Annotated in this window: 38 protein-coding genes and 1 pseudogene (2 of these 39 only partly in view); 26 read left to right on the top strand and 13 right to left on the bottom strand. The window is 66.3% G+C overall.

The window, feature by feature from the left end:
• The 6 genes from KME82_RS18365 to KME82_RS18340 form a co-directional block, all read left to right on the top strand.
• Nucleotides 1-908, top strand: the end of a protein-coding gene (locus KME82_RS18365; RefSeq protein WP_215495336.1) for a TonB-dependent receptor. Its footprint begins 1,474 nt before the window's first position; only the last 908 of its 2,382 coding nucleotides appear in the window; its start codon lies beyond the left edge, outside the window; its stop codon occupies nt 906-908.
• Nucleotides 909-1,879: 971 nt separating this feature from the next.
• The gene (prpE, locus tag KME82_RS18360) at nt 1,880-3,784 is read left to right on the top strand and encodes a propionate--CoA ligase (RefSeq protein WP_215495335.1); all 1,905 of its coding nucleotides are present in this window, start codon (nt 1,880-1,882) and stop codon (nt 3,782-3,784) included.
• A 133-nt stretch (nt 3,785-3,917) separates the two neighbouring features.
• The gene (locus KME82_RS18355) at nt 3,918-5,015 is read left to right on the top strand and encodes a suppressor of fused domain protein (RefSeq protein ID WP_215495334.1); all 1,098 of its coding nucleotides are present in this window, start codon (nt 3,918-3,920) and stop codon (nt 5,013-5,015) included.
• A gap of 322 nt (nt 5,016-5,337) precedes the next feature.
• Nucleotides 5,338-6,225 (top strand): methylisocitrate lyase, encoded by an 888-nt coding sequence (prpB, locus tag KME82_RS18350; protein WP_215495333.1) that lies wholly within the window; start codon nt 5,338-5,340, stop codon nt 6,223-6,225.
• Between the two features lie 174 nt (nt 6,226-6,399).
• Nucleotides 6,400-7,551, top strand: coding sequence for a bifunctional 2-methylcitrate synthase/citrate synthase (gene prpC, locus KME82_RS18345; RefSeq protein ID WP_215495332.1), 1,152 nt, complete (start codon nt 6,400-6,402; stop codon nt 7,549-7,551).
• Nucleotides 7,552-7,865: 314 nt separating this feature from the next.
• Nucleotides 7,866-8,372 carry a hypothetical protein gene (locus KME82_RS18340; protein ID WP_036114719.1) on the top strand — a complete coding sequence of 169 codons (507 nt, stop codon included), beginning with the start codon at nt 7,866-7,868 and terminating at the stop codon, nt 8,370-8,372.
• A gap of 341 nt (nt 8,373-8,713) precedes the next feature.
• On the opposite strand, the gene KME82_RS18335 is transcribed toward KME82_RS18340, so the two are convergent.
• The 3 genes from KME82_RS18335 to KME82_RS18325 form a co-directional block, all read right to left on the bottom strand.
• A complete protein-coding gene (locus tag KME82_RS18335) occupies nt 8,714-9,325 on the bottom strand; it encodes a glutathione S-transferase N-terminal domain-containing protein (RefSeq protein WP_215495331.1) in 612 nt (203 codons plus the stop codon).
• Nucleotides 9,326-9,504: 179 nt separating this feature from the next.
• Entirely contained in the window at nt 9,505-9,963 is a 459-nt protein-coding gene (locus KME82_RS18330; RefSeq protein WP_056110821.1) for a cell wall hydrolase, read from the bottom strand.
• A gap of 641 nt (nt 9,964-10,604) precedes the next feature.
• A complete protein-coding gene (locus KME82_RS18325) occupies nt 10,605-12,668 on the bottom strand; it encodes an NADPH-dependent 2,4-dienoyl-CoA reductase (protein ID WP_215495330.1) in 2,064 nt (687 codons plus the stop codon).
• Nucleotides 12,669-12,881: 213 nt separating this feature from the next.
• On the opposite strand from KME82_RS18325, the gene KME82_RS18320 reads away from it, so the two are divergent.
• From KME82_RS18320 to KME82_RS18310, 3 genes are read left to right on the top strand one after another with little or no spacing between them, the layout of a single operon-like run.
• Nucleotides 12,882-14,363 (top strand): hypothetical protein, encoded by a 1,482-nt coding sequence (locus KME82_RS18320; RefSeq protein WP_215495329.1) that lies wholly within the window; start codon nt 12,882-12,884, stop codon nt 14,361-14,363.
• Nucleotides 14,363-15,385 carry a hypothetical protein gene (locus KME82_RS18315; RefSeq protein WP_215495328.1) on the top strand — a complete coding sequence of 341 codons (1,023 nt, stop codon included), beginning with the start codon at nt 14,363-14,365 and terminating at the stop codon, nt 15,383-15,385. Before KME82_RS18320 ends, KME82_RS18315 begins: the two co-directional genes overlap by 1 nt.
• Nucleotides 15,378-18,182 carry an AAA family ATPase gene (locus KME82_RS18310; RefSeq protein WP_215495327.1) on the top strand — a complete coding sequence of 935 codons (2,805 nt, stop codon included), beginning with the start codon at nt 15,378-15,380 and terminating at the stop codon, nt 18,180-18,182. Before KME82_RS18315 ends, KME82_RS18310 begins: the two co-directional genes overlap by 8 nt.
• Before the next feature lie 33 nt (nt 18,183-18,215).
• Here KME82_RS18310 and KME82_RS18305 read toward each other — a convergent pair whose 3' ends face one another.
• On the bottom strand, nt 18,216-18,482 hold the full coding sequence (locus KME82_RS18305) for a hypothetical protein (RefSeq protein ID WP_215495326.1): 267 nt from the start codon (nt 18,480-18,482) through the stop codon (nt 18,216-18,218).
• Nucleotides 18,483-18,978: 496 nt separating this feature from the next.
• Here KME82_RS18305 and fusA point away from each other — a divergent pair, with 496 nt between their 5' ends.
• From fusA to KME82_RS18290, 3 genes are all read left to right on the top strand, one after another.
• Complete coding sequence (gene fusA, locus KME82_RS18300; RefSeq protein WP_215495325.1) at nt 18,979-21,048, top strand: elongation factor G; 2,070 nt, start codon at nt 18,979-18,981, stop codon at nt 21,046-21,048.
• A 408-nt stretch (nt 21,049-21,456) separates the two neighbouring features.
• Nucleotides 21,457-24,480 (top strand): TonB-dependent receptor plug domain-containing protein, encoded by a 3,024-nt coding sequence (locus KME82_RS18295; RefSeq protein ID WP_215495324.1) that lies wholly within the window; start codon nt 21,457-21,459, stop codon nt 24,478-24,480.
• Between the two features lie 68 nt (nt 24,481-24,548).
• Nucleotides 24,549-26,630: an alpha/beta hydrolase family protein gene (locus KME82_RS18290; protein WP_252255412.1), complete on the top strand. Its 2,082-nt coding sequence runs from the start codon at nt 24,549-24,551 to the stop codon at nt 26,628-26,630.
• Nucleotides 26,631-26,786: 156 nt separating this feature from the next.
• Here KME82_RS18290 and KME82_RS18285 read toward each other — a convergent pair whose 3' ends face one another.
• Both KME82_RS18285 and KME82_RS18280 read right to left on the bottom strand, forming a co-directional pair.
• Nucleotides 26,787-27,803, bottom strand: coding sequence for a zinc-binding alcohol dehydrogenase family protein (locus KME82_RS18285; protein ID WP_215495323.1), 1,017 nt, complete (start codon nt 27,801-27,803; stop codon nt 26,787-26,789).
• A 124-nt stretch (nt 27,804-27,927) separates the two neighbouring features.
• On the bottom strand, nt 27,928-29,175 hold the full coding sequence (locus KME82_RS18280) for an SGNH/GDSL hydrolase family protein (RefSeq protein WP_215495322.1): 1,248 nt from the start codon (nt 29,173-29,175) through the stop codon (nt 27,928-27,930).
• Between the two features lie 122 nt (nt 29,176-29,297).
• Here KME82_RS18280 and KME82_RS18275 point away from each other — a divergent pair, with 122 nt between their 5' ends.
• The gene (locus tag KME82_RS18275; protein ID WP_215495321.1) at nt 29,298-30,203 is read left to right on the top strand and encodes a LysR family transcriptional regulator; all 906 of its coding nucleotides are present in this window, start codon (nt 29,298-29,300) and stop codon (nt 30,201-30,203) included.
• Nucleotides 30,204-30,434: 231 nt separating this feature from the next.
• On the opposite strand, the gene KME82_RS18270 is transcribed toward KME82_RS18275, so the two are convergent.
• Nucleotides 30,435-31,694: an MFS transporter gene (locus tag KME82_RS18270; RefSeq protein WP_215495320.1), complete on the bottom strand. Its 1,260-nt coding sequence runs from the start codon at nt 31,692-31,694 to the stop codon at nt 30,435-30,437.
• A gap of 100 nt (nt 31,695-31,794) precedes the next feature.
• Between KME82_RS18270 and KME82_RS18265 the strand changes: the two genes are divergently transcribed.
• On the top strand, nt 31,795-32,709 hold the full coding sequence (locus tag KME82_RS18265) for a LysR family transcriptional regulator (RefSeq protein WP_215495319.1): 915 nt from the start codon (nt 31,795-31,797) through the stop codon (nt 32,707-32,709).
• A gap of 971 nt (nt 32,710-33,680) precedes the next feature.
• Here the strand turns inward: KME82_RS18265 and KME82_RS18260 are convergent.
• Nucleotides 33,681-34,472 (bottom strand): DODA-type extradiol aromatic ring-opening family dioxygenase, encoded by a 792-nt coding sequence (locus KME82_RS18260; protein WP_215495318.1) that lies wholly within the window; start codon nt 34,470-34,472, stop codon nt 33,681-33,683.
• Between the two features lie 232 nt (nt 34,473-34,704).
• Here KME82_RS18260 and KME82_RS18255 point away from each other — a divergent pair, with 232 nt between their 5' ends.
• From KME82_RS18255 to KME82_RS18235, 5 genes are all read left to right on the top strand, one after another.
• A complete protein-coding gene (locus KME82_RS18255; protein ID WP_215495317.1) occupies nt 34,705-36,162 on the top strand; it encodes a bifunctional 2-methylcitrate dehydratase/aconitate hydratase in 1,458 nt (485 codons plus the stop codon).
• A 260-nt stretch (nt 36,163-36,422) separates the two neighbouring features.
• Nucleotides 36,423-37,502: an OmpA family protein gene (locus KME82_RS18250; RefSeq protein WP_215495316.1), complete on the top strand. Its 1,080-nt coding sequence runs from the start codon at nt 36,423-36,425 to the stop codon at nt 37,500-37,502.
• Between the two features lie 484 nt (nt 37,503-37,986).
• Nucleotides 37,987-39,066 carry an OmpA family protein gene (locus tag KME82_RS18245; RefSeq protein ID WP_215495315.1) on the top strand — a complete coding sequence of 360 codons (1,080 nt, stop codon included), beginning with the start codon at nt 37,987-37,989 and terminating at the stop codon, nt 39,064-39,066.
• 260 nt (nt 39,067-39,326) lie between these two features.
• Nucleotides 39,327-39,854, top strand: a complete 528-nt coding sequence (locus KME82_RS18240; protein ID WP_430538850.1) for a hypothetical protein — start codon at nt 39,327-39,329, stop codon at nt 39,852-39,854.
• 303 nt (nt 39,855-40,157) lie between these two features.
• The gene (locus tag KME82_RS18235; protein ID WP_252255409.1) at nt 40,158-40,910 is read left to right on the top strand and encodes a pseudouridine synthase; all 753 of its coding nucleotides are present in this window, start codon (nt 40,158-40,160) and stop codon (nt 40,908-40,910) included.
• 376 nt (nt 40,911-41,286) lie between these two features.
• On the opposite strand, the pseudogene KME82_RS18230 reads toward KME82_RS18235, so the two are convergent.
• The 3 genes and pseudogenes from KME82_RS18230 to tdh all read right to left on the bottom strand — a co-directional run bounded on the left by KME82_RS18230 (nt 41,287) and on the right by tdh (nt 44,156).
• Nucleotides 41,287-41,677: pseudogene (locus tag KME82_RS18230) on the bottom strand (HNH endonuclease).
• Nucleotides 41,678-41,788: 111 nt separating this feature from the next.
• A complete protein-coding gene (gene kbl, locus KME82_RS18225; protein ID WP_430538738.1) occupies nt 41,789-42,982 on the bottom strand; it encodes a glycine C-acetyltransferase in 1,194 nt (397 codons plus the stop codon).
• 139 nt (nt 42,983-43,121) lie between these two features.
• Entirely contained in the window at nt 43,122-44,156 is a 1,035-nt protein-coding gene (gene tdh / locus KME82_RS18220; RefSeq protein WP_215495312.1) for an L-threonine 3-dehydrogenase, read from the bottom strand.
• A gap of 136 nt (nt 44,157-44,292) precedes the next feature.
• Here tdh and KME82_RS18215 point away from each other — a divergent pair, with 136 nt between their 5' ends.
• From KME82_RS18215 to KME82_RS18205, 3 genes are all read left to right on the top strand, one after another.
• Nucleotides 44,293-46,446, top strand: coding sequence for a S46 family peptidase (locus KME82_RS18215; protein ID WP_215495311.1), 2,154 nt, complete (start codon nt 44,293-44,295; stop codon nt 46,444-46,446).
• A gap of 257 nt (nt 46,447-46,703) precedes the next feature.
• Nucleotides 46,704-48,878 carry a S46 family peptidase gene (locus tag KME82_RS18210; RefSeq protein WP_215495310.1) on the top strand — a complete coding sequence of 725 codons (2,175 nt, stop codon included), beginning with the start codon at nt 46,704-46,706 and terminating at the stop codon, nt 48,876-48,878.
• Nucleotides 48,879-49,487: 609 nt separating this feature from the next.
• The gene (locus tag KME82_RS18205) at nt 49,488-51,698 is read left to right on the top strand and encodes a S46 family peptidase (protein ID WP_215495309.1); all 2,211 of its coding nucleotides are present in this window, start codon (nt 49,488-49,490) and stop codon (nt 51,696-51,698) included.
• 360 nt (nt 51,699-52,058) lie between these two features.
• On the opposite strand, the gene KME82_RS18200 is transcribed toward KME82_RS18205, so the two are convergent.
• A complete protein-coding gene (locus tag KME82_RS18200) occupies nt 52,059-52,292 on the bottom strand; it encodes a DUF6289 family protein (protein WP_215495308.1) in 234 nt (77 codons plus the stop codon).
• Nucleotides 52,293-52,609: 317 nt separating this feature from the next.
• Nucleotides 52,610-52,837, bottom strand: a complete 228-nt coding sequence (locus tag KME82_RS18195) for a DUF6289 family protein (protein WP_215495307.1) — start codon at nt 52,835-52,837, stop codon at nt 52,610-52,612.
• A gap of 479 nt (nt 52,838-53,316) precedes the next feature.
• On the opposite strand from KME82_RS18195, the gene serA reads away from it, so the two are divergent.
• The 4 genes from serA to folC all read left to right on the top strand — a co-directional run.
• Nucleotides 53,317-54,879, top strand: coding sequence for a phosphoglycerate dehydrogenase (gene serA, locus KME82_RS18190; RefSeq protein WP_046657599.1), 1,563 nt, complete (start codon nt 53,317-53,319; stop codon nt 54,877-54,879).
• A gap of 2 nt (nt 54,880-54,881) precedes the next feature.
• Entirely contained in the window at nt 54,882-55,526 is a 645-nt protein-coding gene (locus KME82_RS18185; protein ID WP_215495306.1) for a histidine phosphatase family protein, read from the top strand.
• Between the two features lie 972 nt (nt 55,527-56,498).
• A complete protein-coding gene (locus KME82_RS18180) occupies nt 56,499-57,443 on the top strand; it encodes an energy transducer TonB (protein WP_215495305.1) in 945 nt (314 codons plus the stop codon).
• A 60-nt stretch (nt 57,444-57,503) separates the two neighbouring features.
• A protein-coding gene (folC, locus tag KME82_RS18175) for a bifunctional tetrahydrofolate synthase/dihydrofolate synthase (RefSeq protein ID WP_430538849.1) crosses the window boundary here: on the top strand, nt 57,504-57,671 show its 5' end (the start). The gene runs 1,110 nt beyond the window's last position; the window shows 168 of its 1,278 coding nt (coding positions 1-168); it begins with the start codon at nt 57,504-57,506; its stop codon lies beyond the right edge, outside the window.

Below are 57,671 nucleotides of genomic sequence, written 5' to 3'. Positions count from 1 at the left end.
CCCAGGTCGACATGCGCGCGCGCCAGGTCGATCCGCGCGCGATGGAAGTGCCCAACGCGAGCGGACGCCTGGAAACCAAGGACAGCTTCCTGCCGCAGCTCGGGGTCGGCTACAAGCTCGGCGAAGGGCAGGAGCTGTTCGCGGCCTACACCGAAAACGTCGCGGCCTTCGTCGGCGGCGGCGCCGGCGGCCCGCTGGCGATCGGCCAGGCTGCGTTCGATGTGCAGAAGGCCAGTCTCAAACCCGAATCGTCCAAGACCCTGGAAGCCGGATATCGCCGCGTGGGCGAGACCTACCAGGCGTCCTTCAGCGTCTACAAGGTCAAGTTCGACAACCGCTTGCTGTCGCTGAACCCGTGTTCGAGCATCGAGGCCGGCACGCGGCCGGAGTGCGTCACTCAGTTCTTCAATGTCGGCTCGGTCGACAGCTTCGGCAGCGAGCTGGTCTTCATCTGGAAGCCCACGGCGCAGTTCGAGTGGTACAACGCGCTGTCGTGGAACAAGTCGACCTATCAGGACAACTACATCGACAGCGGCAAGGTGGTGCAGACCCGCGACAAGCGCGTGGTCGATGTGCCTGACAAGATGTTGTCGAGCGAGCTGAGTTATCGCAACGGGCCGTGGCTGGCGAGCGTGAGCGGCAAGTACACCGGCAAGCGTTATTACACCTACACCAACGATAACGGCTTCGGTGGTTCGACTCAGTTCGATGCGGCCTTGCGCTATACCTTCGAGCCGGTCGGACCGTTGCGGCAGTGGTCGATCGCGCTCAATGGCAGCAATCTGACCGACAAGCGCACGGCCAGCAATCTGACCGCGTTCAGTGCGTCGGATCCGCAGGGGAAGACGTTTGCGTTTCATGCCAATGCGCCGAGGCAGGTGTTTTTGACGATCGATGCGCAGTTTTGATTTTGATGGGTGGGGTGTCTGCCTGGGGGGCTGACGGCTGGCGCAGGATCGCGAGCGTGTCGCGACCTGCGCCGTAGTCGGGTTGGCGCGGTCGCGGCTCGCGCCGCTCCTACAGATAGGCCATGTGGCTTTTGCTCGATCCTGAAGCCGCGCAGTTCATACAGCGCTGCGAGGCTTGTAACTCGCGTTAGCAAAAGCACACCCGGAGGGCGACGCGCAGGGATGCGCGTCGCGCGCCACCGGGACATGGAGGTCCCGTGTGGCGCGTGCCCGCGTCAGCTCCGCACTTGCGGGCACTTGATTCAAAGAAAAGCGTTTTTCTTTGGTTACCTTTCTTTTGTCGCTTTTGACAAAAGAAAGTAACTCGGCCGCTTGCGGACGAAAGCTGTTGATCTTGCCTCTGGCTTCAAAGGTTCTTAAACGCATCAAAGCTTTGAAGCTGCAAGCAAGATCAAAAGCTTCCGCCACTAAAGCGGCGGGTCACTTTCTTTTGTCAAAAGCGACAAAAGAAAGGTAACCAAAGAAAAATGCTTTTCTTTGAATCAAGTGCCCGCACGATCGGTGCCGACGCGGGCATGCGCCACACGAGACATCCTGTCTCGGTGGCGCACGGCGCACATCCATGTGCGCCGCCCTCCGGGTGTGCTTTTGTCCTCGCGAGATCCAAGCGCCGCAGCGCTGGATGAACTGCAAGACTTCAAGCGAAAGCCGCATGGCCTACCTGTAGGAGCGGCGCAAGCCGCGACCACGCCAACCCGGCTACGGCGCAAGGTGTGGGTGCCTATCGCTCTAGAGCGCGATGATTTGCGCGTACCGCGGAGCCGTGACTCCCGAGCCGGGAGCCCCAATCCCCAATCCCACCCCCTCACACCTTGCCAACATCCCAACCTCTAGACCATGGTCGTAACGCATCCCGCCGAAGGCTGGTCTAGCCTGCCGACGGTAGCCCACCGGTTCTGCGAGGCAGCCGCATGCGTGACGAGTCCTATCAAGCCTTCCATCGCCGCTCGGTCGAGCAGCCCGAAGCGTTCTGGGCCGAACAGGCGCAGGCGATCCACTGGCACAAGCCGCCGCAGACGATTCTCGACTACAGCTGCCCGCCCTTCCGCAAGTGGTTCGCCGGCGGCGAAACCAATCTTTGCTACAACGCGATCGACCGGCATCTCGACGAGCGCGGCGATCAACTCGCGCTGGTGGCGATCTCCAGCGAGACCGGGCAGACCGTCGAGCTGAGTTATCGCGAACTGCACCGCGAAGTGAACACCTTCGCCGCCGTGCTCAAGTCGCTGGACGTGGGCCGCGGCGATCGGGTGGTGATCTACATGCCGAACATGGCCGAGGCGGTGTTCGCCATGCTGGCCTGCGCGCGGATCGGCGCGGTGCATTCGGTGGTGTTCGGCGGGTTCGCCGCGCACAACCTCGCGCTGCGCATCGACGATGCGACGCCCAAGCTGCTGATCTGCGCCGATGCCGGCATGCGCGGCGGCAAGGTCATTGCCTACAAGCCGCTGGTCGATGCGGCCTGCGAGGAGGCGCAATCGCCGCCGCCGCATGTGTTGGTCGTCAGCCGCGGGTTGGACCCCGATCACGCCATCGTCGCCGGCCGCGATCTCGATTACGCAGCGCTGCGAGCGCAGCACGACGGCGAACACGTCGCGGTCGAGTGGCTCGAATCCAACGAACCCAGCTACCTGCTGTACACCTCCGGCACCACCGGCAAACCCAAGGGCGTGCAGCGCGATGTCGGCGGCTACGCGGTCGCGCTCGCGCTGTCGATGTGGTCGATCTACGACATCCGCGCCGGCCAGGTGATGTTCTCGACCTCCGACGTGGGCTGGGCGGTCGGTCACTCCTACAACGTCTACGGGCCGCTGATCGCCGGCGCTACTTCGGTGTTGTACGAAGGCCTGCCGACGAATCCCGACCCCGGCATCTGGTGGCGCATCTGCGAGCAATACGGCGTGCGCACGATGTTTTCCTCGCCCACCGGCATCCGCGTGCTGAAGAAGCAGGACGTGTCGTGGTTGAAGAAACACGATCTTTCGCAGTTGCACTGGCTGTTCCTGGCCGGCGAGCCGCTCGACGAACCGACCGCGCACTGGATCACCGACGGCATCGGCAAGACCATCATCGATAATTACTGGCAGACCGAAACCGGCTGGCCGGTGCTGTCGCTGATGCCGGGCCTGGACCTGCAACCGGTGAAGTTCGGCTCGCCCGGCCTGCCCACGCCGGGCTATCACCTGCGGGTGATCGACGAAGCCACCGGGCTGGACGCCGGCCCGAACGAGAAAGGCGTGCTGGTGATCGTGCCGCCGCTGCCGCCGGGCTGCATGACCACGGTGTGGAACGACGACGCGCGCTTCCTGTCGAGCTACTTCAGCCATTTCAAGGAACTGCTGTACAGCTCGCTGGACTGGGCGATTCGCGACGACGACGGCTACACCTTCATCCTCGGCCGCACCGATGACGTGATCAACGTCGCCGGCCATCGCCTGGGCACGCGCGAGATCGAGGAATCGGTGGCCAGCTACAGCGGCGTCGCCGAAGCGGCGGTGATCGGCGTGCACGACGAACTCAAGGGCCAGGTGCCGGTGGTGTTCGCCACGCTCAAGCCCAGCGGCGAGCAGAACCCGGCGCTGGCCGCCGCGGCGATGCAGCAATGCGTGGTGCAACAGCTGGGTGCGTTGGCGCGGCCGGCGCGAGTGTACGTGGTCGGCGCGCTGCCCAAGACCCGCTCGGGCAAGTTGCTGCGCCGCTCGATCCAGGCCCTGGCCGAAGACCGCGACCCGGGCGATCTGTCCACCCTCGACGATCCGGCCGCGCTCGACGAAGTCCGCCGCGCGCTCGATCGCGGCGCCGACGCGGGCAGCTGACCCGCGCCGCCCGCCGACTCACGCCCGATCACCAAATGTGCGTATTGACGAAATTTTCCCGTGATCGCGTTAGCATCGCCCACGGTTCGCGACCCCGAACCGCGACATACGACAGCAACGAGGCGGATGCGCGATGCAGCACGACGGCCAAGACCCAGACAGGCAGGACCCGGAACACCAGGACGATGGCGCGCCCGGCTGGGACGCGATCAATCAGGCGCTGAACCGGATCTATTCGCGGCAAGAGCCCAAGCATTACGGCACCGTGATCGGCTATGCCCTGGGCGGCAAGGATCCGCTGACCGGCATCAGCGCCTACAAGCGCATCACCCCGGTTCCGCATTGGCATTTCATCACCTACGGTTTCAGCGAGCTGTTCGCGAAGGAATCCGACGACCCCGAGCTGAGCGGTTACGGTTTCGAACTGACCTTCCGCCTGGCCGATCCGGACGACAGCGAAGACCCGCCGGCGTGGGTGCTCAATTTCCTGCAGAACCTGGCGCGTTACGTATTCGACAGCGGCAACGTGTTCAGCGCCGGGCATTACATGAACGCCAACGGCCCGATCGCGTCGGAGACCGACAGCGCGATCCGCGCGATCGCGTTCGCCGCCGATCCGGAACTGCCGGCGATCGACACGCGCAACGGCCGGGTGGAGTTCCTGCAAGTGGTCGGCTTGACCAACGAAGAAGAATTCGCGCTCAAGCGCTGGTCGACGCTGAAGGTGCTGGAGGTGTTCGCCGACTATCTGCCGTTGTGGGTGACCGACCTCGAACGCGGTTCCCTGCTGGCCGATGCCGACATCGCCGCGCGCCTGTCCGAGGGGGCGGCGCGCGAAGGCTCCTCGACCGGGCGGGTCTATACCGATCAGCTGCAATGGCAGCAACGCAAGCGCATGCTGCGCCAGCCGATCACCGAAATCGCGCTGGGCGCGCGACAAGTCGGTGAATTGCTGGCCTTGCTGCCGCTGCGGCTGCGCTTCGGCGAAAGCTTCGGCCTGATCGGACCGGAACGACGGATCCTGTTCGAATCCGCGTCGCGCTGCGGCGCCGAAGTGATCGACGAGGTCCTGCACGTGCGGCTCGACGAGATCGCGCTGCGCAGTCTGATTTCGCGCCTGCGCGCGCAGGCCGGTCGTTATGAGGTCGAAGGGTTTGCGAATCTGGAGGTGGTGGTCAATCAAACCCACATCCGCGACCAGAACGGCGAGATCGTCCAGACCATCGGTTGAATCGGCGCGATGAGCCGTGCAGGCGACGACGCACGGTGTCTGTAGGCCCGACGGTATCGCCGCGATGCGGCGGCGCGGAGCAGGGCGCGGATCGGTCTCTGCCCGCCTTGATCTTGCCGGCGAGCGCTCGATACTCCACCCGATGGTTCGCCACCCGAACGGCGGGTTGTGCCGGATCGGCCCGTTCGCCGCCGCTTTCGCCGACCCGGTCGCTGTTCGCTTCCCCGTTGGCCGCGTTCAGCCGTCCGCGAGGTCATCGGCCGGTCCGCGCCGCGGGTTAAAATGTCCGGATCGCCCCCGACCGGGCCCCCGGAGCTTGAAGATGAGCCACCACTCCGCCGGCGCGAAGTTCCGCGCCGCGCTCGCCGAAGAATCGCCGCTGCAGGTCATCGGCGCGATCAACGCCAACCACGCGCTGCTGGCCAAGCGCGCCGGTTACCGCGCCATCTACCTGTCCGGCGGCGGCGTCGCCGCGGGCTCGCTGGGCCTGCCGGACCTGGGCATCAACACGCTCGAAGACGTGCTGGTCGACGTGCGCCGCATTACCGACGTGTGCGACCTGCCGCTGCTGGTCGACATCGACACCGGCTTCGGTCCGAGCGCGTTCAACATCGAGCGCACGGTCAAGTCGCTGATCAAGGCCGGCGCGGCCGCCTGCCACATCGAGGACCAGGTCGGCGCCAAGCGCTGCGGCCATCGTCCGGGCAAGGAAATCGTCTCGGCCGGCGAAATGGCCGACCGGGTCAAGGCCGCGGCCGACGCCAAGACCGATGCGGACTTCTTCCTGATCGCGCGCACCGACGCCATCGCGGTCGACGGCGTGGACGCCGCGATCGAGCGCGCCATCGCCTGCGTCGAGGCCGGCGCCGACGGCATTTTCGCCGAGGCCGCCTACGACCTGCCGACCTACCGTCGCTTCGTCGACGCGGTGAAGGTGCCGGTGCTGGCCAACATTACCGAGTTCGGTCAAACCCCGTTGTTCACCCGCGACGAACTGGCCTCGGCCGGCGTGGCGATCCAGTTGTTCCCGCTGTCGGCGTTCCGCGCGATGAACAAGGCCGCCGAGAACGTCTATCAGTCGATCCGTCGCGACGGGCATCAGAAGAACGTGGTCGACACGATGCAGACGCGCGAGGAACTGTACGACCGGATCGGGTATCACGCGTTCGAGGGCAAGCTGGACGCGTTGTTCGCCAAGAAAAGCGGTTGATCTGATTTTTCCTTCTCCCGCTTGCGGGAGAAGGTGGCCGACAGGCCGGATGAGGGCAGGCGAAACTTCGAGCCAGCGATGCAAGCCGGAAGTCGCGCGCCCTCACCCTTGCCCTCTCCCGAAAATCGGGAGAGGGAATAAGGAATAGAAGACAATCTAAATAGAGGAAGGACCATGAGCGACACGCAACAGACCCTGCCCAAGCCCAAGAAATCCGTCGCGCTGAGCGGCACCGCCGCGGGCAACACCGCGCTGTGCACCGTCGGCCGCAGCGGCAACGATCTGCATTACCGCGGCTACGACATCCACGATCTGGCGACCAAGTCCACCTTCGAGGAAGTCTCGCACCTGCTGGTCCACGGCGTGCTGCCGACCGCCTCGCAGCTCAAGGCCTACAAGACCAAGCTCAAGCGCCTGCGCGGCCTGCCGGCGATCGTCACCGACGCGCTGGAACTGGTGCCGGCCAACGCGCATCCGATGGACGTGCTGCGCACCGGCTGCTCGGTGCTCGGCACCGTGCTGCCCGAGCGCGAAGGCCATCCGGCCAGCGAGGCGCGCGATATCGCCGACCGCCTGATCGCCAGCTTCGGTTCGATGCTGCTGTACTGGTGGCACTTCACCCGCAACGGCCGCCGCATCGATTGCGAAACCGACGACGACTCGGTCGCCGCGCACTTCCTGCACCTGCTGCACGGCGAACCGCCGAGCCAGTTGCTGGCCGATTCGCTGGACAAGTCGCTGATCCTTTACGCCGAACACGAATTCAACGCGTCCACCTTCACCGCGCGCGTCATCGCCGGCACCGGCTCGGACCTGCATTCGTGCATCACCGGCGCGATCGGCGCGCTGCGCGGCCCCAAGCACGGTGGCGCCAACGAAGTCGCCATGGACATCATCTCGCGCTACGACAGCGCCGATGAGGCCGAGGCCGACATCCGCGCGCGCGTGGAGCGCAAGGAAATCGTGATCGGCTTCGGCCACCCGGTCTACACCACCGGCGATCCGCGCAATCCGATCATCAAGGAAATCTCGCGCGCGCTGTGCAAGGACGGCGGCAACCAGGTCCTGTTCGACGTCAGCGAGCGCATCGAGACCTTGATGTGGGACAGCAAGAAGATGTTCCCGAACCTGGATTGGTACTCGGCCTCGGCCTATCACATGATGGGCATCCCGACCCCGATGTTCACCCCGCTGTTCGTGATCGCGCGCACCACCGGCTGGAGCGCGCACGTGATCGAACAGCGCGAGGACGGCAAGATCATCCGCCCGAGCGCGAACTACACCGGACCGGAAGATCGCGCCTACGTGCCGATCGAGCAGCGCTGAGAGTGCATCGCCCAGCCGCATCGGCATAAGCGACGCGGCTGCGCGGTAAAACGCAGGAAGCAAGGCAAAAAGGCCAGGCAATCGCCTGGCCTTTTTCGTGCATCCGACCTTTGCAGGTTGACGTATTTCCGTTTACGACTAACGTCGAATACGACACAGAAACGTCATGGAGTCACATGCCATGATCCCGTGCCAGCCGGGAGAACGACGGCGCTGGCCGAGCGCGCGAGCGTAGCGAAGTCTGCAGTCAACGCAGCCGATGCCTGCGGTCCGCGACGTTCGCAGTGCGATCGGATTCACTACGAGGGATAGCCATGCGCGACAGCGATCTGCCGGTCAAAACGAACGACGGCCGCGATGAGATCCAGCACCGCTCGCGCAAATTGCCGCCGGTCCTGCGTTCGATCCTGCTGATCGTCGACGGCGAGCGCAGCGTGCGTCATCTGCGCGATCTCATCGCGAGCCTGCATGGCCCGGCCGATGCGCTGGAACAGCTCGAGAGCCTTGGGCTGATCGCGTCCTCGGCGGCGGTCGCGGCCACGGTGAGCGCGCATGCGCCGACACCCGGCATGGCGTTCGCGTTGCCGGTCGCCGCGCCGGTGGATACCGCGCAGCGCTATCAGACGCTGTACACGCTGATGAGCGAAACCGTGCGCGAGCATCTGGGGCTGCGCGGGTATTTTCTTCAGCTCAAGATCGAACGTTGTTCGAACAGCGAGGAACTCGGCGAGGTGTTGCCGGAATTGAGCGCGGCGTTGGCGAAGGCGCGCAAGGACGATATTGCCGCGGAGATCGAGGCGCGGTTTTCTGCCGGGACTTGAGGTTGCGCCGGGACGTGAGTTGCGTGGTTGCGTCTTGGGGCTTCGATTCGACGGTGAGGTTGGCGCGGTGGGGCAGGTTGCGCGGTCGCAGCTTGCGCAGCTCCTACAGGGAGCGATCGATGTTTCGCTCCGGTCTGTAGGTGCACTGCTCGCGTAGAGCCTTGATCGAACGCGGGCTTGTCGATCGCGGACGTGTGAGCCACGACTGATAAAGCGGTGCGATGCAGTGTGCGTTGCATCCTGTGCGAAGCGTCGGCATTGCATCCGGCGTGCGCCCGACGCGATGACGATCGCTACGAGGCGGCGAACATTGCGCCCCGTAGCGATCGTGCGGGTTCGGCTTACTGCAGGCCTTCGGCCTTCAACGCCGCCTGCACGCCGGGATCGGCTTCCATGCGGCGCTTGAACGCGGCCAGGTGCTCGTAGCCCGACATGTCGACGCCGACGCCGTCGGCCCAGCGCAGGGTGATGTAGAGATACGGATCGGCGTAGCTGCGGAAACCGGCGAGCCACTCGCGATCGGCGAGACGCTGATCGGCCGTGGCGTACAACGCGCGCACGCGTTCGCGCGCGAGCTGGCGCACGGTGTCGGCTTGGGCGGGATCGGGATGGAAATTACCCGGTCCGAAGATCGGTTTGAACGCGGGATGCAGATCGGAATTGACGAAGGCGAGCCAGCGCGAGGCTTCGGCGTGCTGTTGCGCGCTGCCGTCGCCGGTCAGATGCGCTTGCGGAAATTTGTCCGCGATGTAGCCCATTATCGCGGTGTTCTGGTTCAACACGAAATCGCCGTCGACCACCGCCGGCACCGCGCCGGCCGGATTGATCGCGAGGTAGGCCGGGGCCTTCATCGTGTCCTTGTTCATCACTTCGACTTCGAACGCGCCGCCGGTCCACTGCAACGCGATATGGTCGGCGGTCGAACACGCGCCAGGCTTGCTGTAGAGCTTCATGTGTTGCCCCTTTGGTAGGAAAGCCGCCGACTATCGCCGGCTTCGGGGCTATGCTCAAGCAAACGGGTGCAACGGTGCGTTACGGCTCGTAATCGGGAATCGGGAATCGGGAGTAGGGAATCGAAACAGCAAAAGCGGTTTCGCCGCTTTTACGATTCCCCAATCTCGATTCCCGGCTCTCAACCACGCCGCGACTTCAACTTCTGCACCTTATAGAAGGTGTGATCGCCGATGGTCGCGACCTGATACGCGTTGCGCCACGACGGGCTGGCGATCGCGTGGGCGGCGAAGTGGCTCGCACCCGGCACGATTTCCTTGCGCTTGCCCGCGGGCAGCGCCCAGTTGCGTTCGGCCGCCAGCGCGACGTTGACCGATTCGGTCCACGCTTCGCTGTTGCTTAGGCGGGTGCCCGGCGACACCAGGGTCGGGGCGAACTGCTTGTTGGCGGTCACCACCGAGCAGACGGTATCGCCCCACAGGCCGCTGTCGCGGCGGCGCAGGGCGACCTCGGCGACGGCTTGCTGGCCGCGCAGGGACTGGTCGCGGGCTTCCAGGTACACGGTGGTGCTCAAGCACAGCGAATCGGCGGTTTGCGGCGGCAATACGGATGCCAACCACAGGATCCAGGCCAGTTTCATATGACTCCTTGCTCCGTTGCGTCGGCCGCACGCGGTCTTCGATCTCCCGGACGGGAGAGCGGGACAGCCGTGAGCTGACATGGCGTACTGGGGAGGGCAGCGGCTCTAGCGGCGCGCTTTTGCCCCGTCATCGGGCCGGGGGCGAATGGGCGCCCGGAGCGATGGTGGGTGCCGCCTCTGCAGGGGGCGGCGGAAAAGTTGGCGAACGGTAGCGACGGCTAGCCAAACAAAACCTGAACGTCTATTTCCAAGTTTCTAATTTAGTTGGAGTTTTTATTCTGAACAGGTGGTAGGTCGTTGGTTCTACAGGGCTTTGTGCCGGCAGGAAGCGTGCCGGGCTTGTCTCACGCAGTCGTGAGCCGGATTCGCGAGTGCGCGAATCGGCGTCTCCGAGGTGGGGTGGACTCGGCTCGGGGTGGGATTTGCGGCCGGTTCGGCAAGTCTGAATGGGGGTTTGGGGCGATCGGGGCGTGATCGCGCCGGCGAGGGGAGGTTTCGCCGGCTACCGGATGTCGTGGTCGCGGCTTGCGCCGCTCCTACAGGTAGTGCTGGGAATCGAGAATAGGGAGTCGGGAATCGGTAAAGCAGCCGAACCGCTCTTGCCGCTGCGATTCCCGATTCCCCATTCCCGATTCCCGGCTTCAAAGCGACGCGGCAAGCCGACTCGCCTGCGCGATCGCGCGCTTGGCATCGAGTTCGGCGGCGACATCGGCGCCGCCGATCACATGCACCGATGTACCACGGTCGGCCAACGCGGCGGCCAGCGGCTTGAACGGTTCCTGCCCGGCGCAGATCACGATCTGATCGACCGGCAGCACCTGCTCGCTGCCGTCGACGCGGACATGGAAGCCCTCGTCGTCGACACCTATATATTCGACGCCGCCGATCATCCGCACCTTCTTGGCCTTGAGCGTGGCGCGGTGGATCCAGCCGGTGGTCTTGCCGAGTTTCGCGCCGGGCTTGCCGGGGCTGCGCTGCAGCAGCCAGACCTCGCGCGCCGGCGGTTCGGGCTGCGGCGCGACCAGACCGCCGCGGTTGTCGCCATAGCCCAGGTCCACGCCCCATTCGGCGCGCCAGCGCGCCGGGTCGGGATGATGCGGCGCGTCGATCGAATGCGGGCCGTCGTGGACCAGAAACTCGGCCACGTCGAAACCGATCCCGCCCGCGCCGACGATGGCCACGCGCTTGCCCGCGACCACCCGGCCCTTGAGCACGTCGAGGTAGGACACAACCTTGGGATGGTCCGAACCCGGAAACGCGACCTCGCGCGGCTTGATCCCGGTCGCGAGCACGACCTCGTCGAAGCCCGCGAGCATCGCCGCATCCGCGCTCGTGTTCAGGCGCAGCTCGACCCCGGTCTGTTCGATCCGTCCGGCGAAATAGCGCAGGGTCTCGAAGAATTCCTCCTTGCCCGGAATGCGCTTGGCCAGATTGAACTGGCCGCCGATTTCGCCGGCGGCATCGAACAAGGTCACGCGGTGGCCGCGCTCGGCCGCGACCGTCGCGCAGGCCAGCCCGGCCGGGCCGGCGCCGACCACGGCCACCCGCTTGGGCGTCTTGGTCGGCAGGTAATTGAGTTCGGTCTCGGCGCAGGCGCGCGGGTTGACCAGGCAACTGGCGTGCTTGTTCTCGAACACATGGTCCAGGCAAGCCTGGTTGCAGCCGATGCAGGTGTTGATGTCGGCCGCGCGCTGCCTGTGCGCCTTGTCGACCCAGGCCGGGTCGGCCAGCAACGGCCGCGCCATCGACACCATGTCGGCCGCGCCCGCGGCGAGAATGCGTTCGGCCACGTCGGGCATGTTGATGCGGTTGGTGGTGACCAGCGGAATATGCACCTCGGGTTTGAGCCGCGCGGTGATGCCGGTGAACGCGCCGCGCGGCACCGAGGTGGCGATGGTCGGCACCCGCGCCTCGTGCCAGCCGATGCCGGTGTTGATGATGGTCGCGCCGGCCGCTTCGATCGCTTTCGCCTGGGTGACGACTTCGCTCCAGCTGGAGCCTTCGTCGACCAGGTCGATCATCGACAGCCGGTAGATGATGATGAAGTCCGGGCCGCAGGCTTCGCGGATGCGGCGGACGATTTCGACGCTGAAACGAAAGCGCTTGTTGGCGTCGCCGCCCCAGGCGTCGTTGCGCTTGTTGGTGCGCGGCGCGGTGAACTCGTTGAGCAGGTAGCCCTCCGAACCCATCACCTCGACGCCGTCGTAACCGGCCTCGCGCGCCAGCCGCGCCGAATTGACGAAGGCCTTGATCTGGCGCTCGACCCCGCCGGCCGACAGCGCGCGCGGGGTGAACGGATTGATCGGCGCCTTGAGCTTGCTCGGCGCGACCTGCAGCGGGTGATAACCGTAGCGGCCGGCGTGCAGGATCTGCATGCAGATGCGTCCGCCGTGCTCATGGACCGCGGCGGTGACCTGCTTGTGCTTGCCGGTTTCCCACGGCCAGCTGAGCTTGCCGCCGAACGGCTTGAGCCAGCCGACGAGGTTCGGCGCGAAGCCGCCGGTGACGATCAGGCCGACCCCGCCGGCCGCGCGCTCGCCGAAGTAGGCCGCCAGCTTCGGGAAATCGGCGGCCTTGTCCTCCAGCCCGGTGTGCATCGAACCCATCAGCACGCGGTTGGGCAGGGTGCAGAAGCCCAGGTCCAGCGGCGCGAACAGATGCGGGTAGAGCGGGTGCGGAGCGGAGCTGCGGGCGGCCGTGGTCATGCTGGCTGAATACGCTGGCGTATGGATTGGGCACGATGCCGCGAACGGCGCGCCAATTCAAGCGGAATCGGCGATCGGGGCGGGTTTCGGGCCTGGCCGCCATGGTCCCGGGTCAAGGCCGGGCGAAGACAGGCACCGAACGCGCGCGAATGCAACGGTTGTCACGGACGCGGCGCATCGCCGAACATGCCCGACCCCCGTAGCCCCGCTTCCATGGACGCCGCCCCAGAAAACAGCCTCCAGGATTACCTGCGCGCCGACATCGTCGCCGCCGACCTGCCCGACCTGCAGCCCCTGCTGGGCGCGCGCGATCTGCTGCGCGCGTTCTCCACCTTGTTCCATGGCGGCGAAGAGTCGGTGATGGTGCGGCTGCTGGTGCTGCGCGCGATCGGCGAACGCGGCCAGGCCCCGGATTGGACCCCGCAGGAACTGCGCGAACACTTCGGCTACCTCGATCCGGTCAAGTTCGACACCGTGATCGGCCGCCTGCGCGAAAACGATCTGCTGCTGTGGGACGGGCAGACCCAGCGCTACCGGATCAGCCCGGTCGGCCGCCAGGCCTTGTCGGCGATCGGCCTGCTGCTGCAGTTCAATCGCGAAGGCGACGAACTGGCCTATGTGACCGCGCAGATCGCCGCCGGCCAGGCGGTCGGCCGGGTGCGCCCGGACGATCTGCAGCATCTGCTGTCGCGGCTCAACGAACTGCGCGAGGACTTCGACCAGGCCGTGCTCAGCGGCTCGGAGCACCGCATCCTGCGCGCCGCCGGCACCTTGCAGCAGGCCTGGCGCTGGATCGAGAAGGGCACCCAGATCGTCGAGGAGATTTCCTCGGACCTGGAACTCGACAGCCACACCCACCGCGTCGCCCAGCAGATCGGCCGCGCCCAGAGCGCGATGCTGCGCCAGGCGTCGGTGTTCCAGCGCGCGCTGAGCCAGCTCGATCGCCATCGCGTGCACCTGGGCGCGAGCGGTTTGTCGTCGTCGGACGTCAATCGTTACCTGCGCGGACTCGATGCGAAAGCGCTGGCCGCCTTGGCCGACGACGTACTCGCGCGTTCGGCGATCCCGGCGTTCATGCTGTCGCCGATCGCGCTCGACGTGGCCGAGTACGAACTGGTCGAACGCGAACGCGAAGCGCATGAAGATCAATCGTTGCCGCCCGCGCAGGCCGCACCCGACACCGAGGCTTCGCCGGCCGCAGCCACCGATTTCCAGTTCGCCGAGAATTGGCTGGATCAGTTGACCGCGTTGGCCGATGTCGCCGCCGCGTCCGCGGATGCGCCTGCGCAATTGAGCGAAGTCGTGCCGCAGGACAGCTTCGCGCTCAGCGCCTACCGCTTGTCCTTGCTCGGCCTGATCGGCGATCCCGGCGCGGAAAACCGCAACGGCGTCAGCGCCTCGATGGCGCGGTTGCCGCTGGCGTGGCGGGTCGACACCGAATTCGAAACCATCGATCGCGCCGGCGTGGCCTACATGAGCCGCGGCCGCCTGGAAGCGCCCGACTACACCACGCTGCACGGCAAGCCGCCGCGCAGGCGCGCGCAGTCGAACGATCAGGCCGACGAGGCGATCGCGCCTGACGACACGCTCCCCGCCGCCCCCAAACGCAAACCCAAGAAGAAGAGCGCCGCCACGCCCGCCGATGCAACCACCGGCAAGCGCGTCAAAGCGACCAAGGACACCGCGGACACCTGATGAACGACCCCATCGCCTCCCTGATCGCGCGCCTGTTGGCCGAACGCTGGCTGCCGCGCGACGACGTCGCGGTTCGCGATCTGCTGACCGACGCCGAACTGCGCAACGACCTCGACCGCCGCCTCGCCGCGGCCGGCATGCGTCTGCTCGAACATCCTTACGCCGCCAACATCGCCGTCGGCATCGCCCGCCCGCAGGAATCGGCGGTGTTCGGCAGCGCGAAGGCGTGGTCGTCGACCAACCTGCAACTCGACCGCGATGCGATCGCGCTGCTGGTGGTGCTGTGGGCGCTGCTGGTGCTGCCCAAGCGCCAGCGCCAGATCGCGCGCCAGCAGGCCGATCGCGATCAGGACCAGGAGCAGATGTTTGCCGAACTCAAGCCGGTGCCGGTCGGCGCCGAAGTGGTCGAGCCGATCAACGAGCGCACCTTGCTCGCCGATTTCGCCGAGAAACTCGGCGGCAAGACCCGCATCCAGTTCAACCTGGGTTCGCTGGCGCGGCAGGGCTTCATCGTGCGGCGCAAGGAACGCATCCACGAAGGCCCATTGCTCGATCTGGCCCTGGATTACGAACGCATCGCCGGCCGGGTGATGGACGGCGCGCTGTCGTTCGTGGTCGCCGAGGCGCGCCACTACAGCGCCGACAATCCCGAACTCGAAGGCGAGACCGAGGCCGAAGCGCAGGCCGATGCGGCGTTGCTGGCCGATATCGAGGCGGGGATTTATTCCGATCTGGATACGTATGCGCAGACGCATGGGGAGCCGGGAATCGGGAGTGGGGAATCGGGAATCGGCACGGCGAGTGACGATGCGTTTGATGAAGCGTCGGTGCTTGTACTGGACGACGGCGACGCGATGGATCCGCTGCCGTCGTTGCAGACCGATGAGGTCGCTGACGACGAAGTCGGGGCTTTCGCCAACGAAAACGGCGACGCCGAAGCGGTAAGCGACGACAGCGACGCGACCGACGAGAATTCCGACACCCCATCCAAGCAAAACCAGGAGGCCGCGGCCGATGTTTGAGTTCCGCTCCCTCGAAGTCGTCCACTGGGATTACTGGCAGCGTTTCCAGTTGCCGCTGGACGCGTCCATCGTCACCGTGGTCGGTCCCAACGGCTCGGGCAAGACCACCTTGCTCGACGCGCTGCGTACCTTGCTGGCGATCGAAGACCGCGACACTGCGCGCGACTACAAGACCTATCTGCGCCACAACGGCAAACCGTACGCATGGCTGCGCGCGGTGGTCAGCAATCGTCCGGACAAGCGCGGCGGACGGCCGTTCTTTCCGATCAAGGACGACGTGGTCACTTTGGCCTGCCGCATCCGCAAGCGCGGCGGCGACTGGAGCCGCGATTACCAGATCGTCGCCGGCGACACCCCGGTGGAAACCCTGGAGCAGGGCGGCGATTGGCTCGGTGTACGCGACTACCGCGTGCGCCTGGCCGGCGCCGGGCTGACCCGCGCGATCTGCCGCGTGCTCACGCTCGAACAAGGCGCGACCGACAAACTCTGCCAATACTCGCCGCGAGACCTGCTGCAACTGATCTTCGACGTGTTCGAAGACAAGGCGGTGCTCGACGATTACCAGCGCGCGCGCACCGAGCAGTTCGATGTCGAAAAGGAGTTGCAGCAGCTCGGCCAGGACTTGGCCGGTCTGCATCTGCGGCTGGAATCGGCCAAGGCCGACGTGCGTTCGTTCGAGGAAGGTAATGCGCTGCGCAATCAGCGCCATCGCCTGGAAAGCGAAATCGCGCCGAAGGTCGAACTGGCCGATCAGCGCGTGGCGATCGAAGGCGCCAAGCCGCGTCTGACCGGCCTGCGCCGCGCGCTGCGCGAGCGCGAGCGGATCCTCGAGGAGATGCGCGCCGACGACGCGATCGCCGCGACCGGCCGCGACGTACTGCAGGAAGCGATGCGCGAAGCGCGCCGTCAGGTGAGCGCGAGCGAGCAGGCGTTCACCCAGGCGCGCGATGCCGCGCGCGACGCCGAGATGCTGGTCAAGCGCCGCGACGAACTGGCGCGTCTGCAAGCTCAGCGCGGCGCGATCGATGTCGAGGCGCTCAGCGCCAGCGTCGAAAGCGGACGCCGCCGTCAGGCCGAGCTGAAGCTGGAAGCCGAGCGCGATCGCAAGCGCAGCGGCGAGATTTCCGCGCAGACCGCCGCGCTCAGCGGCGGCGGCCGCATCGTCGAACCGTTCGAACGCGACTTCCGCGCCGGGCTCGAACAGGCCGGCATCAAGCATCAGGTGCTGACCGAGCTGGTCGAGATCGCCGATCCGCAGTGGTCGGTGGCGGTCGAGGCGGTGCTGGCGCCGTACCGACATCTGCTGGTGCTGGAAAATCCCAAGGACGCGCGGATCGCGTGGAAGCTCGGCGAGAGCCAGCAGTACCGTCACTTCATCGTCGCCGAACGCGCGCCGGTGCCCAAGGCCAGCGCCGGTTCCTTGCTGGAGGTGGTGCGTTTCTCGGCCGATCCGCCGGCGTGGTTGCCGCGTCAGCTCGATCGCATCCGCCGCGTCACCGACATCGAACACGGCGCGCGCCTGCCGGCCGGGCAGGACTGGATCACCCAGAAGGGCTATCTGCGCGAAAGCCGCGGCGGCCGCCACATCGGCGGCAACCAGCATCATTTCGGCAGCGGTGCGCGCCAGTCGCATCTGGCCGAACTGCGCGCCGAGCTGGCGACGATCACCCAGCGCGCGCAATCGCGCGAAGCCGAACTGCACGAACTGAGCCAGCGCGTCGACGCCGATCAATCGCGCCTGATGGGTCTGGACGCGGCGCAGGAACTGGTCACCCGCGCCAACGAATTCGCCGACGCGCAGGCGCGTCTGCCGGAACTCGCCGAAGCCGCCGGCGAAGCCGCCGCCGCATTGGCGCAGGCGCGCGCGAAGATCGACGAAGCCGCCGAGCAGGACAAGGCCGAAGGCATCGCTGCGGCCAAGCGCCAGGGCCAGATCGACGCACTCGCGCGCGAGTTGCGCGAACGCGGGCAGCAGATCCACGGCGAACGTCAGAGCCTGATCCAGCGCATCGTCGATTACCGCCGCAAGCGCGCGCTGATGCCCGATGCCTGGCGCAGCCCCGCCGCGCTCGCGGCCGCGCGCGCCGAGTACGAAAGCACCTCGGCGGTGCGGCGCGAGATCGAGCGCATGGACGATCGGCTCGAGCGCGGCGGTTTCGTCTCCGACGAATCCTGCGTTCCGTTGCGCGACAAGATCGGCGCCGATCACGACGAACTGGAAAGCTCCATCGGCCGTCGCGAAGCGCATCTGGACCGCGCCAAGCGCCTCACCGAGGAAGCGCGCGGCGCCTACATCAACGTGCTGCGCGCGACCGTGCGTCGCTACAAGAAGAACCTCGCCGCGCTCGGCGAACTGGCCGGTATCGGCGTCGACGCCGACATGCCGGAACTGGCGAACGACGACGTGACGTTGGCCCAGGCTGGTTTATCGGTGCGTTTCGATTTCGATCGCAAGGGCTGGATCGGCCTGGACGACGGCGAGGCTTCGGGCGGCCAGCAGGTGATGAAGTCACTGCTGCTGCTGGTGGCCTTGCTGCGCGACGAAGACCAGCCGGGCGGCTTCGTCTTTATCGACGAACCGTTCGCGCATCTGGACGTGTTCAACATCGAGAAGGTGGGCCGCTTCCTGCGCGCCACCGATGCGCAGTACATCCTGACCACGCCGATCACCCACAACCTCAACGTGTTCGAACCCTCCGACCTGGTGCTGGCGACCAGCAAGCGCCGCGGCGGCAACCCGTGGGCGGAAGCGGTGGCGGTGCTCAAGCGCAAGCGTGAGGACAGCAAGGCGGCGTGAGGGATTGCTTGAACGCGCTTCAGCCGGTGACCATCAATTGCCGTTGCCGTTGCCGTTGCGGTTGCCGTTGCCGTTGCGGTTGCGGTTGCTTTTCCCCCCTTTGAAAAAGGGGGGCAGGGGGAATTTGCTCTTGCTGTTGTTCTCGCTTCCGCAACGACGCATCGCTGACCGCCGAAAAGCAAATCCCCCGCGCACCTGTCGCCACTCAGAAACAACCGACACCAGGTGCTCGCCCCCTTTTTCAAAGTGGGCGCCGACTTCCGCCGCGGCTTCGTGCGACCAAAAGGCAATCCGCGGCATGCCTTGCCGATCGAAGCAAGCCCACCCACGCGCCCGATCTTGATCCAGCCGATAGAACGATACATCCCAATCAGCCCCACCCCGCGCCCATTGACTCCAACCGCGCCGCCCTTACTCTATGCACACCCAAAACCGCAGTCGCACCGCACCCATGAAGCAGTTCCCGCTACTGATATCGCTGCAAGCCCAGCGCGTGAGCGCGGGCCGGGTGCGCCTGCCTCCTGTGATTTTCGCCGCTGCGTCGATGTAAGCGACCGCGCGAAGCCACACCAGAACAGAGCACCCGCAAGGGTGCTTTTTTATTGCCCGCGATGTGTCGAAAACGATCTGTCGAAGAATCCGTGCCAACCGCTCAATAAGCGGTCCTCCCTTCACCGAAACCCCTGAAAACCAAGGAGAACGTGCCATGAATTCCACGGCCGAAACCCAAACCTAGCCGCGCGCCTTGCAGCCAACAGGGGCGCGCGGCCACCTGTGTTGGCATCAAGGCTCAGTCATGAACACCACGAACACCACTACCCGCACCCTCAACCCCTCGCGCTGGCGCAACCTGGGAATCATCGCCCACGTCGACGCCGGCAAGACCACGCTGACCGAACGGCTGCTGTGGAAAACCGGCGCGATCCATCGCGTCGGCGAAGTCCACGACGGCGCCGCCACCACCGACTTCGATCCGATCGAACAACGGCGCGGCATCACCATCGGCGCGGCCGCCGTGCAGACGCACTGGACCCCGCAAGGCCAGCCCGAGCATCGGCTGACCATCATCGACACCCCCGGCCACATCGACTTCGCGATCGAAGTCGAGCGTTCGCTGCGCGTGCTCGACGGCGCGGTCGCCGTGTTCAGCGCGGTCGACGGCGTGCAGCCGCAATCGGAAAGCGTGTGGCGTCAGGCGCGCCGGCACGGCGTGCCGCTGATCGCGTTCGTCAACAAGATGGACCGCGTCGGCGCGTCGTTCGAGCAGACCCTCGCGCAGATGCGCGACAAGCTCGATGCGACGCCGTGGGCGATCGGTCTGCCGCTGGGCGCGGAAAGCGAACTGCGCGGTTGGGTCGACCTGGTCGCGCGCGAACTCGTGCTGTGGGACGAGGCGGGCGGCATCGCCCGGCGTGGCTGGAACGACGAGGAAACGCGAGAGCACGAACCGCTGCGCGAGCGCCTGATCGAGGCCGTCGCCGATCACGACGACGAACTCGCGCAGGCCTTCCTGGAAGCGCGCGCGATCGACACCGAACTGCTCAAGGCGGCGCTGCGTCGCGGCACCCTGAAAGGCGCCGGCACGCCGGTGCTCGGCGGTTCCGCGTTCAAGAACAAGGGCGTGGAAACCCTGCTCGACGCCATCGTCGACTACCTGCCGTCGCCGCTCGACCGTCCAATGGTGACGGCGCAAACCGAAGACGGCGAAGTCGCGCTGGCACCCGATGCGTCCGGCCCGCTGGGCGGCCTGGTGTTCAAGATCGTGCATCAGGAACACGGTGCGCTGTCGTTCGTGCGCTTGTACTCGGGCACGCTGCGGGTCGGCGATACGGTGTGGGCCTCGCGTCGCGAGCGCGCGCAACGGGTCGGCCGGCTGGTGGTGGTGCAGGCCGATCACGGCCGCGATGTCGAGGTGGCGTATGCCGGCGAGATCGTCGCGATCCAGGGATGGAAGGACGCGGTCAGCGGCGAAACCCTCAGCGGCGTCGAACGCAAGCTCGTGCTCGACACGATCCAGGCGCAGCCGGCGGTGTTGTCGTGGCGTCTGACCGCGGGCAAGGCCAGCGACCTGATCCGTCTGGGCCAGGGCTTGGCCAGCCTGGCCCAGGAAGATCCCTCGTTCCGGGTCGGCACCGATCCGGAAACCGGCGAAACCCTGGTCTGGGGCATGGGCGAGCTGCATCTGGACGTCATGGTCGAGCGCCTGCGCGAAGGCTGGGGCGTGGACGTGCGCACCGGTTCGCCGCGCGTGGCCTACCAGGAAACCCCGAGCGCCGCGGTCGCGGGCATCGAGGGCCGGGTGGTCAAGCGCAACGGCGGGCAGGGCCAGTTCGCGCGGGTGACGATCGATGTCGCGCCGCGCGAGGACGGGCAGTTCGAGTTCGTCGATCGCACCAGCGGCGGCGTGGTGCCCAAGAGCTTCGTCAATGCGACGGAGAAGGGCCTGCGCGCGGCGTTGAGCGAAGGTCCGCGCGGTTATCCGTTGGTCGGCCTCACCGTCAGCCTCACCGACGGCGAGACCCACGCGGTGGACTCCAGCGAGCTGGCGTTCCAGCGCGCCGCGAGCGAAGCCTTGAAGGCGGCGTTGGCGGTGGCCGGCACGACCTTGCTCGAACCGGTGATGGCGTTGGTCATCGACACCCCCGCCGGCAACGTCGGCGATGTGGTCGGCGATCTGCAACGTCGCTCGGGCCGGGTGCTCGGCATCGAGGACAAGGGCAGCCGCACGGACGTGACCGCGCGCGCGCCGCTGGCCGAGCTGTCGGGTTATGCGACCGCGCTGCGCTCGCTGACCCAGGGGCGGGCGTCGGCGTCGGTGGTGTTCAACGGCTACGAGCAGGCACGGCCCGCGGCCCGGGCCGGGTAGGCCGGACGCGCCGCGAATGGCGGCGTGAAGCGGGATGAAGAGGGCGGCGGCGCCGGATATGGAGATCCGGCGTCGACCGCCCTTCTTTTTGCCCGGCCGACGGCGTGAGGGTGGGGTGGCACGCGTCGATAGCGTTAATGATCTGTGAGGGCTTGTTTGATTTTTTGTGACCGACGGACCGTCAAGAGTGCGGAATCGGCACGGTCGTTGGGCTTGCAGCATCAATCCATTCACCTCGTTGCGCAAAAACGGTGAAGCAGATCTATGTTGACGAGTGATGTCAGTACGGTTAATTTCCTGTGAATCGTTCGTTAACGTTCGATGAAACGCACCGCCGCCCGGCGTGGGGTACGCCCGGCAGGCCTCGGTAACTATCTGAAATATCTATACATTATCCAGGGGGAAGCGATGGCTTCACGTATTTGTGTTGCACCCAAGCGGCACCGTCTCAGCTCCGCGCTGATCGCGGCGCTGATCCTGCCGGTCGCCGGCGTCGCGTTCGCTCAGGACGCCGCCAAGCCGGACGCCGAGGCGCCCGCCAAGCCGACCACGACCTCCGCGACCAGCCTGGAGACGGTCACCGTCACCGGCTCGCGCATCGGCCGCGACACCTTCACCTCGGTTTCGCCGCTGCAGGTCATCACCCGCGAAGAAACCACCCTGGCCGGCTTCAACTCCACCGCCGGCGCGCTGCAGAGCACCGCCGTCACCGCGGGCTCGGGGCAGATCAACAACGCCTACGGCGGCTTCGTCACCAACGGCGGCCCGGGTGCCAACACCCTCGGCCTGCGCGGCATGAACCCGACCCGCACCCTGATCCTGCTCAACGGCCGCCGCGTGGCGCCAGCGGGTTCGCGCGGTTCGGTCGGCTCGGCCGACCTCAACGTGCTGCCCAGCGCGATGATCGACCACATCGAAATCCTCAAGGACGGCGCCTCGTCGATCTACGGTTCCGACGCGATCGCCGGCGTGGTCAACATCGTCACCCGCAAGAACATCAACGAGTTCTCGGTCGAAGCCCAGTACAACGTGACCGAAGACGGCGGCGGCGACGAAACCCGTTACTCGCTGGCATGGGGCAAGACCGGCGACCGCTTCAGCATCTCCGGCTCGTTCGAAGCCTACGACCGCAACGAACTGAACCTGGGCGACCGCGACTGGACCAAGTGCAACACCGACTACCGCCGCACCGTCACCCGCGACACCTCCGGCAACGTGACCGGCGTGGGCGCGTGGGGCAGCGCCGACTTCGTCGACCCGCTGACCGGCAGGCCGAAGTGCTACCCGATCACCGGCACCGGCTCCAACGGCGTCACCATCAACACCATCGGCACCAACACCCGCGCCGGCGTCGGCGCGGCCGGCTCGGTCGGCACCACGTTCAACCGCTGGCGCCCGAATTCGTCCATCACCACCGGCCTGCCGGGCTTCGAGGGCGTGGGCGGCGGCAGCAACAACCTCAACGTGCGCGACACCTTCGACCCGCGCATTCTCAACCGCTCGCTGATCTCGCCGGTGGAAGTGAAGACCGGCTTCGTCCAGGGCGCCTACGACCTGCAGGCGCTCGGCAACGCCGAGGTGTACTTCGAACTGCTCGGCAATCGCCGCGAATCCAGCCAGACCGGCTACCGCCAGCTGTCGCTGGACTACGCCCGCGGCAGCCTGCTGCTGCCGGCCTCGCTGCAGACCAGCCTGTTCCAGGCCCCGCCGACCGAGATCAGCAACGGTCAGCCGGTAGCGGTGCGCGCCTTCATCGGCTTCGGCAACGATCACAGCTCGCAGACGGTCGACTTCTGGAAGGCCACCGGCGGCCTGCGCGGCGATTTCGTGTGGACCGACTGGCGCTACGACTTCATGGTCAGCAAGGCGCGTTCGGACGCCGACTACACCTTCCAGTCGTTCCTGACCGACCGCGTGGCGCGCAGCCTCGACGTGGTCGCCGCGCCGGGCGGCGGTTTCGCTTGCCGCAACGCGGCCGACGGCTGCGTGGCCGCGCCGTTCCTGACCTCGCAGGTCATCGGCGGCGTGCTGCCGGAGAACTGGAAGAACTACGTGTTCCGCCCGGTCACCGGCAACACCCTGTATGAAGAAAGCACCGTCAACTTCGCGATCGACGGTCCGCTGTTCTCGCTGCCGTACGGCCAGGTGCGCGGCGCGTTCGGTGTCGAGTACCGCCACTCCAAGATCGACGACAGCCCGTCGGTCGACGCGGTGAATCGCAACCTGTTCGGCCTGACCTCGGGCGATCCGACCCGCGGCAACGATTCGGTCAAGGAAATCTACGGCGAAGTCGAAGTGCCGGTGCTGTCGGGCCTGAAGGGCGCGGAAGAACTGATCTTCAACCTGTCGGCCCGCTACACCGACTACAAGTCCTACGGCAGCGACAACACCTACAAGATCGGCGGCCTGTGGACTCCGGTCAACTGGCTGACCCTGCGTGCGTCCTACGGTACGTCCTACCGCGCCCCGGCGCTGTTCGAACAGTTCCTCGGCGCCACCTCGGGCTTCCTGCCCGCGAGCAACGACCCGTGCAACAACTACGGCGCCGATCCGGACGCGTCGGTCGCGCTGGCCGCCAACTGCGCCTCCGAAGGCCTGCCGGGCAACTTCAACGCGACCAGCAGCATCACCTCGATCGGCCTGGGCGGCGCCGCGCAGGGCCTGAAGGCGGAAACCTCGAAGAACTTCACCACCGGCATCGTGCTGCAGCCGGAATTCTCGAAGAACTTCGGCGACCTGTCGTTCGCGGTGGACTACTACAAGATCGAAGTGGAGAACGGCGTCGCGCGCGCCGGCGGCGCCAACATCCTGGACTTCTGCTACAACGATCCGTCGTTCCGCGCCGGCGGCAGCTACTGCCGCGTGGTCGCTCCCCGCGCCGCGGGCAGCAACGCGCTGACCGTCCAGGACAGCTACTTCAACCTGGCCACCGACCGCGTGCGCGGCCTGGACTTCACCGTCCGCTATGTCCGCGATCTGGGCCCGGGCACCCTGCGCACCACCTTGCAGGCGACCCACTTCCTGGAGCAGTCCAGCAAGCTGTTCGATGGCGACCCGGTGCGCGATGTCAACGGCAACGTGGGTTCGCCGTCGATGAGCGCCACGCTCGACACCACCTACGACTGGAAGAACTGGAAGATCCGCTACGGTCTGGAATGGATCGACTCCACCCAGAGCTACGGCTACTACGGTCTGGATCGCGAGACCTCGCCGTTCAAGATGCACACCGAGGACTACTACCTGTCGAACGTCTCGGCGCAGTACAAGCTGGACAAGTGGACCTTCACCGGCGGCGTGCGCAACGTGTTCGACGCCGAGCCGAAGACCATCTCGCAGTCGGGCGTGTACAACCGCGTGGGTAACGCGCCGCTGTACAGCGGTTACGACTACGTCGGTCGCTCGTTCTTCCTGAACGTCCAGGCGAAGTTCTGATAAGTACCAACGGCCGCCGCCCCTTCCCGGGCGGCGGTCTTTTTTTGCCCGTAAGAAGGGGAATCTTCATGGACAAAATGCATGGGTTCGAACGCGTGACGCCAAGGCGACCGGCGCTTGAGCGGCTGACGCTCGGCTTCGCGCTGGCCTTGGCCGCGGTTACGGCGGCGCAGGCCAAGCCGGCGGTGCCGACGGTGGAACAATTGGCGGCGTTCCCGGCGGTGTCGAGTTTCAGCCTGTCGCCGGACGGCAAGCACCTGGCGGCGCTGCAGGCGCGCGGCGAGGAGCGGGTGATCCTGGTGTGGGACACCGGTGCGCTCGACAAGGCGCCGACCGTGATCGGCTCGGCCAAGATGAAGCTGCAGGGCGTGAGTTTCATCAAGGACGACCTGCTCGCGGTGTCGCTGTGGCAGCCCTACGACCTGCGCGCCGACCGCTTGTACAAGACTTTCACCAACAAGCTGATGATCACCGACCTGCAGGGCAAGCAGTGGCGCGAGCCGATGCCGCAGCAGCGCGCCGAGAGCCGCGACGAACAGGTGCGACAGGCCTTGTCGGTGCCCTCGATCCTCGACACGCTGCCCAACGATCCCGACCACGTGCTGGTGATCAACCGGGTCGGTTCGACCTCGGGCGATGTGTACAAGGTCGACCTGCGCAGCTTCAAGGCCGAGCGCGTGCAGCGCAGCCACGATCGCGTCGCCGGCTATCTGACCGACGCGCAGGGCAACCTCGCCGCGCGCCTGAGCAACGACACCGACGGCAAGGGCGCGTTCGTCGCCGCGCAGTTCCGCAATCCCAAAAGCGGCGAATGGGAAGAACACTTCCGCTCCTACGTCAAAAGCCGCGACGAGGTCGAGGTGGTCGGTTTTGCCGACGATCCGAACATCGCCTTCGTGCGCAGCAACGTCGGCCGCGACAAGTCGGTGATCTACGAATACGACATCGCCGCCAAGCGCAAGAAGGAGAACCTGTTCGAGCACCGCTTCTTCGATGCGTCCTCGACCATCGTCAACCGGGTCAAGGGCGTGGACGGCGTCGGCCTGGGCGAGATTCTCGGCCTGAGTTACGAAGGCCCGCGCGGCGCCGACGTGCAATGGGTGCATCCCAAGCTCAAGGCGCTCGATCAGGCCCTGCGCGCGGCGCTGCAACTCGCGCCGACGCCGACCGAACTGGTCGATCCGGCCAACGGCGAGCGGGCCACCGTCGGTTACGACAGTCAGGCCGGTTACCGGCTGGTCGACTACACCGCCGACCTCGACACCGCGGTGATCGCGGTCGACGGCGCGGCGCGTCCGCCGGAGTACTACCTGCTGCGCGAGGGCAAGCTGTCGTCGCTGGGCAAGGCGTATCCGCAGATCGATCGCGCCGCGCTCGGCCAGACCCGGTTGGTGTACTACAAGGCGCGCGACGGCCAGACGATACCGGCGTTCCTGACCACGCCGAGCACCGAACTGTGCGGCGCCGGCCCGTGGCCGTCGGTGGTGCATCCGCACGGCGGACCGTGGTCGCGCGATCACATGGGCTTCGACGGCTCGATGTGGGTGCCGCTGATGGCGTCGCGCTGCATGGCGGTGTTGCAGCCGCAGTATCGCGGCTCGCAGGGCTGGGGCCGGCAGTTGTGGGTCGCCGGCGACGCCGAATGGGGCCAGAAGATGCAGGACGACAAGGACGACGGCGTGCGTTGGCTGATCGAGCAGAAGATCGCCCAGCCCGGCCGCGTGGCGATGTTCGGCTTCTCCTACGGCGGTTATGCCGCGTTCGCCGCGTCGGTGCGCCCGAACGGCCTGTACAAATGCGCGATCGCCGGCGCCGGCGTGTCCGACATCCGCAAGATCTGGGCGCGGTTCTACACCAACCCGTTCTTCCGCGAGGCGCAGGCGCCGACCGTCGAAGGGTTGAGCCCGATCGATCAGGCCGACAAGATCAAGATCCCGATCATGATCTACCACGGCGACCGCGATCAGACCGTGCCGATCGAGCAGTCCGAATGGTTCGCCGGCAAGGCCAAGGCGTCCGGGCAACCGGTCGAGTACCACCCGATCGCCGACTATGCGCACGGCCCGGCCTGGACCCGCAAGATCATGGGCGATCAGTTGGGATTGATCGAAACCTATTTGCTCAAGGGCTGCGGTGGGTCGGGGCTGTAATGGGCGACGGCGCGGGTTGATCGCCGTGCGCGGTTTGATTCACGAGTAAAACGAAGGGCGCTGCAGCGATGCAGCGCCCTTCGCATATCCGAATGCGTATCCGCCTGCGAAGCATCGATCGCATCGAACCCGATGCGACCGTCGCCGCGCGATTGCTCACCAACCCGCCAGCACCAGCTTGCCGATGGTGCTGCCCGATTCCAGGCGGCGATGGGTTTCACGCAGGTTCGCCGCGTTGATCGCGCCGATGGTCGCGCTGTGCGTACCCTTGAGTTCGCCGGCGTCGATCAACTGCGCGACGCGGTCGAGGATGCGGCCTTGCTCGATCATGTCGGGGGTGCGGAAGCGCGGACGGGCGAACATCATTTCCCAATGGATGCCGATGCACTTGGCCTTGTACGGATCGCCGATCTTGAGCGCGCCCGACGGCTCCACGATCAGGCCGACATGGCCCTGCGGCGCGAGCAATTCGCCCAGCGCGTCCCAGTAGCGATCGGTGTCGGCCAGATTCAACGCGGCGTCGACGTGTTCGAAACCCAGCGCCTTGAGTTGCGGCGCCAGCGGCTGACGATGATCGATCACGTGATCGGCGCCCATCTGCTTGCTCCAGTCGATGCTCTCCTCGCGCGAAGCGGTGGCGATCACCGTGAAGCCCGCGCGCTTGGCGATCTGGATCGCGATCGAGCCCACGCCGCCGGCGCCGGCGAGGATCAGCAGCGACTTGCCCTGGCCGCCGGTTTCCGAATCGAACGGCATGCGCTGGAACAGCAGTTCCCACGCGGTGATCGCGGTCAGCGGCAGCGCCGCGGCTTGCGCAGCGCTCAGCGAAGCCGGCGCCGCGCCGACGATGCGTTCGTCGACCAGATGCAGTTCGCTGTTGCTGCCCGGACGGGTGATGTCGCCGGCGTAATAGACGCGATCGCCGACCTTGAAGCGGGTGACGTGTTCGCCGACCGCTTCGACCGTGCCGGCGGCGTCGTAGCCGAGCACGCGCGGCTGCGCTTCGACCTGCGGCTTGGGCGAACGCACCTTGGTGTCGACCGGATTGACCGAGATCGCTTCCACGCGCACGAGCAGGTCGTGGCCGGTCGCGACCGGTGCGGGCAGCTCGACATCGAGCAGCGATTGCGGGTCGTCGATCGGCAGGTAATGGGTGAGGGCTACGGCTTTCATTGCGTACTCCAGCATGCTTGGGAAGGTGAGGCCGGCATCGTGGCGACGAGGCCGGATTGTGCGAAAACGTGTCGAACGATGATGCGAAGACGGTTGGATCGGGGGGCGATGTGGTGCATGAGACTCAGCGCGCGCCGAACAGCGCGGCCTCGTCGACCGCCGCGGCCATCGCCCGATAGCCCGCGTCGCCCGGATGCAGACGGTCGCCGGAGTCGTAGGCGGGCAGGAAGCGTTGCGGGTGGTTCGGGTCGCGCGTGATCGCGTCGAAATCGACCACCGCATCGAACTCGCCGCTGTCGCGGATCCAGGCGTTGACGGCCTGGCGCACCTTGTCCTTGTCGGCGTTGTAGTAGTCGTGGATCGGCGCATCCGGCAGCGCGCCTTCGAACGGGGTCAGGGTCGCGCCGACGATGCGCACGCCGTGCAGATGCGCGCGCGCGATCAACTGGCGATACCCGGCGATCAGGCGCGGCGCGCTCATCGCTGCGCGCGCGGGTTCGAAACTGCTGCCGGGCCAGCCGATGTCGTTGATGCCGAGCAGCACGAACACGGTGTCGGGTTTCAGGCTCAGCACGTCGCGTTCGAACCGCGCCAGCGCGCTCGCGCCCATGCCGTCGTTCAACACCTGGCCGCCGGAAATGCCGGCGTTGAGCACGGCGATGTCGTGTTTGGCCAGGCGTTGGGCGAGCAGGTCGGGCCAGCGCTGGTAGCGGTTGGGCGTCGACGCGGCGCCGTCGGTGATCGAATCGCCCAGGACCACCACGCTGCGGGTGGGGCGGGCGGATTCGACATACACGCCGCTGAGGAACGGCCGCGTCTGCAGCGTGTCGGCGCGCGCGAGCTGCGCGTCGGCGGTGCGATCGCCCGCGACCAGATACGCGTCCTGGCGGCCTTCCCAATGAAAGGTCTGCACCGCGGTGTCGCGCGGCAGGTACAGGCTGACCGCGACTTCGCCGAGCGCGGCGATATCGAGGTCGACCGGATCGCTGAGCACCGGCGCGCCCGGCGGCAAGGTGACGCCCGGCTGGCCGCCGAAGCTCAGCACGCGATCGCTGGCCGGGTCGATGCGCGAGCCGCCGGCGCTGAGCGCAATCCGGGCCGCGCCGATCGTCACCGGCTGCGCGCCGTAGGCATTCGACAAGGCGATGCGCACGCGCCCGCCGCCGACGCTGACCCGCGCGACCTGGCGCAGGGTCTGGTCGCGCAGGCGCGGCGGGGTGCCGGTGGGCAGCACGAAGTCGGCGGCCCAGGTGGCCTGGGGGCTGGCGCTCCAGGTGCCGACCCAATGGCTGTCGGCCGCCGAGGCGGGCGCCGACAAGGCCACGGCGAGCGCGGCGGCGGCGAGGGGTTTGAGCAGGGTGGAAGCGTTCATGAGCGGGAACCGGGAAGCGTCGGGGATTCGACCAGGGCACCATCGGTTCTTCCGTTATCGGGTGGTAGCGGGCAAGATCGCATAGGCTTCATTCCATTTCGGAATGACATCGCGGGAGACCCATGGACACCCTTCGCGGCATGCGCACCTTCGTGCGCGCGGTCGAGCTCGGCAGCCTGTCGGCGGTCGCGCGCGAGCTGCAGACCACCCAGCCGACCGTCAGCAAGACCGTCGCCGCGCTCGAACAGGAGCTGGGCGTGCGCCTGCTTCAACGCAGCACGACCCACCTGGCGCCGACCGAGCAAGGCAAGCGTTTCTACGAACGCGTGCGGCGGGTGCTGGAGGACTACGGCGAAGCCGTCGCCGACGCGCGCGGCCTGACCGAAACCCCGGCTGGGCTGCTGCGGGTGAGCGCGCCGGTCAGCATCGGCGTGTTGCGGCTCAATCGGCTGGTGCAGGACTTCCTGGCGCTGTATCCGCAGATCGAGATCGAGTTGATCCTCAACGATCGCTATGTCGATCTGGTCGAGGAGGGCATGGACGCGGCCTTGCGGCTCGGCGCGAACCTGCCGCCGAACGCGGTCGCGCGCCGGATCGCGCTGTCGCCGCGCGGGCTGGTCGCCTCGCAGGCGTATCTGCGCGCGCATGCGCCGATCGAAACGCCGGAGGATGTGCTGGGCCACAACTACCTGCGCTTCGCCTGGGCCAGCGAGAGTGTCGAGCTGCAAGGGCCGAATGGCGAAGTGCAGCGCTTGCAGGCGAACGGCCGCTATCGGATCAACAACTCGCTGGGGATACGCGAAAGTTTCTTGATCGGCGCGGGCGTGGGCTTGGCGCCGGCGTGGTTGGTGCAGGACCTGATCGACAGCGGCGAACTGAGCTGGGTGTTGCCGCAATGGCGGGCATCGGCGCATGAGGTGTATCTGCTGTATCCGGCGCGGCGATATTTGCCGTTGCGCACGCGGGTGTTTCTGGAGTTCTTGCGTGAGCGGTTGGTCGGGTTGCCGGGGTTTGTTGCTGTGCAGTGACGTTAAGTGGCGCGGTGGTGTGGCTGCTTCGCGTCCTCTCCAGCCGTCATTCCCGCGAACGCGGGAATCCAGCGACTTTCGTGCAGTGGTGGGGTAAGTCATTGGATGCTCGGCTTTCGCCGAGTGAAAGCCGAGTCCGCGTTCGCGGGAATGACGAGAAAAAGCGAATGCGTGCATACGTCCAGGTGTCTGTGCAGGTATCGATCGTCGCCGAACCGTCGACTCAACGACTCAAACCACCGCGCACGCCGCTGCCGCATCGTCCTCGTTCGACGCATCCGCACCGCCATGCGTCGACACCCGCCCCGGCCGATCCAACCGCGCCGCCCACACCGCCAGCACCAAACCTGAGAGCGTCACCAACGCCGCCACCCAAGTCACCGCGCCCAACCCCGGGCCATGCTCGATCACCGCGCCGCCGAGCCACGCGCCCAGCGCGTTGCCCAGGTTGAACGCGCCGATATTCAAACTCGAAGCCAGGTTCTGCCCGGCCGGATCGGTCTTCTGCAGCACCCACAACTGCAGCGGCGGCACGGTCGCGAACGCGGCCACGCCGAGCAAACCGACAAACGCAATCGCAGCGATGGGGTTGTGCAAGGCGAACGTCATCACCCCCAGCACCACCGCCAGCGCGATCAACGTGCCGATCAAGGCCGGCGTCAAACGCTTGTCGGCCAAACGCCCGCCGACGATGTTGCCCAGGATCATGCCGACCCCGAACACCAGCAGGATCGGCGACACCGCCGCCTCGCTGAAACCGCTGATGCGGGTCAAAATCGGCTGGATGAAGGTGTACACGGTGAACACGCCGGCGAAGCCGAGCACCGTCATCGCCAGGCCGAGCAGCACCTGCGGATGCACCACCGCCTTGACCTCGCGGCGCAGCGCGACCGGCTCGGGTTTGCTCTTGTCCTTCGGCACCAAGGTGGCGATGACGATCGTCGCGATCACGCCGATCACCGACACCGCCCAGAAGGTCGAACGCCAGCCGTAATGCAGGCCCAGCCACGCGCCGGCCGGCACCCCGAGCAAGGTCGCCACGGTCAGGCCGGTGAACATGATCGAGATCGCCGAAGCTTTCTTGTCGGCCGGCACCAGCCCGGTCGCGACCACCGCGCCGACGCCGAAGAAGGTGCCGTGCGCCAGCGAGGTGATCACCCGCGCGATCATCAGCACGGTGTAGTTCGGCGCGATCGCGCAGACGATGTTGCCCAGGGTGAAGATGACCATCAGCGCGACCAGCACCGCCTTGCGCGGCATGCGCCCGGTGGCGATGGTCAGCACCGGCGCGCCGACGAACACGCCCAGCGCGTAGCCGGAAATCAGCAGCCCGGCCGCGGCCAGCCCGACCTGCAGGTCGGCGGCGACCTGCAGCAGCAGGCCCATGATCACGAACTCGGTGGTGCCGATGCCGAAGGCACCGACCGTCAGCGCGTACAGCGCGACGGGCAGCCCCTTGCGGGCGGCGGGAGCGGACGATGTAGCGTGCATGCGGGCGCATCCATGGAAACGATGCGGCAGTGTGGTCCGTTGCATCTTGTGGAAAAACCGCCAGTATGCGGAATCACTATCAACGAATCGTTGAAAGTCCATGGACCGCGTCGACGACCTCAACCTGTTCCTGCGCGTGCTCGACCTGGGCTCGATCAGCGCCGCCGCGCGCAGCCTGGACCTGTCGGTCGCGGTCGCCAGCCAGCGCCTCAAGCGGCTGGAGCGCGACCTCGGCGTGCGCCTGCTGCACCGGACCACCCGGCAACTGCACCCGACCGCCGAGGGCATGGCCCTGGCCGAGCGCGGCCGCGCCCTGATCGAGGACCTCGACGCGCTGACCTCGGACCTGCGCCAGGCCCGCAGCGAACCGTCCGGCCTGCTGCGGGTCACCACCTCGGCCTCGTTCGGCCGCCAGTACATCTCGCCGCTGCTGCCCGAGTTCCAGCGCCGCTACCCGTTGGTGCGGCTGAGCGTGAACCTCAACGACGAACGCCTGGACCTGATCGCCTCGGGCATGGACCTGGCGATCCGGATCGGCGCGCTCGACGACTCGACTCTGGTCGCGCGCAAACTCGCCCACAACCGGCGCGTGCTGGCCGCCTCACCCGACTACCTGCGCCAGCGCGTCGCACCGCGGGTGCCGCAGGACCTGGTCGAGCACGAATGCCTGCTGCTGGTCGGCGCGCAGGGGCGGATGGAATACTGGCGTTTCATCGACCGCGATGGCCATGCCAGCACGGTGCGGGTCAACGGCCGGCTGGAGAGCAATTTCGGCGAAGTCCTGCGCGACGCGGCGATCGCCGGCCTGGGCATCGCCCATTTCTCGACCTGGCACGTCCACGACGACCTGCGCGCCGGGCGCCTGGTGCAGGTGCTCCCCGAGTACGAACTGCCCGACACCGCGATCCACGCGGTGATGCCGCAGCGCCGGTTCGTCCCGTCGCGGGTGCGGGCGTTCGTGGATTTCGTGGCGCAGTCGTTCGGCGAGGTGCCGCCGTGGGAGCGGGGTGGGTGAGGGGTGTGCCTTCTTGTATTTGGGGTGGCATCAGCCTGAAAGATTCGATGGCTTTTTTGAATTGCGTTTACGCTGGATCGAAACCCGAAGTTGCGTCATGCCCGTATTCGCCTGGCCGCGCGGATTAGCGCTTTTCCCGCATACAGCGGATCGCGTCCCTCATGGCCTCCCTGTAGGAGCGACGCGAGTCGCGACCGCGCCATCGCGACAACCTCGCAACCCGCGCCGTAGTTGCACTCCCGCGGTCGCGACTTGCGTCGCTCCTACAGGCAGGCCATGCGGCTTTTGCATGAAGTCTTGCAGTTCATCCAGCGCTGCGAGGCTTGTAGCTCGCGTTAGCAAAAGCACACCCGGAGGGCGGCGCACAGGGATGTGCGCCGTGCGCCACCGGGACAGGATGTCCCGTGTGGCGCATGCCTGCGTCTGCACCGATCGTGCGGGCACTTGATTCAAAGAAAAGCGTTTTTCTTTGGTTACCTTTTGACCGAAGGGAATCCAGACGGACTTTTGTCGCTTTAGACAAAAGAAAGTGACCCGCCGCTTTAGTGGCGGAAGCTTTTGATCCTGCTTGCAGCTCTTGAAGCTTTGAAGCTTTAGAGCCTTTGAAGCCAAAGGCAGGATCAACAGCTTTCGTCCGCAAGCGGCCGAGTTACTTTCTTTTGTCAAAAGCGACAAAAGAAAGGTAACCAAAGAAAAACGCTTTTTCTTGAATCAAGTGCCCGCAAGTGCGGAGCAGACGCGAGCATGCGCCACACGGGACATCCATGTCCCGGTGGCGCACGGCGTGCATCCTGCACGCCGCCCTCCGGGTGTGCGTTTGCTAACGCGAGTTAGAGGCTTCGCAGCGCTGGAAGCGATGACTGAAATGAGGCAAAAGCCACATGGCCTCCCTGTAGGAGCGGCGCAAGCCGCGACCGCGAACCTCACGCCACCGCGAACCCCTCGCCCCGGCGCACCCTCACCACCGCGAATCAATCAAACGCAAACGCATCCAACGCCAACGACCCCATCTCATGCGACCGATGAATCGTCCGCACCCCCGGCGCCTCGCCGGCCGCACCCATCGCCACGAACAACGGCATCAGATGCTCCACGGTCGGATGCGCATGCCGCGCATTGGGCGCCTGCGCCTGCCAGTCCAGCAGCGCCGCATGATCGCGCGCGGCCAATTTCTCATGCATCCAGGCGCTGAACTCCGCCGCCCACGCCGGCATCGGCGCATCGCGGTGCGACCAGTCCAGGTCGCCCAGGTTATGCACGAACCCGCCCGAGCCGATCACCAACACCCCTTCGTCCCGCAACGCCGCCAAGGCTTGCCCGACGGCATAGTGCTGCGCCGCCGTTCCATGCGGCATGACCGACACCGGCACCACCGGAATATCGGCCTGCGGGTACATGCGTCGCAGCGGCACCCACACGCCGTGGTCGAGACCGTGGTTGTCGCGCAGCTTGGCGTTGAGCCCGGCGTCGACCAGGCGTTGGGTGATCTGCTCGGCCAGGCGCGCATGCCCCGGCGCCGGGTACTGGATCTGGTACAGCGGCTGCGGAAAGCCGCCGAAGTCGTGCACGGTGTGCGGCCGGTCGTGGCCGCCGACCATCGGCCGGTCGGTCATGAAATGCGCCGAGGCGATCACGATCGCGCGCGGCCACGGCAGTTGCTGGCCGAGTTGGTCGAGGAAGCGCCCGGCCGGCGAATCCTCCAGCGCGAGCATCGGCGAACCGTGGGACAAAAACAGCGTAGGCAGGCGAGTAGGGATGTCCATGCCCCTCAGGGTGATCCTCGCCGGGGCGATTTCCAAGTTGGACCGCTGTGCCTGATCGTTCTGTAATTGCGATCAATTCGCATCAAGCGCGCTGATTGTTGAAGCCCGAACCGGTGCGGAAACGATGCGTGATCGGCCCGCACCACGACCGCGCCGGGTCCGCCGCCGCCCCGCGTCGCCCGAGTCTGGCAAAATAGCGGGCTAACTCACCCGTCCGCAGGCCCCCGTACCCATGAGCCACTTCGACATCCGTTCGACCGTCCGCCCCGATCCCGACAAGCCGATGGTCGACATCGCCGACTACGTCGCCGATTACCAGATCGATTCGAAGGAAGCCTTTGATACCGCGCGCTACATGCTGCTCGACTCGCTGGCCTGCGCGGCGATGGCGATGGACCACCCCGAATGCGTCAAGCACCTCGGCCCGCTGGTGCCCGGCGCCGGCATGACCGGCGGCGCGCGCGTGCCGTACACCGCGCACGAGCTCGACCCGGTCCAGGCCGCCTACAACATCGGCGTGCAGATCCGCTGGCTCGACTTCAACGACACCTGGCTGGCGGCCGAATGGGGCCACCCGTCCGACAACCTCGGCGCGATCCTCGGCGTCGCCGACTACCTGGGCCGCAAGGCCGAGGCCGAAGGCGGCCAGGCCATGACCGTGCGCGACGTGCTCGGCCACGCGATCAAGGCCCACGAAATCCAGGGCGGCTACGCGCTCAAGAATTCGTTCAACCGGGTCGGCCTGGACCACGTGATCCTGGTCCGTCTGGCCTCGACCGCCGTCACCACCCAGATGCTGGGCGGCAATAAAGAAGCCATCGTGACCGCCGTGTCGCACTCGTGGATCGACAACGGCGTGCTGCGCACCTACCGCCACGCGCCGAACACCGGCCCGCGCAAGAGCTGGGCCGCCGGCGACGCCTGCCGCCGCGCCGTCACCCACGCGCTCAACGCCGTCAAGGGCGTGGTCGGCTACCCGAGCGCGCTGTCGGTCAAGACCTGGGGCTTCTACGACATCGCCTTCAAGGGCAAGCAGTTCGAGTTCGAGCGTCCGTTCGGCAGCTACGTGATGGAGAACGTGCTGTTCAAGATCAGCTTCCCGGCTGAGTTCCACGCCCAGACCGCGGTCGAGTGCGCGATGAAGCTGCACGATCAGGTCAAGGACAAACTGGACCAGATCGAACGCATCGAGCTGGAAACCCAGGAAGCCGGCGTGCGCATCATCGACAAGACCGGCCCGCTGGCCAACTACGCCGACCGCGACCACTGCCTGCAGTACATGGTCGCCGTACCGCTGATCTTCGGCCGCCTGACCGCCGACGACTACGTCGACGCCATCGCCGCCGACCCGCGCATCGACGCGCTGCGCGACAAGATGACGGTCAAGGAGAACGAGCAGTTCACCAAGGACTACTTCGACCCCGACAAGCGCTACATCGGCAACTCGGTGCAGGTGTTCTTCAAGGACGGTTCGTCCACCGACAAGGTGTCCATCGACTTTCCGATCGGCCACCGCAAGCGCCGCGCCGAAGGCATCCCGGTGCTGATGGCCAAGTTCGAAGCCGCCGTGCGCGCCAAGCTGCCGGCCGCCCAGGCCGACCGCCTGCTGGCCCTGGCCAACAACCCGGCCGAGCTCGAAGCCCTGCCGGTCACCCAGTTCATGGCGCTGTTCAGCCAGGCCGGCAAGTAAGCCGCCGGCGCCGATCACCGGCCGATTGCACACCTTATAAGTGCAGTTCCGCGCTGAACGGGTCGCCCTCGCGAAACTGAACGCAGGGCGACCCAGTCTCAGAATTCACGGAACTCGGTCGAATGTTAGACGCTTGTTAACACCGCTTTCACGTTGGCAAACCTACTCTGCGCGGGATGGCGTCGTCCAGGCGACCGTCCTGAACGGTAGAAACCTCGCAGACGCGGTTTCCATAATTTTTAGAACCAGGAGCTACAACAATGAATAAGAAACTCCTCTGCGCCGCCCTGCTGGGTGGCCTGAGCCTCGCGCAGGTCGCCAGCGCCCAGGACTTCGACGACCGTTGGTACCTGACCGGCTCGGCCGGCATGAACATCCAGGACAACGATCGCGGCACCCGCAATGCTCCGTTCGGCGCGATCGGCCTGGGCAAGTTCCTGAACAAGAACTGGTCGCTCGACGGTGAGCTGAACTACCAGAACCCGAAGTTCGACGCCAACCAGGACGCCAACTGGAGCCAGTACGGCATCTCGCTGGACCTGCGCCGCCACTTCGTGACCGAAGGCCGCAACTGGAACCCGTACCTGCTGATGGGCCTGGGCTACCAGCGTTCGGAAGAGGAGTACTTCATTCCTTCGCCGCTGTCGCCGGGCAACCGCAAGGACGGCAACTTCGCCGCCAAGGTCGGTCTGGGCGTGCAGGGTGACCTGGGCCGCGTCGGCATCCGCACCGAGCTGGCGTACCGCGCCGACTTCGACGACAGCAGCGTGAACGCGCCGCAGGAAGACTGGTTCGGCGACGTGCTGGCCTCGGTCGGCATCATCGTGCCGCTGGGTCCGGAACCCGTTGCGGCCGTGGCTCCGGCCCCGGAAGTGCAGCCGGGCTGCGCGGACAAGGACGACGACGGCGACGGCGTGAACAACTGCGACGACAAGTGCCCCGGTTCGCAGGCTGGCCAGACCATCGGTCCGGACGGCTGCCCGGTGCCGGTCACCATCGACCTGAAGGGCGTGAACTTCGACTTCGACAAGGCGACGCTGCGTCCTGACGCGGTGGCGATCCTGAGCGAAGCGAGCGAAATCCTGAAGCGTTACCCCGACCTGAAGGTCGAAGTCGCCGGTCACACCGACCTGTGCGGCAAGGACGACTACAACCAGAAGCTGTCGGAGCGTCGCGCGAAGGCTGCGTACGACTACCTGACGAGCAACGGTGTGGACGCGGGCCGTCTGATCGGACCGGTGGGCTACGGCGAAAGCCGTCCGCTGGAGCCGACCCCGCAGACGATGCCGGCGTGCAAGAGCGAGAAGAACCGCCGCACCGAGTTGAACGTCCAGAACTAAGCGACACCCGCGGGTTCCTCGGAGCCCGCAGCGCAGCACTTCGAAGCCCGGCCTTGTGCCGGGCTTCGTTTTTTTGGGGCCGGGAATCGGGAATCGGGAGTGGGGAATCGTAAAAGCAGGAGCGACGGTGTTTTGCTCCTTCCGATTCCCGATTCCCGATTCCCGATTCCCGATTCCCCTGAAACTACGACGGCCAGCTCATTTTCCTGGCGAATACCGACCGTTCGTCGGCCCGACCTCACGCGAGTGGGCGTATTGCTTGCGGACGCGTTACACACACACCGGTTCATTCCCCCGACTGAACTACGTTAAGTGGTATTAACAAACATCTTGACCGTGTATGATCCCCCCGCCAGTGACCGCGGCGCTAGGCCTTGCCAGTGCTGAAAGTGTCTCTGTCATAAGAGTCAGCGCCGCAATAAGACTGTCCCGATCACACAGTCCCGATCACCCCCCGTTCCGATCGATCTGAAGGAGTTACAGAATGAAGATCCGTATGTTGAGCACCGCACTGCTGGCGGGCTTGGCTTTTTCGCAGGTGGCCAGCGCCCAGGATTTCGATGACCGCTGGTACCTGACCGGCTCGGCCGGCATGAACATCCAGGACAACGACCGCGGCACCCGCAATGCTCCGTTCGGCGCGATCGGCCTGGGCAAGTTCCTGAGCAAGAACTGGTCGCTCGACGGTGAGCTGAACTACCAGAACCCGAAGTTCGACGCCAACCAGAACGCCAACTGGAGCCAGTACGGCATCTCGCTGGACCTGCGCCGCCACTTCGTGACCGAAGGCCGCAACTGGAACCCGTACCTGCTGATGGGCCTGGGCTACCAGCGCTCGGAAGAGGAGTACTTCATTCCCTCGCCGCTGTCGCCGGGCAACCGCAAGGACGGCAACTTCGCCGCCAAGGTCGGTCTGGGCGTGCAGGGTGACCTGGGCCGCGTCGGCATCCGCACCGAGCTGGCGTACCGCGCCGACTTCGACGACAGCAGCGTGAACGCGCCGCAGGAAGACTGGTTCGGCGACGTGCTGGCCTCGGTCGGCATCATCGTGCCGCTGGGTCCGGAACCCGTTGCGGCCGTGGCTCCGGCCCCGGAAGTGCAGCCGGGCTGCGCGGACAAGGACGACGACGGCGACGGCGTGAACAACTGCGACGACAAGTGCCCCGGTTCGCAGGCTGGCCAGACCATCGGTCCGGACGGCTGCCCGGTGCCGGTCACCATCGACCTGAAGGGCGTGAACTTCGACTTCGACAAGGCGACGCTGCGTCCTGACGCGGTGGCGATCCTGAGCGAAGCGAGCGAAATCCTGAAGCGTTACCCCGACCTGAAGGTCGAAGTCGCCGGTCACACCGACCTGTGCGGCAAGGACGACTACAACCAGAAGCTGTCGGAGCGTCGCGCGAAGGCTGCGTACGACTACCTGACGAGCAACGGTGTGGACGCGGGCCGTCTGATCGGACCGGTGGGCTACGGCGAAAGCCGTCCGCTGGAGCCGACCCCGCAGACGATGCCGGCGTGCAAGAGCGAGAAGAACCGCCGCACCGAGTTGAACGTCCAGAACTAAGCGACACCCGCGGGTTCCTCGGAGCCCGCAGCGCAACACTTCGAAGCCCGGCCTTGTGCCGGGCTTCGTTTTTTTGGGCCGGGAATCGGGAATTGGGAGTCGGGAATCGTAAAAGCAGGAGCGACGGTGTTTTGCTCCTTCCGATTCCCGATTCCCGATTCCCGACCCCAAATCTTGTCCGATCCCCCCCATGGCGCCTACACTGGCGCGCACTGTTCAAACGGCGTAGGAATCGTCTTCGCGCCGAATCCAGGGAGAAAATCATGCGCCGAGTTATTGCCGGACTGTCGTTGATCTTGATTGCCGGCGCCTCGCAAGCGCAAAGCGCGGCCAATTGCGCGGCGCTGACCGCCTCGCGCGCGCAGCCCGTGCAGCCGACCCTGATCGCGCCGATCGCGCCGGAACTGGTCGCGCCCTCGCATCAGCTCGGTGCGCCGACCGGCGTGTTGTCGCAGGCGCTGGACGAAGCGCTGTCGGTCGACCAGGTGCTGCTGCGCATCCGCCTGGACGGCTGCAATGTCGCCAAGGCCACGCCGGCCTCGACCGGCATGCCGTCGGCCAACGATCCGGCTGCGTACAAGCCGCAGACCCAATACGACAACACGCCGTGGCGCTTCGACATGAGCCAGGGCGGCAAGCGCATGACCGCCGACGAATTCAGCGCCTGGATGAAGGCCAAGGGCGTGCGCGTGGCCAAGGGCAACGGCGCGCCCGCGGCGGCGCCGGCTGCGGCCGTCGATCCCGCACCGGCGCCGGCCCCGGCCGACGAGAAGAAGAAAAAGAAGTAAGCCGCGGCGACGCGACTGCAGCGGCCGCGGGCATTGCCTGCGGCCGTTTTGTTTTGGCTCGCGCGGCATGATCTCGCCGCGATGGGTGGCTCGAAGCGATGCGCGGGCTTTCGGCGCATGGTCGTGGCTAGGCCGGATGGTCGCCCGGGTACTTCGCGAGCGGCTCGTATCCTGCGGCGGATCTGCGTTCGCTCCGCGGTCGCGCTTGACCAAGGCGATGCGTCCGGATCGTTTCGACCCGATCGCCGTCGGGTTGGTCCCTATCGTGATGCCGCCTACGTTCCACAGCTTCCAGGACCGCGCTTGAGTACCACATCCTCATCGCCCCGACATGGCCTGGCCCGCGTGCTGTCCAAGCAGGGTCTGTGCTCGCGCAGCGAAGCGGCGAAATGGATCGCCGCCGGACGCGTGTCGGTCGACGGCCGCATCGTGCGCGATCCCGAATTTCCGATCGTGCAGGGCCGGCACCGGATCGAAATCGACGGCGACGCCGCCGACGCGGCGCCGCGCCTGTACCTGATGCTCAACAAGCCGCGCGGGCTGGTGACAACGGCCCAGGACGAACGTGGCCGCGACACCGTCTACCGCTGCCTCGACGGCGCGCGGCTGGGCGACGCGCCGTTGCCGTGGCTGGCGCCGGTCGGCCGCCTCGACAAGGCCAGCGAAGGCCTGCTGCTGTTCTGCAACGACCCGCAATGGGCCGCGCGCATCACCGATCCCGACAGCGGGCCGGACAAGACCTATCACGTCCAGATCGACACCATCCCCAATGCCGCGCAACTGGCCGCATTGGGCGAGGGCGTGATCGAGCACGGCGAGCGCCTGCGCGCGAAGTCGGCGACGCTGCTGCGTGCCGGCGAGAAGAACGCGTGGCTGGAGATCGTGCTCGACGAAGGCCGCAACCGGCAGATCCGCCGTTTGCTGGCCGGGTTCGACATCGGCGTGCTGCGGCTGGTGCGGATCGGGATCGGCGGACTGGCGCTCGGCGACTTGGGCAAGGGCCAGTGGCGCGAACTTAGCGCGATCGAAGTCGCGGCCTTGGGTGCGGGCGGATAGTGTGAGGTCTGTGTGGGAGGGGCTTCAGCCCCGACGCTTTCCGATCAGGCGCTTCGCAAGATTCGTAGTGGCTGAGCGAACAGCGTCGGGGCTGAAGCCCCTCCCAAAAAAAACCTCATGGCTTCGCGCTGGAAGTGATGGGTGCGTACTGCCCAGCGCCGATCCGCTTGCATGTGTCGTCAAGAATGCGTCGCTTGCGCAACCTGGAAGACCGACTGATCGCTGTCGATGGGCAAGTGGCTCTCCGCCTCACCGCAACCGATCGAGGTCTTTTGTGGGAGGGGCTTCAGCCCCGACGCTTTCCGATCAGGCGTTTTGCAAGATTCGTGATTGCTGAGCGAACAGCGTCGGGGCTGAAGCACCCTCCCACGAAACCTCATGGCGTCGCGATCAGTTCATCCCGCCACCGCGCCATGCGCGCATCAAGCAAGGCCGACACCACCTCGCGCGCGTTCGTCGCTCGGGCCGCGCGCATCGTGGCTGCAGCCCTTGCCGTGATTGCAGGCGGCGCAGGCGAGGGCGAGGTTGCGCGGGTCGTCGGCATCGTCGCCGACGCGCGCGGTGATCGCGGCGGCCGCGCGTTTGCCGAACCAGGCACTGGGCACGACATGCTCCAGCGACGTCGTGCCCAGGGCTTCGCCGTCCTCGCGCAGGCTCAGCGCGCGTCGGCAATGCAGGCAACGGGTTTGCCACACGCCGGCGTCGAACACCGCCAGCGCGTCGGTCCGCACGGCCTGCAACAGGCGACGACGCAGTGCGGCGCGCATGGGCTTATCGCGATGCGGCCACGAAGCCCGCGGCGCGGGCTTCGTCGAAACCACCGCGACGCGGCGCACCACCGGCGCGGCCGGTGCTGCGTCGCGGTCGCGGTATTGCGCTCAAGCCTGGATGACCCCGAGTTCGCGGCCGATCTTGGCGAAGGCGGCGATCGCGCGGTCGAGGTGTTCGCGCGTGTGCGCGGCCGACATCTGGGTGCGGATGCGCGCCTGGCCCTGCGGCACCACCGGGAAGAAGAAGCCGATCGCGTAGATGCCTTCTTCGAGCAGGCGCGAGGCGAACTTCTGCGCCAGCGGCGCGTCATACAGCATCACCGGGCTGATCGGATGCACGCCGGGCTTCACGTCGAAACCCAGTTGGGTCATCTGCTCGCGGAAGTAGGCGGTGTTCTGCGCCAACCGATCGCGCAGATCTCCAGCGGCCGACAACATTTCGAAGGCCTTGATGCCGGCCGCGACCACATGCGGCGGCAACGAGTTCGAAAACAGATACGGACGCGAACGCTGACGCAGCAGTTCGATGACTTCCTTCTTCGCCGTGGTGAAGCCGCCCAGCGCGCCGCCCATGGCCTTGCCGAGGGTGCCGGTGAAGATATCGATCTTGTCCATCACGCCCTTGACCTCGGCGGAGCCGCGGCCGCTCGCGCCGAGGAAGCCGGTCGCGTGGCATTCGTCGATGTGGACCAGCGCGCCGTACTTTTTCGCAAGCGCGGTGATTTCATCGAGCGGAGCGATGAAGCCGTCCATCGAGAACACGCCGTCGCTGGTGATCAGCTTGGTTCTGCAGCCGGCCGCATCGGCGGCCTGCAGCTGCTTTTCCAGATCGGCCATGTCGCAGTTGGCGTAACGGAAGCGCTTGGCCTTGCACAGGCGCACGCCGTCGATGATCGAGGCGTGGTTGAGCGCATCGGAGATGATCGCATCAGCTTCGCCGAGCAACGGTTCGAACAGACCGCCGTTCGCGTCGAAGCAGGCCGCGTACAGGATTGTATCTTCGGTGCCGAAGAAATCGGCGATGGTCTTTTCCAGTTGCTTGTGCAGGTCCTGGGTGCCGCAGATGAAGCGCACCGAGGCCATGCCGAAGCCGTGCGTGTCGAGCGCGTCCTTCGCCGCCTGGATGATGTCCGGGTGATCGGCCAGGCCGAGGTAATTGTTGGCGCAGAAGTTCAACACCGTGCGCCCGTCTTCCAGCACGATTTCGGCCGACTGCGGGCTGGTGATCACGCGCTCGGACTTGAACAGCCCCTGCGCGCGGATTTCGTCGAGGGTGTCGGCGTAGTGTTGGGTCAGGGACATTGGGGTGCCGGGAATGGGGAATAGGGAATTGGGAATCGGAAAGCGCAGCGGTGCGAACTGGATGTAAGCGCTGGGAAATCGGAAGTGGAGCGGGCGCTGTTGCGACTCCCGATTCCCCATTCCCGATTCCCGGCTCCCATCAATTCCAGCTAAGCACGACCTTGCCCGCCTTGCCCGCTTCCATCAGGTCGAAACCCTTCTGGAACTCGTCGATCGGCAGCTGGTGGGTGAGCACCTTGCCGAGCGGGAAGCCGCTCAACACCAGTTGGGTCATCTTGTACCAGGTCTCGTACATCTTGCGGCCGTACATGCCGTGCAGGGTCAGGCCCTTGAAGATGATCTTGTCCCAGTCCGCGCCGGCGCCCTTGGGCATGATGCCGAGCATGGCGATCTTGCCGCCGTGGTACATGCAGTCGAGCATGTCGTTGAACGCGCGCGGGTTGCCGCTCATTTCCAGGCCGACGTCGAAGCCTTCCATGTGCAGGTCGGCCATCACGTCCTTGAGCGACTGGTTGGCGACGTTGACCACGCGCGTGGCGCCCATGTCGGCGGCCAGCTTCAAGCGGAAATCGTTGACGTCGGTGACCACCACGTTACGCGCGCCGATGTGCTTGCAGATGCCGGCGGCGATGATGCCGATCGGACCGGCGCCGGTGATCAGCACGTCCTCGCCGACCACGTCGAATTCCAGCGCGCAGTGCGCGGCGTTGCCGTAGGGGTCGAAGAACGCGGCCAGTTCGCTGGGGATCTGGTCGGGGATCGGCCACAGGTTGCTGGCCGGCATCACGATGTATTCGGCGAAGGCGCCGTTGCGGTTGACGCCGATGCCGACCGTGTTGGGGCAAAGGTGCTGGCGGCCGCCGCGGCAGTTGCGGCAATGGCCGCAGACGATGTGGCCTTCGGCCGAGACGCGCTGGCCGGGGCGGTAGCCGACCACGCCGGGGCCGAGGTCGACCACGCGGCCGACGAATTCATGGCCGATCACCAGGCCGGGCTTGATCGTGCGCTGGCTCCACTCGTCCCACAGGTAGATGTGCAGGTCGGTGCCGCAGATGGCGGTCTTCTCGAGCTTGATCAGGACCTCGTTGGGACCGGGCACGGGCACCGGCACTTCTTCCATCCAGATGCCCTTGCCGGCTTCGCGCTTGACCAGCGCTTTCATCGTTTGCGTCATTGGGATCGATACCTAGGGGCCACGGCCAGGCCGGGCGGGAGAGAAGCGCGAATTATACGCCGCGACCCCGGCCGGGTTTGCCCGCGGCGGGCGGCTTGGCCTATCGTCGCGGCTTCCCCAACCGTCACGGATTTCCATGCGCCCCCGTGTGTTAGCCCTGTCCCTGGCGCTGTGCGCCACCGCCGCCCAGGCCGATGAAGGCATGTGGATGCCCTCGCAACTGCCCGACCTCGCGCGCCAGCTTCGCGCGGCCGGGTTCAAGGGCGATCCGAACGATCTGGCTGAACTCACGCGCGCGCCGATGAACGCGGTGGTGAAGGTGGGCGGCGCCACCGGCGCTTTCGTTTCGCCCGACGGCCTGGTGCTGACCAATCACCACGTCGCCTTCGGCGTGATCCAGTACAACTCCAAGCCCGATCGCGACCTGATCGGCAACGGTTTCGTCGCCGCCGACCGCGCCGCCGAACTGCCGGCCAATCCGGATTTTCGGGTGTTGGTGACCACCGGTTTCGACAAGGTCACCGAACGCATCCTCGCCGGCGCGCGCGGCAAGCACGGCCGCGCTTACTACGATGCGGTCGACAGCGCGAGCAAGGCGGTGGTGGCCGAATGCGAGCGCGACGCCGGCACCCGTTGCAGCGTCGCCAACATGTACTACGGCACCGACTTTTATCTGATCCGCCAGTTGGAACTGCGCGACATCCGTTTGGTGTATGCGCCGCCCGACAGCATCGGCAATTACGGCGACGAGGTCGACAACTTCGTATGGCCGCGCCACAGCGGCGATTTCACCTTGCTGCGCGCCTACGTCGGCAAGGACGGCAAGCCGGCCGACTATTCGCCCGACAACGTGCCGTACGCGCCGCCCGGGCATCTGCAGGTGTCGACCGACCCGGTGCGCGAAGGCGACTACGCGATGCTCGCCGGTTACCCGGGCGTGACCTTCCGCCACCGCATGGCCTCCGAATTCGTCCAGCAGATCGAGTGGCAACTGCCGTCGCGGGTGGCCTTGTACGGAGGCCTGATCAAGACCGTCGAAGCGGCCGGCGCCAACGACGCCGAGGCGAAGGTGCGCTACGCCGCACAGGTCGCCGGGTTCAAGAACACGCTCAAGCGCGCGCAGGGCGAACTCGACGGCCTGCGCCGCAGCGACGCGGTCAAGGTGCGCGGCGCGGACGAAGCGGCGATGCTCGCGTGGCTGGACAAGCAGCCCGACGCCAAGGCGATCCGCGCCGACATCGACGCCGCGCAGCGCGTGCTCGACGCGGGCGCTGCGATGCGCGAGCGCGATCAGCTGTTGACCGCGATCCGCACCCAGACCCAGCTGCTCAACACCGCGCTGACCGTGCAGCGCCTCGCGCTGGAGCGCGCCAAGCCCGATGCGCAGCGCGAAAGCGGCTATCAGCAGCGCGACGATGCGCTGATCGCGGGCCGCTTCAAGCAGGTGCAGCGCCGTTACGCGCCGCAGGTCGAAAAGGCGGTGTTGCTGGATCTGCTGAGCCAGTACAAGGCCCTGCCCAAGGCCGCGCGGGTGGCCGAGTTCGATCGCGTGTTCGAAGGCGAGGACCGCGCGTCGCTGCAACGTTCGCTCGATGCCTTGTACGCCGGCACCCGCCTGGGCGAGGAAGCCGCGCGCCTGCAGGCGATGAACAGCGACGCCAAGCAGTTGCAGGCCAGCGACGACAGCCTGCTCAAGGCCGCGGCCACGCTGCGGCCGGCGGTGCTGCGCATCGAAGAGGAAACCAAGGCGCGCGAAGGCGAGCTGCTGCGCCTGCGCCCGGCCTACATGCGCGCCTTGATCGCGTATCGTCATTCGCAGGGCCGGGCGGTCTATCCCGATGCGAATTCGACCTTGCGCGTGAGCTACGGCAAGGTCAGCACGATGGACCCGCGCGACGGCGTGCGCTACCGGCCGCTGACCACGGTCCAGGGCATCGTCGAGAAACACACCGGGGTCAAGCCGTTCGACGCGCCGCAGGCCCTGCGCGATGCGATCGCCAAGGGCGATTTCGGCAGCACGATCGATCCCGAACTCAAGACCCAGACCGTGGATTTCCTGACCAATCTCGATACCACCGGCGGCAATTCCGGCTCGCCTGTGCTCGACGCCAACGGCAAGCTGATCGGGCTGAACTTCGACAGCAACTGGGAAGCGGTCAGCGCCAGCTGGATGTTCGATCCGCGCTACAAGCGCGCGATCCATGTCGACATGCGCTACCTGCGCTGGCTGCTGGCCAAGGTGTATCCGGCGCCGCACCTGCTCAAGGAAATGAAGCTGCCGGCGGAGTGATCGGGGTTCGCGTGCGGCACGTTCGGTGTGCCGCATGCGACTTGGATGCGGCCTGATCGGTGGCGGCCGTCGAGCCACGACCGCAGGGGTTTGCCGATGTTGGCGGCTGCCGGCGCCGCTCGCGGCGTCGCCGGGCCGCGACCGGCATCGCACTAATCGGCTCGTTTCGGCCCTCCGCGCGGCCCTCGTTCGTGGCGGCCCCGGCCCGATGGGGCTAGACTTTCACACTGTTTTTTCGCACTCAGCAGGGGAATACGATGCGCTACACCGTAATGGCCGCCGCGATCGCGGCAGGGACGCTGGCTCTGGGCGCTGCGACTACGGCCAGCGCCGTCGAAGGCATGTGGGTGCCGCAGCAGCTGCCGGAAATCTCCGTGGCGCTGAAGAAGGCCGGGCTCAAGCTCAACGCCAAGCAGCTGGCCGACCTCACCGGCGACCCGATGGGCGCGGTGGTGTCGCTGGGCGGCTGCACCGCCAGCTTCGTCGCGCCGCGCGGGCTGGTGGTGACCAATCACCATTGCGCCTACGGCGCGATCCAGTTGAATTCGACCGCGCAGAAGAACCTGATGCGCGACGGCTTCAACGCCGCGACGATGGATCAGGAAGTCTCCGCCGGCCCGTCCTCGCGCATCTACGTGCTCGACTCGATCCAGGACGTGACCGCGCAGGTCAAGGCCGTGATCGACGATGCGGTCGAGCCGATCGACCGCACCCATGCGCTGGAAGCGATCGAAAAGAAACTGATCGCCTCGTGCGAAGCCGAGGCCGGCTACAGCTGCGAGCTGTACAGCTTCTTCGGCGGCGGCACCTATCGCCTGTTCCGCACGGTCGAGATCAAGGACGTGCGCCTGGTGTATGCGCCTCCGGGCAGCATCGGCAACTACGGCGGCGAAGTCGACAACTGGATGTGGCCGCGCCACACCGGCGACTTCTCGTTCTACCGCGCCTACGTCGGCAAGGACGGCAAGCCGGCCGAGTACTCCAAGGACAACGTTCCGTATCAGCCCAAGCGCTATCTGAAGCTGGCCGACAAGCCGCTGGGCGAAGGCGATTTCGTCATGGTCGCCGGTTACCCGGGCCGCACCAATCGTTACGCGCTGGCCAGCGAGTTCGATTCGACCGCGGGCTGGACCTATCCGACCATCGCCGGGCACTACAAGGCCCTGATCGAACTGGTCGGCGAAACCGCGAAGAAAGATCCGGAAATCGCGGTGAAATACGCCAGCACCGTGCGCGGCTGGCAGAACACCTCGAAGAACTACGACGGCCAGCTGGAAGGTTTCGAGCGCATCGGCGCGGCGCAGAAGAAGGACGCCGACGAAGCGGCCGTGCTCGACTGGCTGCGCAAGCGCGGCGCGCAGGGCGCCGCGGCGCTGGCCGCGCACGACAAGCTGGTCGAGGTCAATCAAAGCGCGGTCGCGCACCGTCAGCGCGATCTGGTCTTCAGCCAGTTGCGCCGCGTCGGCGTGATCTCGGCGGCGGGCACGCTGTACCGTTTGTCGGTCGAGCGCGCCAAGCCCGATGCCGAGCGCGAGGTCGGCTATCAGCAGCGCGATCTGCCGAGCATCAAGGGCGCGCTGGAGCAGATGGAGCGCCGTTACGACCCGCGCATGGACCGCGAACTGCAGGCCTATTGGCTACGCGAGTACGTCAAGCTGCCGGCCGGCGAACGCATCGCCGAACTCGACCGCTGGCTCGGCGGCTCCGATGACAAGGCGATCAAGCGCGGCATCGACAAGCTGGCCAAGACCAAGCTCGGCAACACCAAGGAACGTCTGGCGCTGATCGACGACGATCGCGCGAGCATGGACAAGAGCAAGGACCCGGCGATCCAGCTGGCCAAGGCGCTGTTGCCGGCGGTGCTGCGCATCGAGCAGGAAGCCAAGACCCGCGACGGCGAATCGCTGGCGGCGCGGCCGGTGTACCTGCAGGGCGTGATCGATTACCGCAAGAGCAAGAAGCAGTCGGTGTATCCGGATGCGAACTCGACCCTGCGCATCACCTTCGGCAACGTCAAGGCTTACACCAAGCTCGACGGCAGCAAGCAGGCGGCGTTCACCAAGCTCGAAGAGGTCGCGGCCAAGGCCACCGGCCAGGACCCGTTCGATGCGCCCGACAGCTTGCTCGAAGCGATCGCCGACAAGCGTTTCGGCGGCCTGGTCGACAAGCGGCTGAAGTCGGTGCCGGTGAATTTCCTGTCCGATCTGGACATCACCGGCGGCAACTCCGGCTCGCCGGTGCTCGACGGCGAAGGCAAGCTGGTCGGCCTGGCGTTCGACGGCAACTGGGAGTCGGTGAGTTCGAACTGGTTGTTCGATCCGACCATGACCCGGATGATCGCGGTCGATCAGCGCTATATGCGCTGGATCATGCAGGAGGTGTATCCGGCGCCGCAGTTGTTGATTGAGCTGGGCGTGCCTGCGAAGAAGTAATCGCGGTTGCTTTGTTGAATGGGCGAAACGCCAGTCGGGAAACCGGCTGGCGTTTTGTTTTGTCGGGTGGCGTGGTTGCGGCGAGAAGCGAAAAGCAAAAAGCGAGAAGCAAAAAGCGAGAAGCAAATCCCCCGCGATGGTTGTTTCGGCTGCGCAAGGTTGCGCGGGCGCGGCCCCCTTTTGCAAAGGGGGCAAGCAGTGGCGCTGCGTTAGGTGGCAAAAGCTCAAATCATTGAGCACCGAGCACCGAGCACCGCGCATCGAACGTCGGATCTCGATCAATGATTTTCGGACAGCAACTACCGATCGATAACAAACCGCATCGGCCCAACGAAGCCGTGTTTTAACTACGGATCGATAACAAACCGCGTCAGCCCAACGAAGCCGTGCTTTTCCCCCCTTTGAAAAAGGGGGGCAGGGGGGATTTGCTTTCGCTCCCAAACGCTAACGAAATTTTAGCGTTACCCCCGAAATCCCAAGCAAAACTGAGCGCAGGCTAAAACTCCGCGCCCCATCCGCATGCCGATCCGGTCGTATGCCGCTTCCGCCATGGCGTTCACAGTTTTCCCCGGGCTAGACTCGACCTCCCGCGGACCCAGGACGTTTTTGATGCGATATACGGCGCTGGCCAGAGCGATGGCCATGACAGGGACGTTGGTGTGCGGCGCGGTCTGGGTCGATGCCGCGCAAGCGGTCGAGGGCCTATGGACGCCGCCGCAATTGCCCGAGCTCGCTTCGCAACTCAAGCAAGCCGGCCTGCGCGCCACCCCCAAGCAACTCGGTCAATGGGCCGACCCCAAGGGCGATCCGCTCGGCGCGGTGGTGCCGCTGGGCGGCTGCACCGCGAGCTTCGTCTCGTCCAAGGGCCTGCTGCTGACCAACCAGCACTGCGCGCTCGGCGCGATCAATCTCAATTCCACGCCGCAACGCAATCTGCTGCGCGACGGCTTCAAGACCGGCACCAACAACGAAGAGGTGTCGGCCGGGCCGAATGCGCGCATCTACGTGCTCGACTCGGTCCAGGATGTGACCGCGAAGGTGCAGTCCGCATTGACCGCGGCCGGCGACCCGCTCGCGCGCATCGAAGCGCTCGACGCGCTGGAAAAACAACTGGTCGCCGACTGCGAAAAGACGCCGGGCTACGGCTGCCGTCTGTACAGCTACTCCGGCGGCAACAGCTATCAACTCCAGCGCAGCATCGAGATACGCGACCTGCGCCTGGTCTATGCGCCGCCCGACAGCATCGGCAACTTCGGCGGCGACAACGACAACTGGCTGTGGCCGCGCCACAGCGGCGACTTCGCCTTCTACCGCGCCTATGTCGGCAAGGACGGCAAGCCGGCGGCGTACGCGATCGACAACGTGCCGTATCAACCCAAGCGCTGGCTCAAGATCGCCGACAAGCCGCTGGGCGCCGGCGATTTCGTCATGCTCGCCGGCTTTCCGGCGCTGACCAACCGCTACGCGATGGCCGACGATTTCCAGGCCAACGCCGATTGGACCTATCCGACCGTCGCCGCGCATTACCGCAAGCTGGCGGCGCTGATCGAGACCGAAAGCCGCAAGAATCCCGAGATCGCCAGCAAGTACGCCGGCACTTTGCGCGGCTGGCAGGGCGCGGCCAAGAGCTACGAAGGCCAGGTCGACAGTTTCCGCCGCGCCAACACCGCGCAGATCAAGCGCGACGAAGAAACCGCCTTGCTCGAATGGCTCAGCAAGAAGGGCGCGGCCGGCAGCGCCGCGGTGTCGGCGCACGCGCGTCTGGTCGAACTGGGCCAGCAGGCGCGCGCGCAGCGCGATCGCGACCTGGTGATCGGCCAGTTGTACGCGACCGGCTCGTTGGCGACCGCGATGCAACTGTACCGCTCGGCGATCGAACGCGCCAAGCCCGACAGCCTGCGCGAAAACGGCTACCGGCAACGCGATCAGGCCGCGTTCGAGAACCAGCTGCGGCAGATGGACCGGCGCTCGGACCCGCGCATGGACCGGCAGTTGCAGAACTACTGGCTGCGCGAATACATCAAGCTGCCGAAGGAGCATCGGGTCGAGGCGCTGGATCGCTGGCTGGAAGGCGACGACGACAAATCGATCAAGCGCGCGCTCGACCGCATCGCCAAGTCGCGCTTGAACAATCCCGACCAGCGCACCAACTGGCTGCGCGCCGATCGCCTTACCTTCGAACAGGGCAAGGACGGGGCCAAGGACGGCGCGATTGGATTCGCGGTCGCGGTGATGCCGACGGTGTTGCAGATGGAGCAGGAAATCCGCAGCCGCGCCGGCGAAACGCTGGCGGTGCGGCCGGTGTATCTCAAGGCGCTGGCCGATTACCGCAAGAGCGTGGGGCAGGTCGCGTATCCCGACGCCAACGGCTCGCTGCGGGTCGGTTACGGCACGGTCACGCCTTACACCAAGGACAACGGCGCGCGGCAATTGCCGTTCACGCGGGTGGAGGAAATCGTCGCGCGCAACAGCGGCGCCGCGCCGTTCAACGCGCCGCCGGCGCTGCTCAATGCGGTGTCCGCCAAGCGTTTTGGCAATGCGCTGGCGGACAAGCGACTGGAGTCGGTGCCGGTGAATTTCCTGTCGGACCTGGACATCAGCGGCGGCAATTCGGGCTCGCCGGTGCTCGATGCGCAGGGCAAGCTGGTCGGCCTGGTGTTCGACAGCAATTGGGAATCGGTGAGCGCGAGCTGGCTGTTCGATCCGGCGTTGACCCGGACGATTTCGGTCGATCAGCGCTACATGCGCTGGATCTTGCAGGAAGTGTTCCCGGCGCCGCGGCTGCTGGCCGAGATGGGTGTGCCGGCGTCGGGGAAGTGAGTGCTTTGGTGTCGCGGAAAATATCGTCTGAGCATCTGAGCATCTGAGCATCTGAGCATCTGAGCATCTGAACATCTGAACATCTGAGCTTCGGCCGCCGGCGCGAGCCGAGAGGTTTTTTGTGGGAGGGGCTTCAGCCCCGATGCTTTTCGCTCAGCAGTGGTGTGCTCTACAGACCCTGACCGAAAAGCATCGGGGCTGAAGCCCCTCCCACAAAAGACTTCGGGGCTGAAGCCTTTCTCGCAAAAGAATTCGTGGCTCGCGCTGCACTTGCGGGCGGAAAAACAACGGGCCGGCAATGCCGGCCCGTCGCTTGTTTCATCTATCGCATCGGCGCATCAAGCCGCGCCGCAAACCCGATCAATCGCGCGGCGGCGGGCAGATCATATGGCCGGCGCTGTAGTTGGCGGTGCGCACGCCCGACTCGGTGTACACGCCCGAGCAGCTCAGCTGGGCGTGGCCGACTTCGTTGCCGCTGGCGTCGAAGTAGAAATAGAACTCGCCGATTTCGTCCGGACCCGGCGGACGGGCGAGGGCGACTGTGGCGACGAGGGCGGCGGCGAGGCCGAAGCCGAGAGCAAAGGATTTACGCATGACGAAACTCCTGTGGCGAAACCAAGGATGGACGTCCGCCGCGACGCGAGCGCCGCGCGGACGGTGATGGACCCCTCGAAGGTGCGGCGCGATTCGCCGTTGACGTCGCTCACGTCAGGCGGGCCGTGCCATGCGCCGATCGCTGGATCGGTACTACGGATAACGCGGTGACGATGGTGGATGCGCGGGCGGACGACGCGAATGGATCGGTTCGGCGATCGCAGGCCTGCCGCATGCACCGTTCAAGCAACTGCACGATCGGATCGGCGAATCCCGCGCTCACTCACGCAGCCGGCGCGCTCGCCGATCCGCGACGATCACGGCTCCGGATCGCACAGGTAGTACCCCACGCCGTAGTTCTTGGTGGCCTTGCCCCAGAACTCGGGCGTGCCGTCGCAATGGATCGAGGACTGGCCGACCACCGTGCCGTTGGCGTCGTAGTAGGTGTAGATCTGGCCCGGACCGGTGGGACCGATCGCGGCGACCGCGGCGCCGACCGCGGCGAGCGCCGCGAAGCCGAGCGCCAGAGCGAATTTCTTGCGCATGATGAGGTTCTCTCTTCGTGTGCCGGCACAGTGCCGGCGCGTCGAAGCTAGGACGCAGTTCGCGATTACTCAACGTGACAACTAACACCTTTGTGTAGCTTTGTGATGGGGGTCGGGTTGGTTTCGGGAATTGGGAATCGGGAATGGGGAATCGTTGAAGCGGGCGCATCGGATTGCCGATCGGAGCGATTGCTTTGTCCGCTCGCCTTTGCTTTTGAAGCGATTCCCTATTCCCGACTCCCGATTCCCGCGGGCGCTTGCAAAGCAAGCACCCGCTACCGTAGGCTGCCCGGGCAGTCGCGGATTCCCATGCCAGCCGGCCCCGTCTCCCGACCCGTGTCAGATGCCGCTTCCACGCGGCGCCGCTTGCGGCGGATTCGTCCCTGTTCAGGGCCGTGATCCCAACCCCAGGCGATCCATCTACCCGTAGTGCCGGCTCGCAGTGTCTCCCGTCTGTCCCTCACGACTTGGAGCTTGCGATGAAAGTACTGGCCTGCGATGGCATTCATGAAGACGGTCTGGCCCTGTTCCGCGATGCGGGCTGGGATGTCGTCGTGTCCGATCCGATCAAGGAACCCGCCGCGCTGGCCGCCGCGCTCAAGGGCGTGGACGCGATCCTGGTGCGTTCGGCGACCAAGGTGCCGGCCGAAGCCCTCGCCGATGCCGGCCAGTTGCGGGTGATCGGCCGCGCCGGCGCCGGCGTCGACACCATCGACGTGGACGCCGCGACCGAGCGCGGCATTGCGGTGATGAACGCGCCCGACGGCAACACCCTGGCCGCGGCCGAACACGCGATCTCGCTGCTGTTCGCGCTGGCCCGCCACATCCCGCGCGCCGACGCCGGCATGAAGGCCGGCGAATGGCCGAAGGCCGGGCTCACCGGGTTCGAACTCGAAGGCAAGCGGCTCGGCGTGATCGGCCTGGGCCGCATCGGCGGCACGGTCGCGCGCAAGGCGCAGGGCATCGGCATGGAAGTCGCCGCGCACGATCCCTTCCTGCCCGCGTCCGCCGCCGGCAAGGGCAGCGTGCCGCTGAAGACGCTCGAGGAACTGCTGGCCTGGGCCGACGTGGTGACGCTGCACATCCCGCGCACCAAGGAAACCACCAACCTGCTTTCCGAAACCAGCATGCGCACGATGAAGAAGGGCGCCTACCTGATCAACGCCGCGCGCGGCGGACTGGTCGACGAAGCCGCGCTGCTGACCCTGATCGAAGAAGGCCATATCGCCGGCGCCGCGCTCGACACCTTCGTCACCGAACCGCTGCCGGCCGATTCGGCGCTGCGCGCCAATCCGAAACTGATCTTGACCCCGCACCTGGGCGCGTCCACCAGCGAAGCGCAGCAGGCGGTCAGCACGATCCTCGCGCGCCAGATCATCGATTTCGTCGCCACCGGCGCGGTCGCCGGCTGCGTCAACCTGCCGCCGCTGACCGCCGAAGCCGCGCGCGAAGTCGGCCCGTGGATGCCGCTGATGTCCTCGCTCGGCCGCCTCGCCGCGCGCCTGGTGCCGGCGCCGACGCGCCTGGAAATCACCTATGCCGGCCGCACCGAAGCGCTGGATACGCGGCCGTTGTCGCGCTTGCTCGTCGCCGCGTTGCTCGGCACCGCCTCGGGCCGGGTCACGCCGGTCAACGCGTTGCAGGAAGCCGCGGCGCGCGGCCTGGTGGTGTCGGAAACCCTCGGCGGCGACGGCGACGGTTTCGACCGCCTGCTCAAACTGCGTGTGGTCGGCGAGAACCGCACCCGCGAGATCGAGGCGACCTTGCACCGCGGCCCGCGCGTGGTGCGTCTGGATGGCGTGGAAATCGAATTCGACCCGCAGGCGCACGTGCTGCTGCTGCGCAACGAAGACCGTCCCGGCATGATCGGCGTGGTCGGTTCGACCCTCGGCGCGGCCGGCGTCAACATCGTGAATTTCGCGCTCGGCGCGGCCGGCGACGGCCAGGCGCGCGCGGCGATCACGGTCGATCGTCCGGTCAACGACGAACAACTCGCCGCCTTGCGCGCGACCCCCGGCATCCTCTCGCTGGCGCAGGTGTAAGCATGCGCATCTTGCTAGCCCGCCACGGCGAAACCCCGTGGAATGCCGAAGGCCGCTACCAGGGCCAGGAAGACATCGCGCTGTCGCCGGTCGGCGAATCCCAGGCGCGCGCGCTCGGCGCGCGCCTGCGCGAGGTGTCGATCACCCGCGCGGTGGCCTCGCCGCTGTCGCGCGCGCGCTACACCGCGCAGCTCGCGCTCGGCGAGGAGCGCGCCTCGATGCTCAAGCTCGATCCGGGCCTGATGGAAATCGCCCACGGCACCTGGGAAGGCCTGCTCGCCAGCGAAATCCGCGAGCGCGACGGCGACCGCCTGCGCGCGTGGCGCGACACGCCGCATGAAGTGCTGATGCCCGGCGGCGAATCGATCGTGCATGTGCTCGACCGCGCCTGGCCGGCGTTCGCGCGCGCCTGCGAGGGCCTGCGCGACGACGACACCTTGCTGGTGGTCGCGCACGATGCGGTCAACCGGGTGTTGCTGTGCAAGGTGCTCGGTATTCCGCTGTCGAAGTTGTGGACGTTCCGGCAGGCGCCGACGACGTTGAATCTGCTCGAGGGTGACGATGTGGATCATCTCGAGGTGGTGCGGCTCAACGACTGCAGTCATCACACGGCGTTGTTCGGGGAGGCGGTGCATCGGGCGTTGTAGCCGGCGGCGACGCGCATGGATGGGTTGTCGTGCGCCGTCGTTGAAGCACGAGGCGACGTAGCGACATCGCAGCCGTGTAGGAGCGGCGCGAGCCGCGACCGCGGCATGACGACAACATCGCAACCTGCGCCGTAGTTGTGTTTTCGCGGTCGCGGCTTGCGCCGCTCCTACAGGGAGGCCATGTGGCTTGCGCCTGAAGTCTTGCAGTTCATCCAGCGCTGCGAAGCCCCTGACTCGCGTTAGCAAACGCACACCCGGAGGGCGACGCGCATGGATGCGCGTCGCGCGCCACCGGGACATGGAAGTCCCGTGTGGCGCGTGCCCGCGCAAGCCCCGCACTTGCGGGCACTTGATTCAAAGAAAAGCGTTTTTCTTTGGTTACCTTTCTTTTGTCGCTTTTGACAAAAGAAAGTGACCCGCCGCTTTAGTGGCGGAAACTTTTGATCCTGCTTGCAGCTCTAAAAGCTTCAAAGCTCTAGAGCCTTTGAAGCCAAAGACAAGATCAACAGCTTTCGTCCGCAAGCGGCCGAGTTACTTTCTTTTGTCAAAAGCGACAAAAGAAAGGTAACCAAAGAAAAACGCTTTTTTGTGGATCAAGGGCCCGCGCGTGCGGAGCTTTCGCAGGCATGCGCCACACGAGACATCCTGTCTCGGTGGCGCACGGCGCACATCCCTGTGCGCCGCCCTCCGGGTGTGCTGTTGTTCTCGCGAGTGCAGGCGTCGCAGCGCTGGATGGACTGCGCGACTTCGGATTAAAGGCAAAGTCAGTCCAAGGCCGAGCCTCAACTGCATCGGGGCGCAGTCGGCGATTGATCGGGAGCGCCTTCCTTTTTTAATCGTCCCAATGCGATCCAAGCCAGGGAGCGCTGCCTTGCGCCGCACCCCGCCGATGGCTCATCCACACCCCACGCCGCCGCGCTTGTGATGCAATACGCCCCGCCGCAGGACGCGGCGCCGGAACGGGGGAGAACGGTGTCGAAATTCGCAACCAGATACGCGGCCCTGCTGGCCGCGCTGATCGCCGCGCCGGTCGCGGCGCAATCGATCGCTCCCGGCGGCGGTGCGCCGATGCCGGACGGCTGTCCCGCCGGCGCGCCGTCGCGGCCGACGCCGACGTATCCGATGGATATCTACGGCGCCGCCGGCAGGGTGACCCTGGTGCTGGATATCGACCGCTGCGGCCTGGTCGATCAGGTCTGGATCGAGACCGATTCGGGTTACGAAGCGATGGACTACGCCGCGGTCGATAGCGCGAAAGACTGGCGCTTGAGTCCGCAGTATCGCGATGGCGTCGCGGTGCCGTCGCGGGTGCGGGTGCCGGTCGACTTCGCCCGGCCCACGCCGCAGCAGATGGCCGACTACCACGCCCGCGCGCAGGCCCAGTGGGATGTGGTCTGGCCCTTGACCCAGGTGGCCGAAGTGGCCGCCGCCGGCGACGGCAGCCTCGACGGTTTTGTGCCCGACGCCTTGCCGATGGACGAGGGCAGCGCGACCGAACTGATGCTCAAGGCGCGCCGCGAAGGCCACGAGGTGCCCGGCGGCGAACTGGGCTGGCCGGCGCTGCGCGTCAGCAACGATCGCGGCGCGTTCCAGTGGCTGCTGATCGAAGACGGCCATCCGGCCGCGCCCTCGCTGATCCGCCAGCGCCTGGTCAGCGACGGCAAGAAATCCTTCTACGCCAGCCGCGTGCTGTGCGGCGCGGCGAAGCCCGCGGCCTGCGCGAAGCTGGACAAGATGGTGCGCGACTGGCCGCGTCAGCGCGCGGGCGAGCCGTTCCCGAAGCAATTGTCGGCGGAGCCTCCGTTGCCGCCGCAGCGCACGCCGTCGCGGCGTCCGCTCGGCCCCTCGCGGCTGGTCCCGAACGATGCGAAAACGCCCACCGATCCGGCGGCGCGGCCGGCGTGGCGGCGCCGCTGAGCGATCGATGCGACGCCGGCCGCTCGACCGGGCCGGCGAATTCGCGAGTTCTCTGCGAGAATTCGCAGCATGCAACGCACTCTCGCCGACTGGCTCTCCCACATCGAACGCATCCACCCCAAGTCCATCGACATGGGGCTCGAGCGCATTCGCGACGTCCATCAGCGCCTGGGCCTCAAGCGCCCGGGCAAGAAGGTGATCACCGTCGGCGGCACCAACGGCAAGGGC

The sequence above is a fragment of the Lysobacter capsici genome, assembly GCF_018732085.1.
Classification (GTDB): domain Bacteria; phylum Pseudomonadota; class Gammaproteobacteria; order Xanthomonadales; family Xanthomonadaceae; genus Lysobacter; species Lysobacter capsici_A.
Note: the sequence above shows the minus strand (reverse complement) of the source record. Positions and strands in the feature narration are given on the sequence as shown.

Bases quoted from the DNA above. Each gene is read 5' to 3' on its own strand.
- KME82_RS18355 (WP_215495334.1), top strand. From the start codon at position 3,918: ATGCAGCACGACGGCCAAGACCCAGACAGGCAGGACCCGGAACACCAG.
- KME82_RS18260 (WP_215495318.1), bottom strand. From the start codon at position 34,472: ATGGACATCCCTACTCGCCTGCCTACGCTGTTTTTGTCCCACGGTTCG.
- KME82_RS18315 (WP_215495328.1), top strand. From the start codon at position 14,363: ATGAACGACCCCATCGCCTCCCTGATCGCGCGCCTGTTGGCCGAACGC.
- KME82_RS18245 (WP_215495315.1), top strand. From the start codon at position 37,987: ATGAAGATCCGTATGTTGAGCACCGCACTGCTGGCGGGCTTGGCTTTT.
- KME82_RS18210 (WP_215495310.1), top strand. From the start codon at position 46,704: ATGCGCTACACCGTAATGGCCGCCGCGATCGCGGCAGGGACGCTGGCT.
- kbl (WP_430538738.1), bottom strand. From the start codon at position 42,982: ATGTCCCTGACCCAACACTACGCCGACACCCTCGACGAAATCCGCGCG.
- prpC (WP_215495332.1), top strand. From the start codon at position 6,400: ATGAGCGACACGCAACAGACCCTGCCCAAGCCCAAGAAATCCGTCGCG.
- KME82_RS18295 (WP_215495324.1), top strand. From the start codon at position 21,457: ATGGCTTCACGTATTTGTGTTGCACCCAAGCGGCACCGTCTCAGCTCC.
- KME82_RS18195 (WP_215495307.1), bottom strand. From the start codon at position 52,837: ATGCGCAAGAAATTCGCTCTGGCGCTCGGCTTCGCGGCGCTCGCCGCG.
- prpE (WP_215495335.1), top strand. From the start codon at position 1,880: ATGCGTGACGAGTCCTATCAAGCCTTCCATCGCCGCTCGGTCGAGCAG.
- KME82_RS18215 (WP_215495311.1), top strand. From the start codon at position 44,293: ATGCGCCCCCGTGTGTTAGCCCTGTCCCTGGCGCTGTGCGCCACCGCC.
- KME82_RS18340 (WP_036114719.1), top strand. From the start codon at position 7,866: ATGCGCGACAGCGATCTGCCGGTCAAAACGAACGACGGCCGCGATGAG.
- KME82_RS18255 (WP_215495317.1), top strand. From the start codon at position 34,705: ATGAGCCACTTCGACATCCGTTCGACCGTCCGCCCCGATCCCGACAAG.
- KME82_RS18285 (WP_215495323.1), bottom strand. From the start codon at position 27,803: ATGAAAGCCGTAGCCCTCACCCATTACCTGCCGATCGACGACCCGCAA.
- KME82_RS18290 (WP_252255412.1), top strand. From the start codon at position 24,549: ATGGACAAAATGCATGGGTTCGAACGCGTGACGCCAAGGCGACCGGCG.
- KME82_RS18310 (WP_215495327.1), top strand. From the start codon at position 15,378: ATGTTTGAGTTCCGCTCCCTCGAAGTCGTCCACTGGGATTACTGGCAG.
- prpB (WP_215495333.1), top strand. From the start codon at position 5,338: ATGAGCCACCACTCCGCCGGCGCGAAGTTCCGCGCCGCGCTCGCCGAA.
- serA (WP_046657599.1), top strand. From the start codon at position 53,317: ATGAAAGTACTGGCCTGCGATGGCATTCATGAAGACGGTCTGGCCCTG.
- KME82_RS18265 (WP_215495319.1), top strand. From the start codon at position 31,795: ATGGACCGCGTCGACGACCTCAACCTGTTCCTGCGCGTGCTCGACCTG.
- KME82_RS18335 (WP_215495331.1), bottom strand. From the start codon at position 9,325: ATGAAGCTCTACAGCAAGCCTGGCGCGTGTTCGACCGCCGACCATATC.
- KME82_RS18270 (WP_215495320.1), bottom strand. From the start codon at position 31,694: ATGCACGCTACATCGTCCGCTCCCGCCGCCCGCAAGGGGCTGCCCGTC.
- KME82_RS18275 (WP_215495321.1), top strand. From the start codon at position 29,298: ATGGACACCCTTCGCGGCATGCGCACCTTCGTGCGCGCGGTCGAGCTC.
- fusA (WP_215495325.1), top strand. From the start codon at position 18,979: ATGAACACCACGAACACCACTACCCGCACCCTCAACCCCTCGCGCTGG.
- KME82_RS18250 (WP_215495316.1), top strand. From the start codon at position 36,423: ATGAATAAGAAACTCCTCTGCGCCGCCCTGCTGGGTGGCCTGAGCCTC.
- KME82_RS18320 (WP_215495329.1), top strand. From the start codon at position 12,882: ATGGACGCCGCCCCAGAAAACAGCCTCCAGGATTACCTGCGCGCCGAC.
- KME82_RS18200 (WP_215495308.1), bottom strand. From the start codon at position 52,292: ATGCGTAAATCCTTTGCTCTCGGCTTCGGCCTCGCCGCCGCCCTCGTC.
- KME82_RS18305 (WP_215495326.1), bottom strand. From the start codon at position 18,482: ATGCCGCGGATTGCCTTTTGGTCGCACGAAGCCGCGGCGGAAGTCGGC.
- KME82_RS18185 (WP_215495306.1), top strand. From the start codon at position 54,882: ATGCGCATCTTGCTAGCCCGCCACGGCGAAACCCCGTGGAATGCCGAA.
- KME82_RS18330 (WP_056110821.1), bottom strand. From the start codon at position 9,963: ATGAAACTGGCCTGGATCCTGTGGTTGGCATCCGTATTGCCGCCGCAA.
- KME82_RS18325 (WP_215495330.1), bottom strand. From the start codon at position 12,668: ATGACCACGGCCGCCCGCAGCTCCGCTCCGCACCCGCTCTACCCGCAT.
- KME82_RS18205 (WP_215495309.1), top strand. From the start codon at position 49,488: ATGCGATATACGGCGCTGGCCAGAGCGATGGCCATGACAGGGACGTTG.
- KME82_RS18280 (WP_215495322.1), bottom strand. From the start codon at position 29,175: ATGAACGCTTCCACCCTGCTCAAACCCCTCGCCGCCGCCGCGCTCGCC.
- tdh (WP_215495312.1), bottom strand. From the start codon at position 44,156: ATGACGCAAACGATGAAAGCGCTGGTCAAGCGCGAAGCCGGCAAGGGC.